Below are 56,146 nucleotides of genomic sequence, written 5' to 3'. Positions count from 1 at the left end.
GGGCACGAGCGGGACGCCGAGGACGGCGAACCGGCGGCGTCCGGTGCGCCGCCGGTAGTTGCGGTCGCCGCCGCACTCCTCGCAGAAGAACTCGCCGTCGCCGATGGTGTTCCAGGAGGTGCGGATCCCGCAGACGGTCAGCTTCCCACCACGTGTTTTCCTGGCAGAACGCACGCGCACCTCCTCAACGGCCCGGCTGCACTGCCGGTGCGTTGGCGTGATGTTAGCCACATCCTTGATGTGACGTCAGCACCTCGTCCGTAGTTCGCACCGGAGATGGCCGAGACATGACGCCCGGGTTTCGGGCCCGGCGGCGCCGATGACACCGGGCCCGACGGCCGAATCCGTCGTCGCGAGATCACCCTCCGGGGTGGTCGCGGAGGGGGCGGAAACGAGTGGGGCCCAGGCGACGGCGCCCCGCCCCCCGGTCGGAGGGGCGGGGCGCCGTACGCACGCGCGCGGGGTCAGCGCGCGGAGCGGTTGACCGCCGAGATGACCGCCTTCAGGGAGGCGCGGGTGGTGTTGGCGTCGATGCCGATGCCCCACAGCACGCGCCCGTCGATGGCGCACTCGATGTACGAGGCGGCCTGCGCGGAGGCGCCCTCGCTCATGGTGTGCTCCTGGTAGTCCAGCAGGCGGGCGTCCACACCGATCGACTGCAGGGCGTCGAAGAAGGCGGAGATCGGGCCGTTGCCGGAGCCGGTCAGGACGGTGTCGACGCCGTCGACGACCGCCTCGACGCGCAGCGTGTCGGTGCCGTCCGTGTCCGACGTGGACTGGCCGGAGCGCAGCTGGATGCGGCCCCAGGCGTTCTCCGGGTTGGGCAGGTACTCGTCCTGGAAGACGGACCAGATCGCCGCCGGGGTGACCTCGCCGCCCTCGGCGTCGGTCTTGGCCTGGATGATCCGGGAGAACTCGATCTGCATCCGGCGGGGCAGGTCCAGCTTGTGGTCGTTCTTCAGGACGTACGCGATGCCGCCCTTGCCGGACTGCGAGTTGACCCGGATGACGGCCTCGTAGGAGCGGCCGACGTCCTTCGGGTCGATGGGCAGGTACGGGACGGCCCACTCGATGTCGTCGACGGTCTTGCCCTGGGCGGCCGCGTCGGCCTCCATGGCGTCGAAGCCCTTCTTGATGGCGTCCTGGTGGGAGCCGGAGAAGGCCGTGTAGACCAGGTCGCCCGCGTAGGGGTGGCGCGGGTGGACCTCCATCTGGTTGCAGTACTCGGAGGTCCGGCGGATCTCGTCGATCTGCGAGAAGTCGATCTGCGGGTCGACGCCCTGGCTGAACAGGTTCATGCCCAGGGTGACCAGGTCGACGTTGCCGGTCCGCTCGCCCTGCCCGAACAGGCAGCCCTCGATGCGGTCGGCGCCGGCCATGATGGCCAGCTCGGCGGCGGCCACGGCCGTACCGCGGTCGTTGTGCGGGTGCACGGACAGGCAGACGTGCTCGCGGCGGGTCAGGTGGCGGGACATCCACTCGAAGCGGTCCGCGTGCGTGGACGGCGTCGAACGCTCCACGGTGGCGGGCAGGTTGAGGATGATCTCGCGGCCGGGGCCGGGCTGCCACACGTCGCAGACGGCCTCGCAGACCTCCAGGGCGAAGTCCAGCTCGGTGTCGGTGAAGATCTCCGGGCTGTACTGGTAGCCGAAGGTGGTCTCCGGGCCCAGCAGCTTCTCGGCGTACTCCATCACCAGACGGGTGCCGTCGACGGCGATCTGCTTGATGTCGTCCTTGGAGCCGCGGAAGACGACCCGGCGGAAGGTCGGCGCGGTGGCGTTGTACAGGTGGACGGTGGCGCGGTGGGCGCCGACCAGGGACTCCACGGTCCGCTCGATCAGGTCCTCGCGGGCCTGGGTCAGGACGGAGATGGTGACGTCGTCCGGGATCGCGCCCTCTTCGATGATGGAGCGGACGAAGGCGAAGTCGGTCTCGCCGGAGGACGGGAAGCCGACCTCGATCTCCTTGTAGCCCAGGCGTACCAGCAGGTCGAACATCTCGCGCTTGCGGGCCGGGGACATCGGGTCGATCAGGGCCTGGTTGCCGTCGCGCAGGTCGGTCGACAGCCAGCGGGGCGCCTTGGTGATCCGCTGCTCGGGCCAGGTGCGGTCGGGGATCTCGACGGCCTCGTACCGGCCGTACTTGTGGATCGGCATCCCGGACGGCTGCTGCAGGTGCGTCGCGTTGGTGATCGGCGTCGGACGGCTGACGAACGGAGACTGGGACATTGCGTAGGGCTCCTCGGGTCCTTCACGGGGGACGGCCGACTGTCGAACGCAACACCGAAACCCGCGGGGAGGGGGTCGGCCTACGACTACAGGCCCTCGCCGCGGCAGCTAAGGAGAAGCAGCCCGAAACGCATGATGTGCGTCACCATAGCCCAGGCCCGGGGAAGGCGGACGTCCTGTTCCAGTATGCGGGACGGCGGTGTCGTCAAGGCCGAAAGGTGACTCATCACTCCATTTCGCCAATCCCTGTCACAACTCGTGACAGTCGCGTCGCGCAGTGCCACATTGCCGGGTATGACCTCCCCCTTCTGCACGATCGTGCCGCCCCACCTCCTGGAGCACCTCGCGGCCTCCGCGAACCCGGCCGTCGCCGCGGCCGCCCGCCGCACCCTGATCGCCGACGCCTCGGCCCGTACCGCCCGGGTCCTGCCCCGCACGGCCGTCGCCCCCTCCGGCGCGCCGGCGGAGCCCGCGGCCCCGCGCCGGACCGTGTACGACGCCCAGCGGCGTACCGGGCTGCCCGGGGTGAAGGTCCGCGACGAGGGCGAGGAGGCGACGGCCGACGCCACCGTCAACCGCGCCTACGCGGGCCTCGGCGCCACCTTCGCGCTCTTCCGGGACGCCTTCGGACGCGACTCCATGGACGGCGCCGGGCTGCCGCTGCTCGCGACCGTCCACTACGACGAGAAGTACGGCAACGCCTTCTGGAACGGCGAGCAGATGGTGTTCGGCGACGGCGACGACGAGATCTTCCTCGACTTCACCCTCCCCGTGGACGTCATCGGCCACGAGCTGGCGCACGGCTTCACCCAGTACACGGCGAACCTGGAGTACTTCAGCCAGTCCGGCGCGCTCAACGAGTCCGTCTCCGACGTCTTCGGCTCGCTGGTGAAGCAGCACTCGCTCGGCCAGACCGCCGAGCAGGCCGACTGGCTGATCGGCGAGGGCCTCTTCCACCCGGACGTGGAGGGGACGGCGCTGCGCTCCATGAAGGCGCCGGGGACCGCGTACGACGACGACGTCCTCGGCAAGGACCCGCAGCCCGCCCACATGGACGACTACGTGCGCACCGGCCGGGACAACGGCGGGGTGCACATCAACTCCGGCATCCCCAACCACGCGTTCTACCTGGTGGCGACCGAGCTCGGCGGCCACGCCTGGGACCGGGCCGGGCGGATCTGGTACGACGTGATGACGGGCGGCACGCTGACGCCCGAAACGCGCTTCTCGGAGTTCGCGGCGGCCACGGTGGCGGCGGCGAAGGCGCGGTACGGCGACGCGGCGGAGATCCAGGCCGTGACGAAGGCGTGGGCGGCCGTGGGCGTACCCACCGACTGAGCCGGGCTGGTAGACAGGGCCCATGCGGATTCGAGTGCGGCGCACCGGTGGTTTCGCGGGCATCGAGCGGTCGGCGGAGGTGGAGGTCTCGGGCCCCGAGTGGGAGTCCCTGGCCTCCGCCGTCCTCACGGCGCCGGAAGCCGCCCGGGGCGTCCCGGACGGCTTCTCGTACGAGATCACGGTCGACGGCCGGACGGTGCGGTGCGCCGACCCCCACCTCACGGACGCCCAGCGGACCCTCGTGACGAGGGTCCTCAAGGAAGGCGCGTGACCTGGCGCCCGAAGAGACGGCTCCGGAAGCCGGACTTCTTCCCCTTGCCGGTCTGCGTCACGGCGTCATGCCGGCACGCCGTCTCAGGGCAGGTCCACGGTCGGGTGCGGCGGGGCCGGGACGCCCAGGTCGGTGAAGGGGGTGACGAGGAGGGCGTACTGCTCCGGGGTGAGCCGTCCGCGTGCGAGGACCGCGCGGGAGGCCATGCAGATCGCGGACTTCGCGTCGGAGTGGAGCCCGTCGAGGTGGCCGTTCAGCTCGTCGGCGCGGGGCAGGAGCGCCGAGCGGACCCGGTGCACCAGCGCCGAGTCCCGCGCCGCCGACGGGCGCGCCGCGAGGGAGGCCTCCCGGCCGCCCCGGGCCCGGTCGTCGACGACGCGGTCCCAGGCGGTGGCCAGGGCGGCGGGCGGCAGGGCGACCGCCGCGTCGACGAAGCGCCCGGTCTCGGCGTCGAGCACGGCTAGAAGCCGAGGCGGCGGAGCTGCTTGGGGTCGCGCTGCCAGTCCTTGGCGACCTTGACGTGCAGGTCGAGGAAGACCGGGGTGCCGAGGAGGGCCTCGATGTGCTTGCGGGACTTCATCCCGACCTCCTTCAGGCGGCTGCCCTTGGGGCCGATGATGATGCCCTTCTGGCTGGGGCGCTCGATGTACACGTTGGCGTGGATGTCGAGCAGCGGTCGGTCGGCGGGGCGGCCCTCGCGGGGGATCATCTCCTCGACGACGACCGCGATGGAGTGCGGCAGCTCGTCGCGTACGCCTTCGAGCGCGGCCTCGCGGATGAGCTCGGCGACCATGACCTGCTCCGGCTCGTCCGTGAGGTCGCCCTCCGGGTAGAGCGGCGGGGACTTCGGCAGGAGCGGGATGAGCAGGTCGGCGACGAGCTTGACCTGCTTGTCGCCGACGGCGGAGACGGGCACGATCTCGGCCCACTCGATGCCGAGCTCGCGGCCGAGCTGGTCGATGGCGATCAGCTGCTCGGCGAGGGTCTTGGAGTCGACCAGGTCGGTCTTGGTGACGATGGCGACCTTGGGGGTCTTCTTGATCTCGGCGAGCTCCTTGGCGATGAAGCGGTCGCCGGGGCCGAGCTTCTGGTCGGCGGGCAGGCAGAAGCCGATGACGTCGACCTCGGCCCAGGTGGTGCGGACGACGTCGTTGAGCCGCTCGCCGAGGAGGGTGCGCGGCTTGTGGAGGCCCGGGGTGTCGACCAGGATCAGCTGGGCGTCCGGGCGGTGCACGATGCCGCGCACGGTGTGCCGGGTGGTCTGGGGGCGGTTGGAGGTGATCGCCACCTTCTGTCCGACCAGAGCGTTGGTGAGGGTGGACTTGCCCGCGTTGGGGCGCCCGACGAAGCAGGCGAAGCCCGCCCGGTGGGGGGCGGTGTTCTCATCGGTGTCTTCACTGCGCACGCTCATGGGGGCCATTGTCCCCGATGCGCGGCCGCGTCACGCACTCAGTGCCCCCGCCGGGCCCGGCGGCGCCGGATCCGCCACCCGACGAGGCCTCCGGCGGCCCCCAGGGCGAGCACCGCGGCGGCGAGCCAGGGCACCGCGAGGAAGGGGACGCCGGCGCTCTCGCGGACGTCCTTCGCGGTGGCGGTGAGGGTCACCTCGCCCCAGTCGAGCTGCGGGGAGCCGGTCCACCGCTCGGTGAGCCGGATCTTCTGCCGGGGCAGCAGTTCGGCCGGCACCCGGTCGAGGTCGCGTTCGAGCAGGGTCCGCCCGAAGAGTCCCTCGGCGCTGAGGACGACCTTGGGGTTGAGGGTGACGTTGCCGCGGTTGTGGAGGGTGTACGTGACGAGGGCGGTGCCGTCCCTGGTGCCGGGGACGAGCGGCCGGTCCTGCTCCAGGGTGACGTCCTCGACGGCGAGGGCGGGCACGGCGGGGCCGCTGACCTTGAGGTAGACGCGGGCGGCGACGGCCCTCTGGACGCCCATGGCGACGCCGCCGCCGCCCGCCGGGGTGATCCGTTCGTCGAGGGCGACGAGCGCGCCGGGGTGGTCGCCGGGATCGGCGTCGGCGGGGACGGTGAGGGTGAAGGGGACGGTGACGGCGGAGCGCGGCGGGACGGTGACCGTGGTCCGCTCGGGCTCGATCCAGGCGCCGGCGCCGGTCTGCTCCTCCTTGAGGGTGCGGACGGCGAAGCCTCCGTCGCGCTCGGTGTTGTAGGCGTCGGCGCCGTAGAGCCGGAAGGTGAGCGGGGCGGCGGTCTTGTTGGCGACGGTGACCTGGTCGCGGAGGGTGGCGCCGGGGTCGGCGGTGAGGACGTAGTAGGGGCGTTCGCCGAGCCGGGCGGCGGCCGGGTAGACGGCCCATTCGCCGTTCTCGGCGGCGTGGGCGGCCGGGGCCCCGAGGAGCGGCAGGGCGGCGCTCAGGAGGAGGACGTACAGCTTGCGTCGCACGGTGCGGACCCCCGGGGGTGCGGTCGGGAGGGGTGGGTGAGGGGCGCCGAGGGGCCGGCCGGGGGTGCGCCCGGCCGGCCCGTCGGCCGCCGTCAGGACAGGGTCAGCGTGAGCACGCCCGCGTAGGCGCCGGGCGCGGTGAACGCCGGGACGTCGAGCGAGAGTCCGGCGTCGAGGGTGAACTCGCCGCCGGTGACCGTGCCGTTCGCCGTGGAGGCGAGGGTGGCGCCGGCGCCGACGGGTCCGGCGGAGCCGGCCGTGCAGGCGCTGGGGCTGCCCTCCTCGGCGACGCAGGCGGGGGTCCAGCTGAGCTGGTCGGCGCCGATGGCGCCGCCCGGTCCGGTGAAGTCGGTGACCTTGCCGGTCACGGACCAGCCGGCGGGGCCGCCGCGGAAGTCCTTGACCGTCACCGTCTGGAGGGCTCCGGTGGCCGCGCCGCCCTGGCCGAAGTCGACCGCGGAGAGCGCGACGGCGTCACCGGCCTGGGTCATGGAGAGTTCGCCCGCCCGGACGGTGGCCGTGATCTTCTGGCTGTTCGGCGGGGTCGGGGTGTCGTCGATCACCTGGTACGGGAGCGGTCCGGCGCCCTTCTCCGCGTTCCAGCTGCCGCCTTCGTACGCGACGATCCCGGTGGTGGCGAGGTCGTTCACCTTGAGCCGGGCGACGAAGCCGCCCTCGCTGTCGGTGGTGACGGTCATCCGGTCGGCGGTCTCGGCGGCTCCGGCCCTGGCGGCCACGGTCACCTCGGTGAGCGGGGTGAACTCGGCACCGGTGACGGTGACCCGGGTGGCCGGGGCGCCGGAGGACGCGCCGAGTTCGAGGGTCCGCTCGTTGGGCACGGTCTGGTCGCCGGCCTGGACCGTCTCGGAGACGGGGGCGGGCGGGTCGAGGACCGTGCAGGGGGTGTCCAGCTCCATGATGTAGCTGGTGTGGATGTTGTAGTCGCCCGGCGAGAGGGTGATCGCGCCGGGGGCGGTGACCGTGAAGGTGCCGGTCATGGAGAAGCCGGGGAAGGCGCCCTTGCCGGGGACCGGCGGGTTCTTCTTGGGTCCGGTGACGTTCACCTGGCCGGTCTGCGCGCCGCCGAGGACGACCGTGCCGGTGGGGGTGAGGATGTCGGCCGGGAGCGCGAGGTCCACCGGGTTCGACGCGGCGGGCTTGGTGATCGAGTAGGTCACGCTCACCGTGTCGCCGACCTTGGGGCTGGCGTTGTCGACCGAGATCACGGCGGTGGTGACGCCCTCGATGGGCGGGATGCCCGCGATGGGCGGCGGGACGCAGCGGGTGGGGAATTCCACCGAGAGTCCGGCGCCGGTCGCCTGCGCGGGGGCGGCGAGCGCGCCGCCGGCCGCGAACGCGAGGACGGTGGCGCCGAGCACGGCGGTCCAGCGCCGTCTTCGGGCCGCCGCCCGGGTTCGGGTGAGTGTCATGGCGTGTGCCCCCTCCTGAGGGTCGAGAGGGCGCCATTGACGGCCGGGGGGCGAGAGAAGTCAATAACGACGGAACCCATTGACTGATGGGCCATCAGATAATGGCGGGATCGGTCGATGTGGTGACTTCTCCGGATTTCGCGCGGGCATGGCGAGGACCGGTGCCACCCGGGTGGCACCGGTCGCGAAGGACGTGCGCGGGGTCAGCTGATGACGAACGGCCCCGGGGACTGCGAGGTGACCGCGTCGCAGTTCACGGTGATGCCGAAGATCACCAGCTTGAGGGCGACGCCGGCGAAGTAGGAGTCGAGCCTGTCGCCGGCGACCACGTTGCCGGCGGTCAGCGGGCCCAGCTTCGCCGTGCCCCCGGCCGGGATCGCCGGGTTCTTCTTCCCGGTGAAGGTCCGGTCGGGCCCGGTGGTGTTGTCCAGGATCAGCGTGGAGCTGATCGAGTCCGCGCCGACCGCGATCGGCGTGGTCACGGGAGCGGTGATCGACACCTGGGCGGTGGAGCCGGAGTGGGTCATGGTGAGGGTGGCGGTGCCGCCGCCCCAGCTGCCGCAGTCGTACGTCGCGGTGACCATGCCCGGCGAGACGGCGGCGGAGGCCGTCGGCGCGAAGGCGAGGGACGCGGCGGCGAGTCCGGCCGCGAGGGCTCCGGCCGCCCCCAGGCTGCTTCTTCTCATGACGGGTTCGTACCCCTTCCGATGACGAACGCAGGGGTGCGGGCGCTGCGTGGAATGGCGCAGATCTGACGGTCCGTCGGACCGTCCGCCGCCTATTGACGCGCAGACGGCATGGGAAGGCAAGAGAAGTCGCGGAGATCCTTCACAAACGCGCAAGGGTCCGGCCGCGGCCGGACCCCGCCCTACGAGGAAGCGTCCTCAGCCCGCCGTGACGGCCGAACGCAGCTGTCCGTCGGGCCCCGCGAGCAGCACCGGCGTCTCCGGCCCACCCAGGTCCCGCACGGCCGCCCGGTCCTCCTCCGACGCGGCCTCGGCGGACGACACCACGGCCGCCGCCTCCAGCGACTGCGCCCCGCTCGCCACCGCCATCGCCACGGCGGTCCGCAGCGCGCTCAGCTTCAGCGACGCCAGCTCCACCGTGCCCGCCACGTACGTACGGCCGGTCTCGTCCCGTACCGCCGCGCCCTCGGGAACGCCGTTGCGGGCGCGGGCGCTGCGCGCCAGCGTGATGATCTTCAGGTCCTCGGGGCCGAGCTCGCCGTGCTCACTGCTGAGTGTCATGGACCGAGCATAGGTCGGGGCGCCCGCTCAGCCCGCCAGCGGGTACATCGCCCCCCGCCGCCCCTCCGGCGACACCAGCCACTCCAGCTTCTCGGCGGTCCGCGCCTCCGGCAGCGGCGTGTGCAGCACGATCACCAGGTCGGGACGGGCCGGCACCCTCAGCTGGGTGGCCTCCACCACGAGCAGCCCGGCCACCGGGTGGTCCATCTCCTTGCGGTTCTGGCCGCCGGGCAGGATGTCCCGCCGCTCCCACAGCTCCGCGAACTCGGCGCTCACCGCCTTCGCCTCCTCGACCACCGCCCGGAAGCCCTCGTCGTCCGGGCACTCCGAGCACGCCGACCGGAACTGCGCCACCACCTTCGGCGCCAGCTCCTCCCAGCCGCGCATCCGCGCCCGGTACATCTCGTCGGTGAAGAAGTCGATCAGGCAGTTGCGGTGCACGTCCGCCCGCAGCCCGAAGACGGCCGCCGCCGCCTCGTTGAACATCACCGTGTTCCAGTACGCGTCCATGATGTGCGCCGGGAACGGCATCCACGCCTCGATCAGCCGCCGCAACCCGTCGCACATGTCCCGGTCCTCCGGGGCGGCTTCGAGGGCCGGCGGGTTCAGCGCCGCAAGGACGTACAGATGGCGGCGCTCGGCCGGGCTCAGCCGCAGCACCCGCGCCACCGAGTCCAGCACCTGCGCCGAGACCGTGATGTCGCGCCCCTGCTCCAGCCACTGGTACCAGCTGACCCCGACGCCCGCGAGGACGGCGACCTCCTCCCGGCGCAGCCCCGGCGTACGACGCCTGCCGCCGTCCGGAAGACCCGCCTCGGCCGGGGACACCCGGGCCCGACGGCTCATCAGGAACTCGCGCAGCTCGGCCAGTCGGTGCGCCTTGCCGTCGGTGTACTCCACCGCTGTGGCCACGTGTGCTTCCTCCCCCGGACGCCTGGTGGTGCGACCAACAGGATAAGTACCCGCTACCCGGCGATGTTCCCGGGCCGCGACAGTCGTGGGCATGGCAACCGTGACCTCTCCCCCGACCGCACCGGCACCGCCCGCCCCCGCCCTCACCGGCCGCTCCCGGCGCCTCCTCTTCGTGCTGTGCGCCGCCCAGTTCATCGTGGCGCTCGACTTCTCCGTCCTCAACGTCGCGCTGCCCGTCCTCGGCGCCGACCTCGGCCTCGACCGCTCCGCCCTCCAGTGGGCCGTCACCGCCTTCGCCCTGCCCTCCGGCGGCTTCCTGCTGCTCTTCGGCCGGATCGGCGACCTCTACGGCCGCAAGCGGCTCTTCCTCGGCGGCCTCGGCCTCTTCGCCGCCGCGTCCGTGCTCGCCACCGTCGCCTGGGACCCGGCGTCCTTCCTCGCCGGCCGCGCCCTCCAGGGCGTCGGCGCCGCCGCGATCGTGCCCACCGGCATGTCCCTGCTGACCACCTCCTTCCCTGAGGGCCCGCTGCGCGACCGGGCGCTCGGCGTCTCCGGCACCCTGATGTCGCTGGGCTTCACCATCGGCATGGTCCTCGGCGGCGTCATGACCGACACCCTCGGCTGGCGCTCCACCATGGGCCTGCTCGCCGTCTTCGCCCTGATCGTGCTGCCGCTCGCCCCCGGCCTGCTCACCGAGTCCAGCCCCCATGGCCTCAAGGGCACGGAAGGTGCCCCCGTCCCCGACCGGCCCCGGCTCGACATACCCGGCGCCGTCACCGTCACCGGCGGTCTGCTCGCCCTCATCTACGCCCTGACCACCGCCGCCGAGCGCGGCTTCGGCGGCACCGACGTGCTCGTCTCCCTGGCCGGCGGGCTGCTCCTGCTGACCGCCTTCGTGATCGTCGAGTCCCGCCACCCGGCGCCGCTGGTCTCGCTGCCGATGCTCCGCCGCCGCACGGTCGCCTTCGGCAACCTCGGCGGGCTCGTCACCTTCTCGACGATGTCGACGATCGTCTTCGTCCTGACCCTCTACCTCCAGTCCACGCTGGGCCTCTCGGCCTTCGCCACCGGCGTCGTCTTCGGGATCCAGGGCGTCTTCTCGGTCCTCGCGGGGACGTTCGCGCCGAAGGTGGTCGGGCGGCTCGGCGCCCGCCGCACCCTCGTCGTCTCGCTCGCCGGGCAGGCGGTCCTCACGGCGGCGCTGCTCGGGATCGGCGAGCGCTCCGGCGCGGTCGTGGCGACCGTCGCGGTCACCCTCGCCTCGATGTTCCACCTCGGCGCGATCATCTCGTACGGCCTGACGGTCACCTCGGGCGTCCGGGACGAGGAGCAGGGCCTGGCCACCGGCCTGGTCACCACCACCCAGCAGGTCGGCCTCACCGTCGGCATCCCGATGCTGGGCGTCCTCGCCACCACCGGCGGCGGCCTGTACGAGGGGGTGCGCACCGTCGTCGCCCTGGACGCGGCGATCGTGCTCGGCGCGGCGGTCCTGGTCGCCCTGGGCCTGCGCCGCTCCCGGTGAGCTACGGCCGGTCGAGCCGGAGCCGTACCGCCTTCGGCAGGCCCGCGACGACCAGGTCGTACGAGTCCTCGATGAGCTCCCGGACCATCCGGTCCGGGAGCCCGGCCACCTCGACCGTGTTCCAGTGGCGCTTGTTCATGTGGTAGCCGGGGGTGATCGCCGGATGCTCCTCGCGGAGCCGTACGGCGTCCTCCGGATCGCACTTCAGATTGACCCGCAGCGGCTCGCCGTCCAGCCAGGACAGCGCGAACAGCTTCCCCGCCACCTTGAACACCGAGGTGTCGGGGCCGAAGGGGAACTCCTCGCTCGCGTCGTTGAACTCCAGGCAGAAGGCGCGCAGCTGCTCGGGGGTCATGCCGGGTCCTCTCCCTCCGCGCCGGCCGGGGCGACCGGCTCGACGAGCACGGTGACGATCTTGTTCCGGCGGCCGGCCGGGGCCTCGGCGGTGAGCCGCAGCTCCCGCCCGTCCGGCAGGGCGACGACGGCGGAGGCGCCGGCGATCGGGACCCGGCCGAGGGCCTTGGCGAGCAGACCGCCCACGGTCTCCACGTCCTCGTCGTCGAACTCGTCCGGGCCGAAGCCGTACAGCTCGCCCAGGTCGCCGATGTCGAGGCGGGCGGTGACCCGGTGGCACTCGTCGCCGAGCTCCTGGACGGGCGGCAGCTCCCGGTCGTACTCGTCGGTGATCTCGCCGACGATCTCCTCCAGGATGTCCTCGATGGTGACGATCCCGGCGGTGCCGCCGTACTCGTCGATGACGACGGCGACGTGGTTGCGCTCCTGCTGCATCTCGCGCAGCAGGTCGCCGGCGTTCTTGGTGTCGGGGACGAAGGCGGCGGCGCGCATCGCGGTGGAGACCAGGTCGGCCTCGGCGTCGCGGTTGATGTGCGTCTTCCTGACCAGGTCCTTCAGGTAGACGATGCCGACGATGTCGTCCTCGTTCTCCCCCGTCACCGGGATCCGGGAGAAGCCGGAGCGCAGCGCCAGGGTGAGGGCCTGCCGGACGGTCTTGTACCGCTCGATGCAGATCAGGTCGGTGCGGGGCACCATGACCTCCCGGACGAGGGTGTCGCCGAGCTCGAAGACCGAGTGCACCATCCGGCGCTCCTCGTCCTCGATCAGCGACTCCTGCTCGGCGAGGTCGACCATGGCCCGCAGCTCCGCCTCGGAGGCGAACGGGCCCTTGCGGAAGCCCTTGCCCGGGGTGAGCGCGTTGCCGATGAGGATCAGCAGCTGCGGGATCGGGCCCATGATCCGGGCCAGCGGGACGAGGACGTACGCCGCCGCCGTCGCCGTGTTCAGCGGGTGCTGGCGGCCGATGGTGCGCGGCGAGACGCCGACCGCCACATAGCTGACCAGGACCATCACGGCGATGGCGACGAGGAGCGCCTCCCAGGTCTCGGGGAAGTACTCCAGGCAGGCGTAGGTGACGAGGACGCCGGCCGCCATCTCGCAGGCGACGCGGACGAGCAGCGCCACGTTGAGGTAGCGGGTGGGGTCGGAGGCGACCTGGGAGAGCTTCGCCGCGCCGCGCCGCCCGGAGCGGACGGCCTCGGCGGCGCGGAAGCCGGAGACGCGGGCGAGCCCGGCCTCGGCGCAGGCGGCGAGCCAGGCGACGACGACCAGGGCGACCGCGCCGAGGATCAGCTGGATGCTCATCGGGCGCGCGGCGTCAGTTGACGGTCGGGGCCGGGGACGGACCGGTGAGGCCCTTCTCCGCGCGCCAGCCGTCGACGATCGCCGCCTGGAGGCCGAACATCTCGGCCTTCTCCTCCGGCTCCTCGTGGTCGTAGCCGAGCAGGTGGAGGACGCCGTGGACGGTGAGGAGCTGGAGCTCCTCGTCCATGGAGTGGTTCGTCGGGGCGTCCTCGCCCTGCTTCTTGGCGACCTCGGGGCAGAGCACGATGTCGCCGAGGAGGCCCTGCGGGGGCTCCTCGTCGTCCTTGGCCGGCGGGCGCAGCTCGTCCATCGGGAAGGACATGACGTCCGTCGGTCCGGGGAGGTCCATCCACTGGATGTGGAGCTGCTCCATCGCCTCCGCGTCCACCACGATCACCGAGAGCTCGGAGAGCGGGTGGATGCGCATGCGCCCGAGGGCGTAGCGGGCGACGTCGAGGATCGCCTGCTCGTCGACCTCGGTGCCGGACTCGTTGTTGACGTCGATCGACATGTGCGGTGCTTCTACTTCCCGTTGCGGCCGGTGCGCTGCTCGTTGGCGCTGTCGTACTTCTCGTACGCGTCGACGATACGGCCGACGAGCTTGTGCCGGACGACATCGTGGGACGTGAGCCGCGAGAAGTGCACGTCGTCGACCCCGTCCAGGATGTCCTGGACCTGCCGCAGACCGCTCTTCGTACCGTTCGGCAGGTCGATCTGGGTCACGTCACCGGTGATGACGATCTTCGAGTCGAAGCCGAGGCGGGTGAGGAACATCTTCATCTGCTCGGGATTCGTGTTCTGCGCCTCGTCGAGGATGATGAACGCGTCGTTGAGCGTCCGTCCGCGCATGTACGCCAGCGGCGCGACCTCGATCGTCCCGCTCGCCATCAGCTTGGGGATGGAGTCGGGGTCGAGCATGTCGTGCAGGGCGTCGTAGAGCGGACGCAGGTACGGGTCGATCTTCTCGTAGAGGGTGCCGGGCAGGAAGCCGAGCCGCTCGCCGGCCTCGACCGCCGGGCGGGTCAGGATGATCCGGGTGACCTGCTTGGACTGGAGGGCCTGGACGGCCTTGGCCATGGCCAGGTAGGTCTTGCCGGTGCCCGCGGGGCCGATGCCGAAGACGATGGTGTGCTTGTCGATGGCGTCGACGTACCGCTTCTGGTTGAGCGTCTTGGGGCGGATGGTGCGGCCGCGGCTGGAGAGGATGTTCTGGGTGAGCACCTCGGCCGGGGTCTCGTCGGCGCCTTCGCCGTTCTCGCTCGCCTTGAGCATGGCGATGGAGCGTTCCACTGCGTCCTCCGTCATCGGCTGACCGGTGCGGAGCACCAGCATCATCTCGTCGAACAGGCGCTGGATGAGGGCGACTTCCACGGCGTCGCCGACCGCGCTGACCTGATTGCCCCGGACGTGGATGTCCGCCCGGGGGAACGCCTGCTCGATCACGCGGAGCAGGGAGTCTCCGGAGCCGAGGACGGTCACCATGGGGTGCTTGGCGGGCACCGCGAAGTGGGCCCGGGCCTCGCCCGGCGTTCCGTTGGGAGCTGTGGGTGTCTGCGTCATGGGCCGGCCCTCTGGCCTGCGCCTACCTCCTGCTGCGGGGTTCTCGCTGCTCGACAACCTCTCGCACCCCAGCCTACGACCTGGTACCGGTGTGCCCGAAGCGGTTTACGAGACAGGTGCCCGGAAGCCGATGGTGGGCACCGCGCGGCGGGGCGGCCAGGGGCGCGCGGGGACCGGCAGCAGGGCTTCGAGGAAGGCGTAGCGGGCCCGCAGGGCCTCCGGGTCCTGGCGGCCGTCGCGCTGGACGTGCTGCCACCAGGCGGCGATCTCCGGCCAGGTGGGGGCGGAGAGCGAGCCGCCGAACTCCTGCACGGAGAGGGCGGCGGTGAGGCCGGCGAAGGCGAGCCGGTCGGCGAGCGGCCAGTCGGCGAGGGTGCCGGTGACGAAACCGGCGACGAAGACGTCGCCGGCGCCGGTGGGATCGAGGGCCTCGACGCGGATGGCGGGGACCTCGGCGGTCTCCCCGGTGCCGCCGTCGACGGCGTAGGCGCCCTCGGCACCGAGGGTGACCACGGCGTAGCGGACCTTGTCGGCGAGCGCGCGGGCGGCGGCCCGGGGGCAGTCGGTGCGGGTGTAGCGCATCGCCTCGGCCGCGTTGGGCAGGAAGGCCTCGCAGTGCTCCAGGTCGGTCAGGCCCGCCAGGTCCCAGCGGCCGGTCTCGTCCCAGCCGACGTCGGCGAAGACCCTGGCGCCGTCGCGGGCGGCGCGGGCCACCCACTCCTCGGTGCGGCCGGGCGCGAGGGAGGCGACGGCGGCGCGGGCGCGCGGCGGGCGGACCGGGGCGCCGTCGGGCCGGGGCGCCTCGTGGCCGTGCGAGACCATCGTCCGCTCGCCCTCGTAGGCCATGGAGACGGTGACCGGGGAGTGCCAGCCCTCGACGGTGCGGGAGAGCGAGAGGTCGATGCCCTCGCCCTGTTCGAGGGCGTCCCAGCAGTACTCGCCGTAGTGGTCGTCCCCGAAAGCCGCGGCGAGGGAGGTGCGCAGGCCGAGGCGGGCGAGGGCGGTGGCCATGTTGGCGACCCCGCCGGGGCTGGAGCCCATGCCACGGGCCCAGGACTCGGTGCCGCGGACGGGCGCGCTGTCGAGGCCGGTGAAGATGATGTCGAGGAAGACGGTCCCGGTCAGAAAGACGTCGCAGTCCGGATCGGCGTCCTCACGGAGGGTCTCCAGCGGATCGACACCGACGGACTCCCCGACCCGGTCCTCGCCCCGGTCCTCGCGCTGCTCTCCGCTGGCTGTACTCACGGACAACTCCCCGGTCATGGTGCGACGGGACCAGTGTGCCCGAAGGGGCACGGGCAAAGGGCCACGACGCAACCCCCACCCACCCCATTGTGACCCCCCTCCCTCCACCACCCCCGCGGACCCGCGCCCGCCGTCCCTGCGGGCATACGTCCCGCAAGGGCGGGGCCCACCCGCAGGACCCGCGCCCGCCGTCCCTGTGGGCATACGTCCCGCAAGGGCGGGACGGGTGGGCACAGGGACGGCGCCCCCTGCCGCGCCTCGGCTTTCCGGGCCTGAACCCGCACCCCGTATGCGGCGCACATCCGGTACGGGTCCAGGCGCAGGAGCGGAAGCACCCGCTAACGGTGCCGTTCCGTTGTGCCCACCCGTTCCGCCCCTTGCGGAACGCCTGCCCACAACGAAACGGCGGCGCGGCGCGGCGCGGTCAGAAGGTGTACGCGGCCACCTCGGCGAGGTACCGCGCACGGCGCGACTCGTCGTCGTCCAGGAACGACGCCTCGAAGGAGTGCCGCGCCAGCACCCGCAACTGCTCCTGGCTCAACCCCAGCGCCCCCCGCACCGCCGCGTAGTTGTCCCCCACGTACCCGCCGAAGTACGCCGGATCGTCCGAGTTCACCGTCACCAGCAGCCCCGCGTCCAGCATCGCCCGCAGCGGATGGTCCGCCAGCTCGTCGATCACCCGCAGCCGTACGTTCGACAGCGGGCAGAGCGTCAGCGGCACCCGCTCGCGGGCGAGCCGCTCGACCAGCTCGGGGTCCTCCATGCACCGCAGCCCGTGGTCGATCCGCTCCACGCCGAGGACGTCGAGCGCCTCGCGGACGTACGACGCCGGTCCCTCCTCGCCCGCGTGGGCGACCCGCCGCAGCCCGAGCCGGGCGGCCTCCTCGTACACCTCGCGGAACTTCGCCGGCGGATGCCCGACCTCGGCCGAGTCGAGCCCGACGCCCGTGATCCGGTCGAGGTACGGCTTCGCGGCCTCCAGCGTCGCGAGCGCCGACTCGGCGGACTCGTCGCGCAGGAAGCACATGATGAGCCGGGTGGAGATCCCGTACCGCTCCTCGGCCCGGTCGAGGGACGCGGCGAGCCCCTCGACGACCGTGCCCATCGGCACGCCCCGCGCCGCGTGCGCCTGCGGGTCGAAGAAGATCTCGGCGTGCCGGACCCCCTGCGCGGCGGCCCGCTCCAGATAGGCGTCGGCGAGCGCGGTGAAGTCCTCGGGCGTCCGCAGGACCGCCATCAGGGCGTAGTACAGGTCCAGGAAGGACTGGAGGTCGCTGAAGCGGTACGCCTCGCGCAGTTCCTCGGTGGTCGCGTACGGCAGGGTGACGCCGTTGCGCTCGGCGAGCGCGAAGGCCAGCTCGGGTTCGAGGGTGCCCTCGATGTGGAGGTGCAGTTCGGCCTTGGGGAGGGGCATGTTCACGTTCGTTTCGGTACGGGGACCCTCATGAGGTCCTGGGCAACGCTGAGCTCGCCCTCGAATCCTGCGGCCCTGGCCTGCCGTTCGAACTCCGACGGGTCGGAGTAGCGCTGCGAGAAGTGGGTGAGGACGAGGTGCCGGACGCCCGCGTCCCGTGCGACGGCGGCGGCCTGCCCGGCGGTGAGGTGGCCGTGGTCCTGGGCGAGCCGGATGTCCGCGTCGAGGAAGGTCGACTCGATGACGAGCATGTCGGCGCCGTCCGCAAGGGCGTGCACGCCGTCGCAGAGCCGGGTGTCCATGACGAAGGCGAAGCGCTGCCCGCGCCGGACCTCGCTCACCTCCTCCAGCGTGACGCCGTCGAGGGCGCCGTCGCGCTGGATGCGTCCGACGTCGGGGCCCTTGATGCCGTGCGCGGCGAGCCGCTCGGGCAGCAGCCGGCGCCCGTCGGGCTCGACGAGCCGGTAGCCGAAGGACTCGACGGGGTGGGAGAGCCGGCGGGCCTCCAGGGTGAAGGCCTCGGTGACGGCGACGCGGCCGTCCTCGGCGACCGGCGCCTCGGTCAGTTCGACGGACTCGCGGTAGGCGGTGGCGTACCGGAGCCGTTCGAAGAAGTGCTGCCCGCTGGCCGGGTAGTGGGCGGTGACCTGGTGCGGGACCTGGTCGAGGTTGATCCGCTGGATCACCCCGGCCAGGCCCAGCGAGTGGTCGCCGTGGAAGTGCGTGACGCAGATCCGGTTCAGATCGTGCGCGGCGACCCCGGCCCGCAGCATCTGGCGCTGGGTGCCCTCGCCGGGGTCGAAGAGGAGGCCGTGGCCGTCCCAACGCAGCAGGTAGCCGTTGTGGTTGCGGTGGCGGGTCGGGACCTGGCTGGCGGTGCCGAGGACGACGAGTTCGCGGACGGACACGGGCCGGGTCCTATCCGGGGGGCCAGTTGAGGCCGCGGCCGCCCAGCACGTGCGCGTGCGCGTGGAAGACGGTCTGGCCGGCGCCGGCGCCGGTGTTGAGGACGATGCGGTAGCCGCTGTCGTCGACCTTCTCCTGCTCGGCGACCTCGCCGGCCTCGCGGAGCACGTCGGCGGCGACGCTCGGCGCGGCGGCGGCGAGCGAGGCGGCGTCCGGGTAGTGGAGGCGCGGGATGACGAGCACGTGGGTGGGCGCCTGCGGGTTGATGTCGCGGAAGGCCAGCGTGGTCTCGGTCTCGCGGACGAGCGTCGCCGGCACCTCCCCGGCCACGATCTTGCAGAACAGGCAGTCGTTCTGCGGCTCTCCGGCCATGCTCCGGGCCTCCTCGCCTCCGACGGTCATTGTCTCCGCATGCTATCCGGCGGCCCGGGTCAGTCCTTCGGCATCCGCCGGTTGAGGGCCGAGCGGCTCACCCAGTAGGTGATGATCACGGCCCAGAAGAGCGGGGTGCCGAGCCCCGCGACGACGCCGGAGTCGAAGCTCCACAGCGCCATGGTGACGGCCGAGTACAGCCCGAGCAGTCCGACGGCGCCGGCCATCGCGAGGACCGGCCGGCAGTTGCGGGCGACGAGCAGCAGCGGGCGGCGCAGTCTGGGCGGCACCCGGCGGCCCATCCACACGGCCCAGCCGGCCCAGGCGCCGACGAGCACGGTCGCGCCGATGACGAAGGGCACGATGGCGTCGGCGCCGGTCGCGCCGGTGCGGACGGGGGCGGAGCCGACGGCGGAGGCGATGAAGCCGAGCAGGGCGACCCAGCGGGCCCCGGCGGCCGTGCCCCAGGCCATGGCCTCCAGGTTGTAGCGGGCCTTGGTGTCGCCGAGGTCGAGCGCGGCGGAGGCGACGAAGCCTTCGGCGGCCTGGGTCCAGGCCCCGCGCCGCAGCCAGCGGCGGCGCAGCTTGAGGAGCGAGAGGTTGTTGTGGGCCTCGCTGCTCTGCGGGTTGAGCCGCAGGGTCGTCTCGTACGCCCGCCGGGCGGTGGCGTGGTCGCCGCACCGCTGGGCGGTGAGGCCGACGAGGAAGTGGGCGGCGTCCTCCTCGGGGCCGAGGGCGACGGCGGTCCGCGCGGCCTCGTAGGCGGCGGCGGTCCTGGCCCGGTCGCGGACGCGGCCGGCCTCGGCGGTCTCGGCGAGCGCGGTGCCGAGCGCGTAGTGGCTGCCCCAGAACTGCGGGGCGAGCTCGACGGTGCGGTGGGCGGAGGCCTCGGCGTCCCCGTACCGCTTGAGGGCGAGCAGGATCTGGGTGCGCATCAGATGGGCACCGACCAGCTCGGGTTCGGCGCGCAGCGCCTGCTCGACGGCGACGAGCGCGGCGGGGTGCTTCCCGGCCCGGTGTTGGCAGCGGGCGAGCAGGGTGAGCGCGTCGGCGTCCTCGGGGTCCTCGGCGAGGTGCCGGGCGGCGAACTCCCCGGCCTGCTCGTACCGGCCGGCCTCGTACAGCGCTTCGGCGCGGGCGAGCGCGGAGGGCGCGGCGGGCGTGGCGGGGCCGGCGGGCGTGGCCGGGGTGCCGGAGGTGGTCACAGCTTGCGCTTCCGCTTCAGGTAGGCGAGGAGGTCGTCGTAGAGACCGCCCTCGTTGGCGAACATGGCGACGTTCCGTGCGGCGGCGAACCAGGGCTCGGTGGAGGGCCGTATCTGCTTGGCGGCGCCGAGCAGGTCCTTGGTGGTGATGAGGCGGACGGAGCCGGTGCGGGCGGAGTCGAGGAGGGCGGTCTCCGCGGCGGTCTCGCACAGGTGGGCGAGGTCGGCGCCGGAGAAGTCCTCGGTGGCCTTGACGAGCTTGCCGAGGTCGACGGCCTCGATGGGCCGCTCGCGCAGGTGGTAGCGGAGGATCGCCTCGCGGGCGGGGGCGTCGGGCGGCAGCACGAGGAGGGTGCGGTCGAGGCGGCCGGGGCGGCGCAGGGCGATGTCGACGTCCCAGGGCACGTTGGTGGCGGCGAGGACGAAGACGCCCTCGTTGCCGGCGCCGGAGGCGATGCCGTCGAGCTCGGTGAGGAGCTGGTTGACGACGTTGCGCAGACCGTTGTTGTGGGTGCGGGAGCGCTTGCCGCCGAGGGCGTCGAGCTCGTCGAGGAAGACGACGCAGGGGGCCTGGCGGCGGGCGGTCTCGAAGATGTCGTGGACGTTCTTCTCGGAGGCGCCGATCCACATGTCGAGGACGTCGGAGAGCGAGACGGTGAGGAAGTTGGCGCCGAGCTCGCCGGCGACGGCCCGGGCGATGAAGGTCTTGCCGCAGCCGGGAGGGCCGTACAGGAGGAGTCCGCCGCGCAGCGACTTGCCGTAGAGGCGGCGCAGTTCGGGGTTGCGCATGGGGGCGAGGAAGGCGGCTTCGAGCCTTTCCTTGACGTCGGTCATGCCGCCGACGTCGGCGAGGCGTACGGCTCCGGGCGCGTCCACGTCCCAGGCGGCGGCGTCCCCGGCGAGCCCGTCCCCGCCCTCGGCCTGCGGCTCCTCCAGGAACCGCGGCCCGACGACATCGGACACCTGCTCCTCGGCGGCGGCCCAGTCGAAGGAGGCCTTCGGCTCCGGCCGTACGGGAGCGTCCGGCGTCTCCGGTACGAGGGGGGTCTCGGTCTCGTCCCGTACGACGGGGGTCTCGGTCTCCTCCCGAACGACGGGGACCTCGGGCGCGGCCGGCGGCAGCCCCATCGCGCGGACCATCAGCGCGCGGGCGGCGGCGTCCCCCGGCGCGTGCTGGAGGGCGACGGCGGCCTCCGTGACGGCCTCGTCGCCCCGCCCCTCCGCGAGGAGGAGTTCGGCGAAGTGGAGGCGCAGGGGCACGTCGCCGGGCGCGGCGGCGACCGCGGCGCGCAGACTGCGGATCAGGGGGGACTCGTCGGACATGCGGCTCAGCCTAGAAAAGACCCGGGCCGCTTGGACAGCGGGTCCCCCACTCTGTGGATAACCACCCCGGCCCGTCACCCTGTGGACAACGGGCCTCGCGACGGGCTCTTCCCCGCCCCTAACCCCAGCGGCCGGTGCGGCCGAGGACGAGGGCGGTGGCCGCCGTGCCCGCCGTGGAGGTCCGCAGCACGCTCCGGCCGAGCCGGTACGGCCGCGCGCCGGCCGCCTCGAAGGCGGCCAGCTCCTCGGGGGAGACGCCGCCCTCGGGGCCGACGACGAGCACGATGGAGCCCTTCGCGGGGAGCTCGGCGGTGGCGAGGGCACCGCTCGGGTGGTCGCGGTCCTCGTGCAGCACGGCCGCGAAGTCGGCCCCGGCGAGCAGCTGGGCGGCCTGCTTGGTGGTCATGAGGTCGGCGACCTCGGGGAAGCGGGTGCGGCGGGACTGCTTGCCGGCCTCGCGGGCGGTGGCGCGCCACTTGGCGAGCGCCTTGAGGCCGCGGTCGCCGCGCCACTGGGTGATGCAGCGGGAGGCGGCCCACGGCACGATCGCGTCGACGCCGGTCTCGGTCATGGTCTCGACGGCGAGTTCGCCCCGGTCGCCCTTGGGGAGGGCCTGGACGACGGTGATCCGGGGCTCCTCGGCGGGCTCCTCGTGCGCGCCCGTCACCTCGACGGTGAGCCGGTCCTTGCCCTCGGTGTCCCGCACCACGCAGTCGGCCCAGCGGCCTCGGCCGTCGGTGAGGACGAGCTCCTCGCCGGCCTGGAGCCGCTTCACGGAGACGGCGTGCCGTCCCTCGGGTCCCTCCAGGACGAAGGTGCCGGCGCCGGGCACGGCGTCGACGACGAAGACGGGGGCGGTCATGAGGCACTCCTGAAGGCCGGGTCGGCGAGGTCGGTGAGGGCGGTGTCGAGTTCGGCGGCGAGCACCCGGACCAGTTCCCCGGCGGGCAGCTCGCGGGCGAGGCGGTGGCCCTGCCCTGCCCACAGGGCCATGCCCTGGGCGTCCCCGGCGGTGGCGGCGGCCTTCCGCAGCGGGGCGGTGAGGTGGTGGACCTCCGGGTAGGCGGCGGGGGCGTACGGCCCGTGCTCGCGCATGAAGCGGTTGACGAGCCCGCGGGCCGGCCGGCCGGAGAAGGCGCGGGTGAGGGCGGTCCGCTGGAAGAGCGGGTCGGTCAGGGCCCGCTTGTGCAGCGGGTGGGCGCCGGACTCGGGGCAGACGAGGAAGGCGGTGCCGAGCTGGGCGGCGCCCGCCCCGGCGGCGAGGACGGCGGCGATCTGCGCGCCGCGCATCAGCCCGCCGGCGGCGACCAGCGGCAGCGTGGTGGCCTCCCGGACCTGGGCGAGCAGGGCGAGGAGGCCGGTGCCGGGCTGTTCGTCGGCGGGGTCGTCGCGGTACGTGCCCTGGTGGCCGCCCGCCTCGACGCCCTGCACGCAGAGCGCGTCGGCACCGGCCGCCTGGGCCGTCCTGGCCTCCTCGGCGGAGGTGACGGTGACGATCGTGTACGTGCCGGCGCGGGCGAAGGCCTCGAAGGTCTCGGGCTTCGGGCAGCCGAAGGTAAAGGAGACGACGGGGACCGGGTCCTCCAGGAGGATCGCCAGTTTGGACTCGTACCCGTCGTCGCGGCCGTCGTCCGTCTCGCCGAGCGCGGTGCGGTACCAGCCGGCCTCCCCGGCGAGCTGGTGGCGGTAGACCTCGACGGCCGCGGGATCGGCGCCGGGGCCGGTCTGGGGCATGAAGACGTTGACGCCGAAGGGCTGTCCGGTGAGCCCGCGGACCTGCTTGATCTCCTGGTAGAGGCTGCCGGCCGTCTTGTACCCGGCGGCGAGGAAGCCGAGCGCGCCGGCTTCGGCGACGGCGCCGACGAGCGCCGGACAGGAAGCGCCACCCGCCATGGGGGCCTGCACGATCGGGTACCGGAAGAGATCGTTCAGTGCGGTGGTGGACATATGGGCATCGTGTCATGTCCCTTCCGGGGCACGGGAAAGGGGCGGCACTCAGAGTGCCGCCCCTCTCACGCAGAGATCACACCGCTCCGGGCTCGGCGCCCGTCAGGGGTGCTCAGCGCCCGTTGAACGCGTCCTTCAGCCGCGAGAACAGGCCCTGCTGTCCCGGCTGGAACTGACCCGTGGGCCGCTCCTCGCCGCGCAGCTTGGCCAGTTCGCGCAGGAGGCGCTCCTGCTCGGGGTCGAGCTTGGTCGGGGTCTGGACCTCGACGTGGACGATGAGGTCGCCGCGGCCGTTGCCCCGCAGGTGGGTGACGCCCCGGCCGTGCAGCGGGACCGACTGACCGGACTGGGTGCCCGGGCGGATGTCGATCTCCTCCGGGCCGTCGAGCGTCTGCAGCTGCACCTTGGTGCCGAGCGCCGCCGCCGTCATCGGGAGGGTGACCGTGCAGTGCAGGTCGTCGCCGCGCCGCTGGAAGACCTCGTGCGGGGTCTCCTGGATCTCGACGTACAGGTCGCCGGCGGGGCCGCCGCCGGGGCCGACCTCGCCCTCGCCCGCGAGCTGGATCCGGGTGCCGTTGTCGACACCGGCGGGGATCTTCACGGTCAGGGTGCGGCGGGACCGGACCCGGCCGTCGCCCGCGCACTCGGGGCACGGGGTCGGGACGACGGTGCCGAAGCCCTGGCACTGGGGGCAGGGTCGGGAGGTCATGACCTGGCCGAGGAACGACCGGGTGACCTGGGAGACCTCGCCGCGGCCGTGACACATGTCGCAGGTCTGCGCGGCGGTGCCGGGGGCGGCACCCTCACCCGAACAGGTGCCGCAGACGACGGCCGTGTCGACCTGGAGGTCCTTGGTCGTGCCGAAGGCCGCCTCGTTGAGGTCGATCTCCAGACGGATCATGGCGTCCTGGCCGCGGCGGGTGCGCGAGCGCGGCCCGCGCTGCCCGGCCGTGCCGAAGAAGGCGTCCATGATGTCGGAGAAGTTGCCGAAGCCGCCCGCTCCGAAGCCGCCCCCGCCGCCCATGCCGCCGGAGGAGGAGAGCGGGTCGCCGCCGAGGTCGTAGACCTGCTTCTTCTGCGGGTCCGAGAGGACCTCGTAGGCGGCGTTGATCTCCTTGAACCGCTCCTGCGTCTTCGGGTCCGGATTGACGTCCGGGTGAAGCTCGCGGGCGAGGCGGCGGAAGGCCTTCTTGATCTCGTCCTGGGAAGCGTCGCGGCGCACGCCGAGTGTGGCGTAGTAGTCCGTGGCCACTTACGACTCCGCCAGGATCTGTCCGACGTAACGTGCCACTGCGCGTACCGCTCCCATCGTTCCGGGGTAGTCCATGCGGGTCGGTCCGACCACGCCGAGTTTGGCGACTGCCTCGCCGCCCGAACCGTAGCCGACCGAGACGACCGACGTGGAGTTCAACCCCTCGTAGGCGTTCTCGTGCCCGATGCGTACGGTCATGCCTGATTCCTTGACCTCGCCGAGCAGCTTGAGGAGCACGACCTGCTCCTCAAGGGCCTCCAGGACGGGCCGGATCGTCAGCGGGAAGTCGTGTCCGAAGCGGGTGAGATTGGCGGTGCCGCCGATCATCAGCCGCTCCTCGTGCTCCTCCACGAGCGTCTCCAGGAGCGTCGCGAGCACGGTCGAGACCGTGGCGCGCTCCTCGGCCTCCTCGAAGGACTCGGGGAGGTCCTGCACCAGCTGCGGCACGTCGGCGAAGCGACGGCCGCCGACCCGGCTGTTGAGCCGGGCCCGCAGATCGGCGAGGGAGGTCTCGCCGAAGGGCGCGGGGCAGTCGATCACCCGCTGCTCGACCCGTCCGGTGTCCGTGATCAGGACGAGCATCAGCCTGGCCGGGGCCAGCGCCAGCAGCTCGACGTGACGGATCGAGGAGCGGGTCAGCGACGGGTACTGCACGACGGCGACCTGCCGGGTCAGCTGCGCGAGCAGCCGCACCGTGCGGCCCACGACGTCGTCGAGGTCCACGGCGCCGTCGAGGAAGTTGTGGATGGCGCGCCGCTCGGGGGTCGACAGCGGCTTGACGCCCGCCAGCCGGTCCACGAAGAGGCGGTAGCCCTTGTCGGTGGGGATCCGTCCGGCGCTGGTGTGGGGCTGGGCGATGTACCCCTCCTCTTCCAGCACCGCCATGTCGTTGCGCACGGTGGCGGGCGACACGCCCAGTCTGTGGCGCTCGGTCAGCGCCTTGGAGCCGACCGGCTCCTCCGTCCCGACGTAGTCCTGGACGATGGCGCGCAGCACCTCGAGTCTGCGTTCGCTGAGCACGCGCACACCTCCGTTCCGGCCGTTCCGGTTGCTCCGCTTTTGGCACTCGCCCTGCCCGAGTGCCAGGAATCCCCCGGCCAGTGTACGGCCGGGGCCGTCGCTCCTGGCAAGGAGGCGGACCCGCTAGCGTCTGCGCCATGGACATCGACGAAGCGGTCTGGGCGGCTCAGGGGTGGGAACGGCTCGCGGCCGGAGTGGGCCGGCGGCGGCTCCCCGGCTGGGACGCGACCACCGGACTGGTCGTGGGGGACAAGGCCGTACTGCTCTACGACACCGGCTCGACGCTCGCCGAGGGCGCCGAGATCCGGGCCCAGGCGGAGGCGATCACCGGCGGCCGGCACGTGACACACATCGCACTCGGCCACCCCCACTTCGACCACGTCCTGGGCACCGCCGCGTTCGCCGGCGCGGAGGTGTTCGGCGCGGTCGGCACGGACGAGCTCCTCGGCTCCGCCCGCACCCGCGAGGAGCTGTACGAGGACGCGGTACGCCAGGGGGTCGACGAGCGGGCCGCGGCGGAGGCGGCGGAGGCCCTGGTGGCCCCGCGCCACACGGTCACCGGCGAGTGGACCCTCGACCTCGGCGGACGCCAGGTCCTCCTGGCCAATCTGGGACCGGCCCATTCCGGCCACGACCTCGCCGTCTTCGTCCCCGGCGAACACGAGACCGTCTTCTGCGGCGACCTCGTCGAGGAGTCCGGCGAGCCCCAGGCGGGCCCCGACGCGGTCGGCGCCCGCTGGCCCGACGCCCTCGACCGCCTCCTCGCCCTCGGCGGCGAGGACGCCCGGTACGTGCCCGGCCACGGTGCCGTCGTGGACGCGGCCTTCGTCCGACGCCAGCGCGATGAACTGGCACGCCGCTTCGGGGTGTCGTAGCGTCTCCGGAACGCGCGGCCGCGCCCGGCACCTGACGCCCCCTCGGCCGCGCGGGAGACCCCGCCCGCGCACCCGGAGGACCGAACCCCTTGCGCAGCTACGACCCGGACCTGACGCCCCCGTGGAAGAAGCAGGCCCCCGCCCCCGAGGTCCCGGCCGACCCGGACCTGGTGGTCGAGGAGGTCTCCACGGGCTTCTGCGGGGCGGTGATCCGCTGCGAGGCGGGCACGGTCACTCTGGAGGACCGCTTCGGCAAACACCGCGTCTTCCCCCTCGCCCCCCGCGGCTTCCTCCTGGACGGCCACACGGTGACCCTCGTCCGCCCCGCCTCCCCCGCCCCGTCCCGCCCGGCCCGTACGGCCTCCGGTTCGATCGCCGTCCCGGGGGCACGCGCGCGTGTGGCACGGGCGAGCCGCATCTACGTCGAGGGCCGCCACGACGCCGAGCTGGTCGAACGCGTCTGGGGCGACGACCTCCGGGTCGAGGGCGTGGTCGTGGAGTACCTGGAGGGCGTCGACCACCTCCCGGCCATCGTCGCCGACTTCGCCCCGGCCCCCGACGCCCGCCTGGGCGTCCTGGTCGACCACCTGGTCCCCGGCTCCAAGGAGTCCCGCATCGCCGCCGAGGTCACCTCGGACCACGTCCTGGTGGTGGGCCACCCCTACATCGACATCTGGCAGGCGGTGAAACCGTCCGTCCTCGGCATCCGGTCCTGGCCGGAAATCCCCCGAGGCCAGGACTGGAAGACAGGCACCTGCCAAGCCCTGGGCTGGCCGTCGGACAACACGGGCGCGATCTGGCAGGCCATCCTGAAGCGCGTCGAGTCCTACAAGGACCTGGAACCGACCCTCCTGGGCCGCGTCGAGGAACTGATCGACTTCGTGACGGCGGGCTAGGCCGCGCCCAGGCTGAAGCTGCCTGAACCGCACCACGAGGACGGCGTCGCTTTAGTCCACCAGATCCCGCACCACCGCATCCGCGAGCAGCCGCCCCCGCAAGGTCAGCACGGCCCGCCCCGCGGCGTACGGCTCCGCATCGAGCAGCCCGTCGGCCAGCGCCCGCTCCGCCGCCCCGCGCCCCGCAGGCTTGAGGAGCGACAGCTCGACCCCCTCCCGGAGCCGCAGCTCCAGCAGGATCCGCTCGACCCGCCGGTCCTCCTCCGCCAGCACCTCCCGCCCGGCACCGGGCGACGTCCCGGCCCCGAGCGCCGCCGCGTACGCGCCGGGGTGCTTGACGTTCCACCACCGCACCCCGCCCACGTGCGAGTGGGCGCCGGGCCCGGCCCCCCACCAGTCCGCGCCGCGCCAGTACAGCTCGTTGTGCAGGCAGCGCCCGGCCTCGGAGGTGGCCCAGTTGGACACCTCGTACCAGGAGTAGCCGGCCGCCTCGAAGGCCGCGTCGGCGATCAGGTACCGGTCCGCGTGCACGTCGTCGTCGGTCATGGGCACCTCGCCGCGCCGGATCCGCCGCGCCAGCTGCGTACCCTCCTCGACGATCAGGGCGTACGCGCTGACGTGGTCGGGCCCGGCCCCGAGGGCCGCGTCGAGCGAGGCGCGCCAGTCGTCGTCGGACTCGCCCGGCGTCCCGTAGATCAGGTCGAGGTTGACGTGCTCGAACCCGGCCGCCCGCGCCTCCGCGACGCACTCCTCGGGCCGCCCGGGCGTATGGGTCCGGTCGAGGACCTTCAGCACGTGCGGCCGCGCGCTCTGCATGCCGAAGGAGATCCGGTTGAACCCCCCGGCCCGCAGCTCGGCGAGGTACTGCGGGTTCACGGACTCCGGGTTCGCCTCGGTCGTCACCTCGGCGTCGTCCGCGAGCCCGAACTCGTCCCGGATCGCCGCCAGCATCCGTACGAGGTCCCCGGCGGCGAGCAGCGTGGGCGTACCGCCGCCGACGAAGACCGTCCGCACCGGCCTCGGGTCGTCCCCGAGCACCTTGCGCGCGAGCCGGATCTCCTCGACGACCTGCCCCGCGTAGTTGTCCCGCGAGGCGAGCACGCCGCCGGCACCGCGCAGCTCGCTCGCGGTGTACGTGTTGAAGTCGCAGTAGCCGCACCGCGTGGCGCAGTACGGCACGTGCAGATAGAACCCGAGCGGCCGCTCCCCCGCCCCTTCCAGGGCGTGCGGGGGCAGCGCCCCGTCCTCGGGCATGGGCTCACCATCGGGCAGTACGGAAGGCATGGAACCCATTGTCCCGTACTGCCCGACCGTACGGCCCGGATGGCGGCGGCGCCCCCGGGTCCCCCCGGATCAGGCCTCGCGCGAGCCCGCGTACATGTCGTCGATGAGGTCCTTGTACTCGCGCTCGACGACCGGGCGCTTGAGCTTCAGGGACGGGGTGAGTTCCCCGTGCTCGATGTCGAGGTCGCGGGGCAGGAGGCGGAACTTCTTGATCGTCTGCCAGCGCTGGAGGCCCTCGTTGAGGCGGTCGACGTAGCCCTGGACGAGCTTGACGGTCTCCGGGGCGGCGACGACCTCGGCGTACGACTTGCCGCCCAGGCCGTGCTCGGCGGCCCAGCCGAGGAGGGCGGGCTCGTCGAGGGCGATGAGGGCGGTGCAGTAGTTCCGGTCGGCGCCGTGGACGAGGATGTTGGAGACGAAGGGGCAGACGGCCTTGAACTGGCCCTCGACCTCGGCCGGGGCGATGTACTTGCCGCCGGAGGTCTTGATGAGGTCCTTCTTGCGGTCGGTGATCCGCAGGTAGCCGTCGGCGGAGAGCTCGCCGATGTCGCCGGTGTGGAACCAGCCGTCGGCCTCCAGGACCTCGGCGGTCTTCTCGGGGAGGCCGTGGTAGCCCTCCATGATGCCGGGGCCGCGGAGCAGGATCTCGCCGTCGTCGGCGATGCGGACCTCGGTGCCGGGGAGCGGCTTGCCGACGGTGCCGGTGCGGTAGGCCTCGCCGGGGTTGACGAAGGAGGCGGCGGAGGACTCCGTCAGGCCGTATCCCTCCAGGATGTGGACGCCGGCGCCGGCGAAGAAGTAGCCGATCTCGGGGGCGAGGGCGGCGGAGCCGGAGATGCAGGCGCGCAGCCGGCCGCCGAAGGCCTCGCGGATCTTGGCGAAGACGAGGGCGTCGGCCACCTTGTGCTTGGCGGTGAGGCCGAAGGGCGCGGAGGCGGTGCCGGTGCGGCGGAAGTTGTCCTGGGTGACCTTGGCGTACTCGCGGCCGACGCCGACGGCCCACTGGAAGATCTTGTACTTGGCTCCGCCGCCGGCCCGGGCCTTGGCGGCGACGCCGTTGTAGACCTTCTCGAAGATGCGGGGGACGGCCGCCATGTAGGTCGGCTGGACCACCGGCAGGTTCTCGATGATCTTGTCGACGCGGCCGTCGACGGCGGTGACGTGGCCGACCTCGATCTGGCCGGAGGTGAGGACCTTGCCGAAGACGTGGGCGAGCGGCAGCCACAGGTACTGGACGTCGTCCCGGGTGACGAGGCCGGTGGCGGCGATCGCCTTGGCCATGTACGACCAGTTGTCGTGCGGGAGGCGGACGCCCTTGGGGCGGCCGGTGGTGCCGGAGGTGTAGATGAGGGTGGCGAGCTGCTCGCGGGTGATCGCGCCGACCCGCTCCTTGACCGCCTCGGGGTGCTTCTCCAGGTACGCGGCTCCGCGCGCCTCCAGGTCGGCGAGGGTGAGGACCCACTCCTCGGAGGTGTCGGCGCCCTCGGCGTCGACGACCACCACGTGGTGGAGGCCGGGCAGCTCGGCGCGGCGCTCGACGGCCTTGGCGAGCTGGGCGGCGTTCTCGGCGATGAGCACCTTCGACTCGGAGTCCGAGAGGATGAAGGCGGACTCCTCGGCGTTGGTCTGCGGGTAGACCGTGGTGGTGGCGGCGCCGGCGCACATCACGCCGAGGTCGGCGAGGATCCACTCGACGCGGGTGGCGGAGGCGAGGGCGACGCGCTCCTCGGGCTGGACGCCGAGGTCGATCAGGCCGGCGGCGATGGCGAAGACGCGCTGTGCGGCCTGGCCCCAGCTGAGCGACTTCCAGTCGTCGGGTCCGGTGCCGGAGGCGGCGGGCACCGGGTAGCGGTAGGCCTCCGCGTCGGGTGTGCGCTCGACCCGTTCGAGGAAGAGAGCCGCGACGGAGGGCAGCCGGTCGTCGATCTGGATCTGGTTGTCGCTCACGTCGTCCTCCGGGCGGCGGCGATGCCTGTTGGCGGTGCGGTGGTCATACAACTACGGATGTGCGGCTACGGACGCGTAACTAACTCGCGAGTAACCTGCGGGGGGCTTCAGATTAGAGCGCCGACGTCCGGCGCGTAAGGGCCTGTGGATAACGGTGGATAACGAACGGGTCCGCGCGCCGGAGGCACGCGGACCCGTTTCGTCCACGACGAGGTGGCCGATTCCTGCTACTTCTTCGACTTACCGCCGGATTCGTCGCTCGACAGGACGGCGATGAAGGCCTCCTGCGGCACCTCCACCGAGCCGACCATCTTCATGCGCTTCTTGCCTTCCTTCTGCTTCTCCAGCAGCTTCCGCTTACGGGAGATGTCACCGCCGTAGCACTTGGCGAGGACGTCCTTGCGGATGGCGCGGATGGTCTCGCGGGCGATGACCCGGGAGCCGATGGCGGCCTGGATCGGCACCTCGAAGGCCTGCCGCGGGATGAGCTCGCGCAGCTTGGCGACGAGCCGCACGCCGTACGCGTACGCGGCGTCCTTGTGGGTGACGGCGGAGAAGGCGTCGACCTTGTCGCCGTGCAGCAGGATGTCGACCTTGACCAGGCTGGAGGCCTGCTCGCCGGTGGGCTCGTAGTCGAGCGAGGCGTACCCGCGGGTCTTGGACTTCAGCTGGTCGAAGAAGTCGAAGACGATCTCGGCGAGGGGCAGGGTGTAGCGGATCTCCACCCGGTCCTCGGAGAGGTAGTCCATGCCGATCAGCGTGCCGCGACGGGTCTGGCAGAGCTCCATGATCGCGCCGATGAACTCGCTGGGCGCGAGGATCGTGGCGCGCACGACGGGCTCGTACACCTCGTCGATCTTGCCCTCGGGGAACTCGCTCGGGTTGGTGACCGTGTGCTCGCTGCCGTCCTCCATGACCACGCGGTAGACCACGTTGGGCGCGGTGGCGATGAGGTCGAGCCCGAACTCGCGCTCGAGCCGCTCACGGATCACGTCGAGGTGCAGGAGGCCGAGGAAGCCCACGCGGAAGCCGAAGCCGAGCGCGGCGGAGGTCTCCGGCTCGTAGACGAGCGCGGCGTCGTTGAGCTGCAGCTTGTCGAGGGCCTCGCGGAGGTCCGGGTACTCCGAGCCGTCCAGCGGGTAGAGACCCGAGAAGACCATCGGCTTCGGGTCCTTGTAGCCGCCGAGGGCCTCCGTGGCGCCGTTGTGCAGGGAGGTGATCGTGTCACCGACCTTGGACTGGCGGACGTCCTTCACACCGGTGATGAGGTAGCCCACCTCGCCGACGCCCAGACCGTCGGAGGGCGTCATCTCCGGAGAGGAGACGCCGATCTCCAGGAGCTCGTGGGTGGCGCCGGTCGACATCATCTTGATGCGCTCGCGCTTGTTGAGCTGCCCGTCGACGACACGGACGTACGTCACGACGCCCCGGTACGAGTCGTACACGGAGTCGAAGATCATCGCGCGGGCGGGCGCGTCGGCCACGCCGACCGGCGCCGGGATGTCCCGGACGACCCGGTCGAGCAGCGCCTCGACGCCCATGCCGGTCTTCGCGGAGACCTTGAGGACGTCCTCCGGCTGGCAGCCGATGAGGTTCGCGAGCTCGTCGGCGAACTTCTCCGGCTGGGCGGCCGGCAGGTCGATCTTGTTGAGCACGGGAACGATGGTGAGGTCGTTCTCCATCGCGAGATAGAGGTTCGCGAGGGTCTGCGCCTCGATGCCCTGGGCCGCGTCGACCAGCAGGATCGTGCCCTCACAGGCGGCCAGCGATCGCGACACCTCGTAGGTGAAGTCGACGTGCCCGGGGGTGTCGATCATGTTGAGGATGTGCGTACGCCCCTGCTCCGGCCCCTCGGTCGGGGCCCAGGGCAGCCGGACCGCCTGGGACTTGATCGTGATGCCGCGCTCACGCTCGATGTCCATCCGGTCGAGGTACTGGGCGCGCATCTGCCGCTGGTCGACCACACCGGTCAGCTGGAGCATCCGGTCGGCGAGCGTGGACTTGCCGTGGTCGATGTGCGCGATGATGCAGAAGTTGCGGATCAGAGCCGGGTCGGTACGGCTCGGCTCGGGCACGTTGGTAGGAGTCGCGGGCACGCAGGGTTCTCGTCTCGGGGCGGTGTTCGGAACGGATACGTAGCCCCCATCGTCCCATGCCCACGGCCGGGCGTCCGGTTCGGGCGCTCCACACCCCCTCGCGGCCCTCGTTTGGGCGGCCGGGAGAGCGCCTGATACCGTGGACAGCTGTGTCTCGTGTGCCCTCTCAGCTGCGTGGCACATCCTGAAGAAACATCGAACCTGTAAAGGCTCTTTCAGTGGCGAACATCAAGTCCCAGATCAAGCGGAACAAGACCAACGAGAAGGCGCGCCTGCGCAACAAGGCCGTCAAGTCGTCGCTCAAGACCGCGATCCGCAAGGCCCGTGAGGCTGTCGCCGCCGGCGACCTCGAGAAGGCCACCGTGGCCGCCCGTGCCGCCTCGCGTCAGCTCGACAAGGCTGTCTCGAAGGGTGTCATCCACAAGAACGCCGCCGCCAACAAGAAGTCGGCGCTGGCTGTCAAGGTCGGCTCCCTCCAGGGCTGAGACCGGATCTCCTGATCCAGGCTCCACCGGCCGCCGGGACCCAGCGGACCCTCTCTACCGCTCCCGCCCGGCCACCCGCCCCGTACGCGAGACGCGTTCGCCACGCGTGTACGGGACACTCCAGCATCACCCGAAAGGCCCCGCTCCCTCCTTCCCCAGGAGGGAGCGGGGCCTTTCGGCGCGTGCGCCCACGCACCCGGGTGCTGCGCCCTGGCGGCGCCGCAGCCCGGGAACGGGCGCGGCCCGGGTTCGTCGGTTGTGCCCCCGGCGGGGTTTCGGCAAGGGGTGGGGTGGGGGCTCCGGGCGGCGCGCCACGACCGGGGCGCGGCAGGCCGGCAGGCCCAGCCCATCGGTGCCCGGTGGGCGGGCGCGCGCAGCAGGCCCGCGTCGGGCGCGACGCCAGGACCCTGCGCCGCGGTACGCGTCAGGCGCCGCGGCGGGCTCTCGCGGCTCGGGCCACCGCGACGACCGCCTTCTCCAGGGCGTACTCGGGGTCGTCGCCGCCGCCCTTCACCCCCGCGTCCGCCTCCGCGACGGCCCGCAGGGCCATCGCGACGCCGTCCGGGGTCCAGCCCCGCATCTGCTGCCGCACCCGGTCGATCTTCCACGGCGGCATGCCCAGCTCGCGCGCGAGGTCGGCGGGCCGCCCGCCCCGCGCGGAGGAGAGCTTGCCGATGGCCCGCACCCCCTGCGCGAGCGCGCTCGTGATGAGCACGGGCGCGACCCCGGTCGACAGCGACCAGCGCAGCGCCTCCAGCGCCTCCGCCGCCCTCCCCTCCACGGCCCGGTCGGCGACGTTGAAGGACGAGGCCTCCGCGCGCCCGGTGTAGTACCGGCCGACGACCGCCTCGTCGATCGTCCCGTCGACATCCGCCGTCAGCTGCGCGACCGCCGAGGCCAGCTCCCGCAGGTCGCTGCCGATGGAGTCGACGAGCGCCTGGCACGCCTCGGGCGTGGCGGATCGCCCGAGCGCCCGGAACTCCTGCCGTACGAAGGTCAGCCGCTCCGCCGGCTTCGTGGTCTTGGGGCAGGCCACCTCCCGCGCCCCCGCCTTGCGCGCCGCGTCGAGGAGCCCCTTGCCCTTGGCTCCGCCCGCGTGCAGCAGGACGAGCGTGATGTCCTCGACGGGCGCGTCGAGGTACCCCTTCACGTCCTTGACGCTCTCCGCCGAGAGGTCCTGCGCGTTCCGCACGACCAGTACCTTCCGCTCGGCGAAGAGCGAGGGGCTGGTGAGCTCGGCGAGGGCCCCCGGCTGGAGCTGGTCGGGGGTGAGGTCCCGTACGTCGGTGTCGGTGTCGGCGGCCCGCGCGGCCGCCACCACCTCCCGTACGGCTCGGTCGAGGAGCAGGTCCTCCTGGCCCACGGCGAGCGTGACGGGGCCGAGGAGGTCGTCGCTGGAAGTCTTTCTGGTGGCCATCGCGTTCCAGCATCCCACGCCCCACCGACAACGGGCCGCGCGCGAGAATGACGGGGTGAGTGAACGACATGTACTGGTGCTCCCCGACCGCGACGCCGCCGAGGAGCTGTCCGCGGAGCTGTCCGACCGCTTCGGCGTGGCCGAGGAGCCGCAGCTGGTCCGCGACGCGCTGGCCGGCGAGGACGACGCCGAGGACGCGCAGTGGCTGGTGGTCGTCGAGGACCCGGACGGCCGTCTCGACCCGGCCGCGCTGGACGACTTCGCCGCCGAGTACGAGGGCTGGCTGGAGGCCCCGTAACCCGCCCTCGGCCCCCCGCCCCACCCCACAGCCCCGCCCCGCCCGTCAGCCCCGGCCGACCGCCTTCGGCACGATCTGCACGTCGAGGTCGATCGCGATGCTGGAGCCGACCGCCGCGATCCCGCGCGCGAGCAGCGTCTGCCAGGTGAGGGTGAAGTCCTCGCGGTGCAGTTCGGCGGTGGCCCGGCAGGCACCCCGGGTCTCGCCCTCCAGGCCGCTGCCGAGCCCGAGGTACTGGGTGTCCAGCGTGACGGTGCGGTTCACGCCGTGGAGGCTGAGCGCGCCCGTGACGCTCCAGCGGGTGCCGCCGCGGTGGGTGAAGCGTTCGCTGAAGAACTCGATGGTCGGGTGGACGCCGATGTCCAGGAAGTCGCCGGAGCGCAGGTGGTCGTCGCGCATCTGCACCCCGGTGTCGATCGAGGCCGCGTCGATGACGACGTGCATCGCCGACTGCTCCATGCGCTCGGCGATCCGTATCGCGCCGGCGAAGCTGTTGAACCGCCCGTGGATCCGCGCGAGCCCGATGTGCCGGGCGGTGAAACCGATCTGGGAGTGCGTGGGGTCGATCTCCCAGTCGCCGGGTTCGGGCAGCGGCGGCTGCGGGGCGACCTGGAGCAGGACGTCCCCGAGGTCCGCGTGGACGCCCTGGCCGATCACGGCGGTGGCGTGGTGCGGCGTGTACCCGTCGGAGGTGACGGCGAGCCGGTATTCCCCGGCCGGCACGGTGGCGAGGAGGGTGCCGTACGGGTCGGTCTCCCCGCCGAGCACCTTGCGGCCGGCCGCGTCCGTCAGCGCGAACCCGGCCTGCCGCAGCGGCTCGTGCACGGGGTCGAGGACCCGGCAGCTGAGGACTCCCGCCGAGGCCGGTACGGCGTACCCGGCGAGCGCGCCGCCGCCCCGGCCGCTACCACCGTTCCCCCGCTTCCCGAAGAGGCCACCGAACATTCTTCACGCACCCCCGTGCGACTCGTTCACTATGCAACGAGTTCACATTCGATCACCCATGCGGCGTTCGAGGCAAACGCGGCCTTGCTACCGACCAGTCCGAATTACGACTTCCGCTCGCCTTCCTCCCCCGCCGCCGGCGGCGCGGCGGGCAGCGTGTCGAGCGCGATCCCGAACAGCTCCCGGTACGCCTCCCGCAGCTCCTCGTCCGTCCCGAGCTCCCGCTCCGTGCGCTCCCCGGCCACGGTCCGGTACAGCTTCCGGCCGCCGATGCTGGCCCGGCCGTCCTCGGTGAGCAGCGAGCAGATCACCCCGCGGGTGAAGTGCGACTCGGGCGAGGTCCGGTGGTACCAGGCACCGGCCTCGAAGTCCGCGAGCACCCGCGGCCGCGACTCCAGCCGGTACCGCGGCGTGCCGTCCCGCACCACGTCGAGGTCCCCATCCGTCCCCGGTACGTCCCGGATCACGAAGACACCGGCGGCGTCGGCCTGCTCCCCGCGCTCGTCGAAGGCGAGCGGAAGGTGACTGTGGTCCCCGAAGCCCACGTCGGCCAGCCAGCGCCCTCCGTCCGCGTCCTCCACGAGCAGCGCCATGTGGTCGTACGGGATGCCCACCCGCCCGTCCGGGCCGAGGACCCGCGCCTGGAGCAGCTCGGCCCGGTAGCCGAGCGCCCGGAGCAGCGCGGCGAACGCGGTGTTCAGCTCGTAACAGAACCCGCCCCGCCGGGCCACGACCACCTTGTCGACGAGCGCCTTCTCGTCGAGGACGATGTCCTCCCCGAGGTGGATCGAGAGGTTCTCGAAGGGCACGGCCAGCAGATGCCTCAGGTGCAGCTCCCGCAGCGCCCCGGCGTCCGCCCGCCCGGGCCATGCGGCCCCGATGCGCTCCAGGTAGTGCTCCACGGCCGCGTCCGGCAGTCCCCCGGGCTTTCCATGATCAGTCATGGGGGCAGTCTGCCGGTTCACCGCCGTCACGAGGTGGCGGCGGCCGATTCCCGCTCCTGGGTCGGCAGTTCGCGCATGCGCGCCAGGGGCGAGGGCAGCAGCCACAGGACCGCGAAGACGCCGCCCACCGTGGCGATCCAGAGGGTGGGCCGGAGGCCGAGCGCGGTGCCCAGCACGCCTCCGGCGAGCGCTCCGAGGGGACGGAATCCGTGGTTGAGGGTGCGGAAGGCTCCCATGACCCTGGCGCGCATGGTCTCGGGGATGAGCGCCATCTGGAAGGAGCCGGCGGCCACGTCGACGATCATCACGCCGACGCAGGACAGGAATTCGGCGGCGAACAGCACGCCCACGACGAGCGGCGGCGGTCCGTCCGCCGCGGGTATGAGGACCAGCGGCAGGGTGAAGCCGAGGAAGCCGGCGACGATGGAGCCGCCGATGCCGAGCCGGCGGACGACCGCCCCGCTCCACATCGCCCCGAGCAGACCGCCGACGGCTCCGGCGCCGAGCACCAGGCCGAGCAGGCCCGCGCCGAGACCGAGGTCCTGGGTCGCGTAGAGCACGAAGAGGGTGTGGAACATGTAGTTGAAGAACTGGACGGTGCCGGAGGCGGAGAAGAGCGCCCGCATCGACGGCTCGCGCAGCACCCACCGCATCCCCTCCGTGAAGTGCCCCTTGGCCACGGCGGCCGGGGCGGCCTCGGCCGGCCGGATCCTCGCCAGGTATCCCGCCGACGTCAGGTAGGTGAGGGCGTCCGCGAGCAGCGCCACGGGAGCGGTCAGCACCTGGACGAGGACGCCGCCGATGCTGGGCCCGGCCAGCCAGGCCATCGAACGGCTGCCGTTCACCAGCGAGTTGGCTTCCACATAGCGGTCGGCCGGGACGAGGGACGCGAACAGTGTGGAGTTGCAGACCTCGAAGAGCACCGACAGCGCGCCCACCCCGAAGGCGACGAGGTAGAGCTGGCCGAGCGTCAGCAGGTCGAGGGCGTAGGCGACGGGCAGGGTGAGCAGCAGCGCGGCCCGCCCCAGGTCCGTGGCGATCATGATCCGGCGGCGGTCGGCCCGCCGGTCGGCCCAGGCCCCGAAGGGCAGGTTGAGCAGCAGGGCCGGGAGGAGTTCGAGGGTCTTGAGCCAGCCCATCTGGGCGGCGTCGGCCCCGAGCACGAGCACGGCGGTGAGCGGCAGAGCCATCAGGGAGATCTGGTCCCCGACGAGCGAGACGGTCTGCCCCGTCCAGTAGCGGCGGAAGGTCCGCTCGCGCAGCAGCGCCGGAACCCGTGCGGTGAGGCCCATCCTCGTCACTCCTCGTCTTCGTCGGTGTCGGGGTCCAGGTAGGCGATCTTCAGGAAGCTGACGGCCCGCGCGCCCGCGGGCCGGACGGCCGGGTCGTCCTCACGGTCGAGGTAGACCCTGAGCAGGTCGTCGATCCGCTCGCCGAGGGTGCGCAGCTCGTCGGGGGTGACGTACACGAGGGCGTCCCCGAACAGTTCGGCCTCCCGCCACTCCTTCGTGACGCCCGTCCGGCTCTCCAGGACCTGGGCGAACCGTCCGAAGTAGCGCTCGGCGACGGCCACGTTGAGCTCGTCGGTCGCCTGCGCGACCGAGGGGTCCTCGCTGTAGCCGGGCCACTCGGTGTACCGGGCGGTGGCCCGCCAGGGCTTCTCCCTGCCGCGCCCGCCCGGCGCCTCCTCCACGAGCCCGTACTTGGCGAGTATCCGCAGGTGGTACGAGCAGCTGGCCACCGATTCGCCGGTCAGTTCGGCGGCCCGGGTGGCGGTGAACGGCCCGTGTCGGCGCAGCAGCCCGACCAGGGTCATCCGCAGGGGGTGGGCGTAGGCCCGCAGCGCCCGGGGGTCGGTCAGCCTGACGCTGTGGCGCTTCTCGCCCTCGGGGTGCGAGGCACTGTTCTCCGTCATGATGTAAAGCTATCTATAGAAAGACTCCTTTACAAGGATTGCTTTACAAGCGTTTCTTTACAAGCGGGGCGTTCCCCGGGGGTCACCAGCCGCGCGCCACCGCCACCAGCCCCCTCCCCGCACCCGTCACCGCGATCGCCCCGTCCCGGTCCGTCCGCAGCACCCGCGCCCCGCCCGCCCGCAACGCCGCCAGCGTCCGGGGCGACGGATGCCCGTACGGGTTGTCCCTGCCGGCGGACACCAGAGCCAGCCGTGGCCGCACCGCACCGGTCAGCCCCGGGTCCTGGTGCGCGGACCCGTGATGGGCGACCTTCAGCACGTCCACCGCCCCGAGCTCCGGATGCGCCCGCCACAGGGCCCGCTGCGCCGGCGGCTCCAGATCACCGAGCAGCAGCACACTCACCCCGCCCTGCCCCCGGACCAGCAGCGTGACGCTGGCGTCGTTCGGCCCGCCGTCCGGCGGCGCCGGCCCGGCCGGCGGCCACAGCACCCGCCACTCCAGCGCCCCGACCCGCCGCTGCTCCCCCGGCTCCGCCCGCACCACCGGCACCCCGGCGGCACTCGCCTCCCTCCGTACGAACTCCGCCTGCCCGGGCGGCTCTTCCAGCCCCGTGGTCTGGATCGCCCCGACCCTCCGCCCCTTCAACACCCCCGGAAGCCCGGCCACATGGTCGGCGTGGAAGTGCGTAAGGACCAGCAACGGCACCTGCCTCACCTCCAGTTCACGCAGGCAGCGGTCCACGGCCACCGGATCGGGCCCCGCGTCCACCACCACCCCCGCGCCCTCGCCGGCCGCGAGCACCGTGGCGTCCCCCTGACCGACCTGGCACATCGCGAACACCCAGCCCGGCGGCGGCCAGCCGCTGACCCAGCGCACCAGCGGCACCGGACGGGCCACCACGAGCACCAGCAGCACGACCACCCCGACCACCGGCCACGTCCGGTGCCGCAGCCGCCGCACCCCGGCCACCACCGCGACCGTCACCAGCGCGAGCGCCGCCCCTCCCCACCAGCCGCCGGGCCACGCCACCTCGGCACCCGGCAGCGCCGCGCCCGTCCTCGCCACCCGGGCGATCCACCCGGCCGGCCACCCCGCCACCCATGCCAGGCCCTCCGCCCCCGCCGCCCACACCGGCGCCACCGCGAGCGCCCCGAAACCGAACACCGTCGCGAGCGCCACCGCCGGCTCCGCGAGGAGGTTCGCCGGAATCGCCACCAGACTCATCCGAGCCGCGAAGACCACCACGACCGGCGCACTCACCGCCTGCGCCGCCAGCGCGGCGGCCAGCGCCTCCGCGAGCCGCCCCGGCACCCCGCGCCGCCGCAGCGCCTCGCTCCACCCCGGCGCCACCACGAGCAGCGCCCCGGTCGCGAGCACGGACAGCAGGAACCCGTAACTCCGCGCCAGCCAGGGGTCGTACAGCACCAGGACCAGCACCACCGCCGCCAGCGCCGGGATCAGCGACCTCCTCCGCCCGGTGGCGATCGCGAGCAGCGCGACCAGACCGCAGGCCGCCGCCCGCAGCACGCTCGGATCAGGCCGGCACACGACCACGAACGCCACCGTCAGCCCCGCCCCCGCCAGCGCGGTGCCACGCAGCGAGAGCCCGATCCGCGGAGCCAGCCCGCCCCGCTCCACCTGCCGCGCCCGCCCCGGACGTCCGACGAGCAGGAGCAGCACGATCGACAGGTTGCTCCCCGAGACCGCCAGCAAATGCGTGAGATCCGTGGCCTCGAAGGCGTCCCGCAGCTCCGTGCCGATCCGCGAGGTGTCCCCGACGACCAGGCCCGGAAGCAGCGCCCGCGCGTCCGGCGCCAACCCGTCGGTCGCCATGCGCAGCCCGGCCCGCAGCTCGCCGGCCGTCCGCTGCGGCGCGCTCGGCGGCGCCACGACCCGCGGCGGCCCGGCCCCGGCCTTCAGCACGGCCGCGTACGGATCCCCAGGGTCCCTGGGCGGCGCGAAGCGGGCACCGACCCGCAGCCGCGTGGACGGCAGCAACCGCAGCCAGGCGTCCCGCCCCTCCCCCGGAGGCACGATCAGCAGCACCGGCGCCCGGGTCCGCACGACCGTCCCGTCCGTCCGCTCCACCCGGACCACCTCGGCATCCATCACCACCGACACCGGCACCATCGCCCGCCCGCTCACCCGAGGCCGGGTGAGCCGAGGATCCGAGGTGACCGTCACCTCCGCCCAGGCCCGCCCGTACTCCCCCGCCAGGACCGGAACCGGCCCCCTCCTCAGGTCCGCCGCGTGCAGCCCCGCCGAAGCGGCTCCCGCCGCGGCGCACAGCAACACCCCCGCCCACGCCGTCGCCCGCAGCCGCCACCCCGGCGACCCACCGCCCCGGCCTCCTCCTCCCGGGCCGACCCCCACGGCGGGATCCCGCCCCCTGGTCAACCACCGCGCCACCGCCGGGATCAGCGACGCCGCCGCTCCGGCCAGGCAGAACCCCACACCGGCCACCACCCACCAGCCCGCCACCCCCAGCGCCGCCGCGGCCGCCGCCCACGCGGCCAGCGCCGGCGGAACGAGCCGCAGATCGGCCGGCTCCTCCTTCCACCCCTCCTCGTCCCGCGTCACGGCCGCACCAACGGCTGAAGGTCCGCGAAGCGCCGCTCGCCGATCCCGTCGACCTCGCGCAACTCCTCGACCGAGCGGAAACCGCCCCGCTCCGTCCGGTGGTCGACGATCCGCCGCGCCAGCACGGGCCCCACGCCCGGCAGCCCGTCGAACTGCTCGGCCGTCGCCGTGTTGAGACTCAACGGCACCCCGCTCCCGCCCGCCCCCACACCCGATACCGCGCCCGGTGCCGCACCTCCCCCGGCCGGCACTCCGGGCACCCCGACGAGCACCTGCTCGCCGTCGAAGAGGACCCTGGCCCGGTTCAGCCCCGTCAGATCCGCCCCCGCCCGCACACCCCCCGCGGCCCGCAGCGCGTCCGCCACCCGCGACCCGGCCGGCAACGTCAGCACCCCCGGCCTGCGCACCTTCCCTCCCACGTCGACGACGACCTCCCCAGCGGCCGCACCACCCCCCGAACCAGGCACCGTTGAAGCCAACGCCCGCGCCGACGCCGACGCCGACGCCGGCGCGGGCGAAGCCGCCACCGGCGCGACCCTCACGAGCTCCGGCGCCCGCACCTGCTCCGGCCGCCCCGCCCAGAAGAATCCGCCCGCCGCGCAGGCCGCCACCACGAGGACCACGGCGAGCGCCGCCAACGACCTCGGCTCAAGCCCGCACCGTGTCTGCACCCACAGCGGCAGCCGCTCCCGCACTGCCGCCCGCCACCGCCGCTTCCCCACGGCCTCGACCACAGGCTCCTCGACCACCATCGGCTCCACGACCGGCGCTGGTGACGGGGGTGAATGCGGAGGTGGAGGTGGAGGTGGAGGTGGAGACGGGGGCGAAGGCGGAGGCGGAGACAGAGGCGGCGGAAAGAGTGCGTCCCCCCGCACACGGGCCCGCCGCCGCGCCCGCCCGGGCGGAGCACCCCGCCGAGGCCCCACGGGCGCGGGCCCGACCCGGGAGGAACGCGAAGAGCGAGAAGAGGTCGAAGACGAATCGGAGAACGAAGAAACAGCCGTACGAAGATCCATGCCTGCGACGGTAGGGTCCGCCGCAGCGCCGTGCCGTCGCCCGCCGACTTCCGTGGACAGCGACGACCCTGTGGACAACTCCCTCACCCACAAGGGTGAAAGAGCCCCGCTCAGCGGGGTGAGACGACCACCGCGAGCAGCCCCGGCCCGGTGTGCGCGCCGATCACCGCGCCGACCTCGCTGACGTGCAGCTCCCCGATCCCGGGGACGCGGGCCCGCAGGCGTTCGGCCAGCGCGTCGGCCCGCTCGGGCGCTGAGAGGTGGTGCACGGCGATGTCGACGGGCCCGGAGCCGGCCTGCTCGACGGCCAGCTCCTCCAGCCTCGCGATCGCCTTGGACGCGGTCCGCACCTTCTCCCGCAGCTCGATGCGGCCGCCGTCGAGTTCGAGGAGCGGCTTCACCGCGAGGGCGGAGCCGAGCAGCGCCTGCGCGGTCCCGATCCGCCCGCCCCGGCGCAGATAGTCCAGCGTGTCGACGTAGAAGTAGGCGGAGGTGTCCCCGGCGCGCTTCTCGGCCGCCGCGACCGCCTCCTCCAGCGAGCCCCCACCCTCCACGACCTCCGCCGCCGCGAGCGCGCAGAAGCCGAGGGCCATGCCGATCATGCGCGTGTCCACGACCCGTACGGGGACGGGCGCGTCCTTCGCCGCGAGCACGGCCGCGTCGTAGGTGCCGGAGACCTCGGCGGAGAGGTGGAGCGAGACGATCCCGCGCGCACCCGCCTCCGCGGCCTCGCGGTAGGCGGCGGCGAAGACCTCGGGGCTGGGCCGGGAGGTGGTGACGGGCCGCCGCTTCTGCAGTGCCTCGGCGAGCGATCTGGCCGAGATCTCGGTGCCCTCCAGGAGGGCGCGGTCGCCGATGACGACGGTCAGCGGGACCGCGGTGATGGCGTGCCGCTCCATCGTCTGGGGTGGCAGGTAGGCCGTTGAATCGGTGACGATCGCGACATGCCGGGACATGAGCGGGAGGTTACCCGCCGCGACCGCCGCTCGGCAGCCCGGCCCCGGTCACAGCCGCTCCCGCGATCGCGTGGACCGTCCGGTCCCCTCTGCCGGCGGTCAGCCCGCGGACTCCGGCCGCGCCGTCTTCTCCCACGGGTAGGCGGTCGTCCGCGGGTCGGGCGCCGTGATCGCCTGCGGCGTCTCCCCGACCTGCGGCTGCGGCTGCGGCTGCGGCTGCGGCTGCGGCGACGTCTGCCCAGACGTCCCGGGGGCCGACTCGTACCAGGCCGTCTGCGCGGCCTCCGGTCCGGCGGTCTCCCGGTCGACGGCGGTCCAGTGGCGCAGCGCGCCCGTCTCCACGTCGATCTGGGCGCTCAGCGTCTCCAGGTCGTCCTCGGCGAACCGGCGGGCCCGGTCGTGGGCGGCCTGTCGCAGCGCGTCGGCCGAGCCGGTGATCCGCTCGGTCCGCTCGGTCAGGGCGGGCAGCTGCCCGGCCACGTACGCCTTGTCGGGCTCCCGCTCCAGCCGCTTGAGGTCCTCGTCCAGCTCGCGACCGTGCGCGCTGAGCCGGGCGAAGAGGTCGAGCGACTCCCGCAGCGAGGCGTCCTCGACGGCCCCGGCCTGGAGCGCGTCCTGGGTGGCGCGCATCGAGGTGCGCAGCGCGAGCCGCAGCTTCGCCAGCTCGGCGGCGACGCCGATCTGTCCGAAGCTCTTGGCCCGCAGCGTGGTGTCCTCGACGGTGCGTCTGGCCTGGTCGAGGGTCCGGTCGACGCCGCGCTTGGCGGCCTTGGCCACCTTCACCGTGGCGTAGACCCCGAGCGCCACGAACGAGAGGAAGAGCAGCGCCAGGATCGTGACAATCGTGGCTTCCATGTGCGTGGCTCCTCAGGCTCCGACGGCGTCCCACAACTGTGGTTCTTCCACGGTAAACGGAACGGGCAGGCGGAGGGTTCCATCGGAACCCCCAACCTGCCCGTAGGGGAAACCCCTAGTCCCGTCGCGGCACTCAGGCCACGATGTTCACCAGCTTCGGCGCGCGCACGATCACCTTGCGGATCTCGGCGCCGCCGAGGGCCGAGACGACGTGCGGGTCGGCCAGCGCCAGCGCCTCCAGCTCGGCGTCGGCGATGGACGGCGGGACCTCCAGGCGGGCCTTGACCTTGCCCTTGATCTGCACGACGCAGGTCACGGTCTCGTCGACCAGGTACGCCGGGTCGGCGACCGGGAAGTCCTGGTGGACGACCGAGTCGGTGTGACCGAGGCGGCGCCACAGCTCCTCGGCGATGTGCGGGGCGAGCGGGGCGACCAGCAGCACCAGCTGCTCGGCGACCGGGCGGGAGACCGCGCCGCCGGCCTTGGTCAGGTGGTTGTTCAGCTCGGTGATCTTGGCGATGGCCGTGTTGAAGCGCATCGCGGCCATGTCCTGCGCGACGCCGTCGACGGCCTTGTGCAGGGCGCGCAGCGTGTCCTCGTCGGGCGCGGTGTCGACGACGGTGACCTCGCCGGTCGCCTCGTCGACGATGTTGCGCCACAGCCGCTGCAGCAGCCGGTACTGGCCGACGACGGCGCGGGTGTCCCACGGGCGGGAGACGTCCAGCGGGCCCATCGCCATCTCGTACAGGCGCAGGGTGTCGGCGCCGTACTCGACGCAGATCTCGTCCGGCGTGACGGCGTTCTTCAGGGACTTGCCCATCTTGCCGAGGACGCGGCTGACCTTCTCGCCCTCGTACCAGTAGGCGCCGTCGCGCTCCTCGACCTCGGCGGCCGGCACGGCGATGCCGCGGGCGTCGCGGTAGACGAAGGCCTGGATCATGCCCTGGTTGTAGAGCTTGTGGAAGGGCTCGGCCGAGGAGATGTGACCCAGGTCGAAGAGGATCTTCGACCAGAAGCGGGCGTACAGCAGGTGGAGCACGGCGTGCTCGGCGCCGCCGACGTACAGGTCGACGCCGCCGGTGGGCATGGACTCGCGCGGACCCATCCAGTACTGCTCGATGGCCGGGTCGACCAGCTTCTGGTCGTTGTGCGGGTCGAGGTAGCGCAGCTCGTACCAGCAGGAACCGGCCCAGTTGGGCATGGTGTTGGTCTCGCGGCGGTACTTCTTCGGCCCGTCGCCCAGGTCGAGGGTGACGTCGACCCACTCCTCGTTGCGGGAGAGCGGGGTCTCGGGCCGGGTGTCGGCGTCCTCCGGGTCGAAGGTCCGCGGCGAGTAGTCCTCGACCTCGGGCAGCTCCAGCGGGAGCATCGACTCGGGCAGCGCGTGGGCGACGCCGTCCTCGTCGTAGACGATCGGGAAGGGCTCGCCCCAGTACCGCTGGCGGCTGAACAGCCAGTCGCGGAGGCGGAAGTTGACGGTGCCCTCGCCGATGCCGCGGTCGGCCAGCCAGGCGGTGATCTTCGCCTTGGCGTCGACGACGCCCAGGCCGTCCAGGGAGATCTCGTCGTTGGCGGAGTTGACCAGCTTCGCTTCGTACGAGCCGAAGGCGTCGTCCCAGGTGGACGGGTCGGTGCCGCGGTCGTCGTTGGGCTCGACGACGCAGCGCATCGGCAGCTCGAAGGCGCGCGCGAAGGCGAAGTCGCGGGCGTCGTGGGCGGGGACGGCCATGATGGCGCCGGTGCCGTAGCCCATGAGGACGTAGTCGGCGATGAAGACGGGGACCTGCTGGCCGCTGACCGGGTTGGTCGCGTACGCGCCGGTGAAGACGCCGGTCTTCTCCTTGGCGTCGGCCTGCCGCTCGACGTCGGACTTGGAGGCGGCCTGCTTGCGGTAGGCGTCGACGGCCTCGGCCGGGGTGGCGTGGCCGCCGGTCCACACGTCGTGGGTGCCCTCGGGCCACTCGGCCGGGACGATCTTCTCGACCAGGTCGTGCTCGGGGGCCAGGACCATGTAGGTGGCGCCGAAGAGGGTGTCCTGGCGGGTGGTGAAGACGGTGATGGCGCCGGTGTCGCCGACCTGGAAGTCGACGCGGGCGCCTTCGGAGCGGCCGATCCAGTTGCGCTGCTGCAGCTTGATGGCCTCGGGCCAGTCCAGGCCGTCGAGGTCGTCCAGCAGACGGTCCGCGTAGGCGGTGATGCGCATGTTCCACTGGCGCAGCTTGGACTTGAAGACGGGGAAGTTGCCGCGCTCGGAGCGGCCGTCGGCGGTGACCTCCTCGTTGGCGAGGACGGTGCCCAGGCCGGGGCACCAGTTGACCGGTGCCTCGGAGGCGTACGCCAGGCGGTACTCGCCCAGGACGTCGGCACGCTCGGCGGCGGACAGCTCGGCCCACGCGCGCGTGGAGCCGGGGACCTCACGGGTGCCGTTCTCGAACTGCTCGATCAGCTCGGCGATCGGGCGTGCCTTGGCGGCCTCGGTGTCGTACCAGGAGTTGTAGATCTGCAGGAAGATCCACTGGGTCCACTTGTAGTACTCGGGGTCGATCGTGGCGAACGACCGGCGCTTGTCGTGGCCCAGGCCCAGCCGGCGCAGCTGGAGCTTCATGTTCTCCATGTTGGCCTCGGTGGACACGCGCGGGTGCGTGCCGGTCTGCACGGCGTACTGCTCGGCGGGCAGGCCGAAGGCGTCGAAGCCGAGGGTGTGGAGCACGTTGTGGCCGGTCATGCGCGCGTGGCGGGCGAAGACGTCCGTGGCGATGTAGCCGAGCGGGTGGCCGACGTGGAGGCCCGCACCGGAGGGGTACGGGAACATGTCCATGATGAACTTCTTGGGGCGGGCGGCGACCTCGGGGTCGCCCGCCAGGTCACCGGAGGGGTTCGGCGCCTCGTAGGTGCCCTCGGCGTCCCAGACGTCCTGCCAGCGTGCCTCGATGTCGGCGGCCATGGCCGCCGTATAGCGATGCGGGGCCGCCGTCTCGGCGGCCGTGTTGATCTCGGTCATGGTCCTAGAAGCTCCATCGATCGTCTCTGCCCACTGCCACGAACTGCAACGAAATGAAAAATCCCCTCGCACAGGAGGGGACGCCGCGCCGACTCCGACGGGGTGTCTTCCGCCCGTCGGGACTGGTCAGCGCGGCTCGATAAGCAGGAGGCGTACGGCACGCATGGCGCCAGGGTACCGCAGCGCTCACACGGGCCGCATCGATATCCACAGGCCGGTCGGGAACGACGAAGCGGGCCATCCGATCCGGATGACCCGCTTCTTCCTTGTGGAGCTAAGGAGAATTGAACTCCTGACCTCCTGCATGCCATGCAGGCGCTCTACCAACTGAGCTATAGCCCCTCATATGCGGCGTTCAGCTTACCGCAGAAGTGCGGAGAGCCATCCGGAATGGATGGCCCATCTGCCTTCTGTGGAGCTAAGGAGAATTGAACTCCTGACCTCCTGCATGCCATGCAGGCGCTCTACCAACTGAGCTATAGCCCCTCGTGATCGTCCGCCCGGCTCCCTCTCGGGTCTTCCTCGCGGCGACGGACAGAACAGTAACCGGCCGCCGGGCAGAACTCCAAATCCGTTTCCCGGGCACTGTCGGAGGCTCCGGGTAGGGTCGCCCCCTGTGTCCCCCTCCGTGTCCCCCTCCACTCCTTCCCCGTCCCGCGCCCGGCCGTGGCCCCTGGTCGCCGCCGCGGCGGCGTGCCTGATCTCGTTCGCGGCCTTCTGGGTGGCGCAGCGCGTCGCCCACGTGAACATGCTCGACGTCATGGTCTACCGGGCCGAGGCCGAGACCCTGCGGGCCGGCGGTGACCTGTACGCGATGCGCGCCACCTCGGCGAACCTGGCGATGACCTATCCGCCGTTCGCCGCCGTGCTGTTCCTGCCGCTGACCCTGGTGGGCGTCCCGCTGATGCGGACGCTGTCCACGGCGGGGAACCTGCTTCTCGTGGTGGCGCTGGTGCGGCTCTCGCTCCAGCTGGTCCGCCCGGTGCTCGCCTCGCCCGCGCGGCGGGCCGATCTGTGGCGTACGACCCTGTGGGTCGCGGCGGTCGTGGTCTGGTGCGAACCGGTGTGGACGACCCTCCGGTACGGGCAGATCAACCTGCTGGTCGCGGTGGCCGTGCTGTGGGACTTCACCCGCCGCGAGGGCAGCCGCTGGGCGGGCCTGGGGATCGGCCTGGCGACCGCGGTGAAACTCACACCGGGCCTCTTCGTGGTGCTGCTCCTCGTCGCCGGGCTGCTGCTGTGGCGGCGGGACCGGGGGATGAACCAGTGGCTGCGCACCGCGCTGACCGCGACCGGGGTCTTCCTGGTCACGACCCTGGCCATGGCGGTGGCGCTGCCGGCGGACTCGAAGACGTTCTGGACGCGCACGCTGTTCGAGACGGGCCGGGTCGGGCACGCCGAGGAGACCGCGAACCAGTCCCTCAGCGGGGTCCTCGCCCGGCTGATGCACACGGACGCGCCCGGGCTGTGGTGGCTGGCGGCGGCGGTCCTGCTGGGCGGCGCGGCGATGGCGCTCGCGGTGCGGGCGGCGGTGCGCGGCGACAGGGCGGTGGCCGTGGTCGTCACCGCCTTCACGGCGCTGATGGTCTCGCCGATCTCCTGGTCCCACCACTGGGTCTGGTGCGTGCCGCTGCTGATCCTGCTGTACGACCGCACGCGCGCGTGGGGTGCGACGGGCGCGGTGGCCCTGGCCTTCGCCTCGTTCGCCCTGTGGTGGGTGCCGCACGACCCGGGCCGCCCCGAACTCGACCAGAACGCGGGTCAGATGCTGCTGTCGGCGGTCTACCCGCTGACGGCCCTGGCGGTCTTCGCCGGGTACGCGCTGACGGTGCGCGGGTCCCGGCCGACGGCGGACCCGGAGGTTCCCCGGCAGCGGGTGGCGCTCCGGGAGCGTCAGGCCGTGGCGAAGGAGTAGAACCGCTTGAGGGTGCAGTGCTCGTCGAGGAGCCGGCCGTAGATCGGCTCCCCTTCGAGCTCGCGGTAGGTCTCGATGGGGTCGCCCTTTATGATCAGCGCCCGCGCGCACTCCTCGCACCAGTACTGGTACTCGGGGTTGACGGGGTCCATGTCCCGCACGATGGGCGTACCGCTGCCGCACCAGTCGCACTTCCGCCTGTGCGCACCCAAAGGCCACCCTCCCGTCCGGACCTGATCCCCCTCCGGCCGTCCGATTCTGCCATGGCCGGGCGGCCCTCAGAAGTGACAAAACGACAGATCCCGCCCCCCTGCTGGGGAACGGGATCCGGTGACTGTGGAGCTAAGGAGAATTGAACTCCTGACCTCCTGCATGCCATGCAGGCGCTCTACCAACTGAGCTATAGCCCCTCGCGCTCTCGGCGCTCAGCGCCGCGAACAAGAAGAACTTTAGCCTGTGACCTGCCGGAAAGTGAAATCCGGGCTGCCACGGGGCCCTGAGGCCCGGTCCGGGACGTCAGGTGTCGTCGCCGAGGACCGGCTCGGGCAGCGAGCCGGCGTTGTGCTCCAGGAGGCGCCAGCCGCGCGCGCCCTGGCCGAGGACGGACCAGGAGCAGTTCGAGAGGCCGCCCAGGCCCTCCCAGTGGTGCGGCTCCAGGCCGAGGAGCCGGCCGATGGCGGTGCGGATGGTGCCGCCGTGGCTGACCACGACCAGGGTGCCGTCCGCCGGGAGCTTGTCGGCGTGCTCCAGGATCACCGGGGCGGCCCGGTCGGCCACCTCGGTCTCCAGCTCGCCGCCGCCGCGGCGCACCGGCTCGCCGCGCTTCCACGCGGCGTACTGCTCGCCGAACCGCCCGACGATCTCCTCGTGCGTGAGGCCCTGCCACTCCCCCGCGTACGTCTCGCGCAGCGCGGCGTCGTGGGCGACCGGGAGTCCGGTGAGCGAGGCCAGCTCGGCGGCGGTGGCCGCCGTCCGCTTCAGGTCGGAGGCGACGATCGCGTCGGGGCGGAGGGCGGCGAGCAGCCGGGCGGCGCGGCGGGCCTGGTGGACGCCGGCCTCGGTGAGCTCGATGTCGGTCGAGCCCTGGAAGCGGCGCTCCAGGTTCCAGGAGGTCTGGCCGTGGCGCCACAGGACGATGCGGCGGCCGGTGCCGCCCTTGGCGGTGCTCAGCTCAGCTCACCGTCCGCCCTGTCGAGGTCGGCGCCGGTGAGGGCGGCGTGCTCGGCGGCCTTGCCGCGGGTCTTGACGGCGTCCTCGGGCAGGGGCAGCTCGGGGCAGTCCTTCCACAGCCGCTCGAGGGCGTAGAAGACCCGCTCCTCGCTGTGCTGCACGTGGACGACGATGTCGACGTAGTCGAGGAGGATCCAGCGGGCGTCGCGGTCGCCCTCGCGGCGGACCGGCTTGGCGCCGAGTTCCTTCTGGAGCCGCTCCTCGATCTCCTCGGCGATCGACTTGACCTGGCGGTCGTTGGGCGCGGAGGCGAGCAGGAAGGCGTCGGTGATCGACAGCACGTCGCTGACGTCGTACGCGATGATGTCGTGAGCGAGCCGGTCGGCCGCCGCCTGGGCGGCGGCGTTGACGAGCTCGATGGAGCGATCCGTGGCGGTCACAAGCAGGCTTTCGTCGGCGGTCGAGTACCCCTCCAGGGTCTCACGGACCGCCGACGACCCCGCAAACGATTACGAGGCGCCCGGAATCTCGTAGTCCCGGCCGAGGACGACGGTGATGGCGGCGTTGCCCGCGGGCTTGCCCTTGACGACCGATCCGGCCGGCAGTCCGAGGGTCTTGGCGACCTCGGCCGCGGTGGCCTTCTGGGCGTCGTCGCCGTAGACGACCTGGGACTTCGCCCGGCCGTCGGTCTTGCTGCCGCCGACGAACGCGTAGCCGCCGTTGATCAGCGCGACCTTGGCCGCCTCGACGGCGTCCTCGCCGGTGGCGTCCTTGACCGAGACCCGCGGCACCCCGCCGGCCTCGACGGCGGTGACCTTGCCGCCGAGGATGTCCTTGACGACGCTGTCGCCGGTGCCCTCGGCGAGCGTCCCGTCCTCGCCCACGGGGAGGAGCGCCGTCTTGTAGGCGCCGGTCTTGGCGTGGTCGGCGAGCTTGGCGAGGGAGGCGCCGAGGTCCTTCTCGGGGAGGGAGGGGTCGGCGATCTGCTGGAGGAACTCGATGGCCGAGGTGGCGTTGGCGGGGTCGCTGGGCATCTTGCGCAGCATGCCGTTCACCACCTGGCCGAAGCGCTGGAGCTGCTTGGCCTCGGCCTCGCCGGCGGCGCGGTAGGTGGCGTAGGCGACGGCGCCGCGGCCGGTGAGGGTCTGCTTCTCGCCCCGGGCGACGAGCGGGTCGGCGCCCTTCTTGCCCTTGGGGTCCGGGACGGCGGTGTCGGTGTCGACCTCGATGCCGCCGAGGTACTCGACGAGGTTCTCCAGGTACGGGGTGTCGAGGCGCCAGGTTCCGGCGATCTTGGCGCCGAGGAGGGTGTCGAGGGCCTCGCGGGTGCCGCTGGAGCCGTCCTCCTCGACGGACTTGCCGAGGGTGGTGGCGGAGCCTTCGGAGTCGGCGACGGCGAGGGCGTTGGGCAGCAGGACGGTGGTGCCCTGCTTGGTGGTGGAGTTGTCCACGAGGAGGGCGGTGGTGGTGCCGCCGCCCTGGAGGTCGTGGAGGTGGAGGACGATCGTGTCGCGCCGCTGCGGGCCCGTGGCGGCGGCCTGGTCCTTCCGCCCGGAGTCCCCGGTGCCGGGGAGCAGGCCGGCGGACCAGAGGTAGCCGACGCCTCCGATGACGGCGAGGGCCAGGACGACGACGAGGGCGATCACCCGGTTGCGGCCGCGACGGCGGGCCTCCTCGCGGCGCTCCGAGCGGCTCTCGGTGAACTTGAGCCAGTCGATGACGTCCTCGGAGTCCTCGTCGGGCTCCTCGATGAAGGAGAACTGCTCGGTGCGGTACTCCCGGTCCTCGCCGGCGTCCGCGCGCCGGGACGCCGCGGGCGCGGCAGGCGCGACGGGCGGGGCGGGCGGCGCGGCGGGGGGTTCGGGGGCGGGCCGCTGGCCGGGGACGCCGGTCGGGGCGGCGGCGACGGGCGCCGGGGGCTCGGCCGACTGCCACTGCTGCCCGCCCTGCTGTCCGCCCTGGTGCCCGCCGCCTCCGTAGGTCTCGTACGGGTCGTAGGCGGGTTGCTGGGGGGCGTAGCCCTGGCTCTGCTGCTGCCCGGCGTAGGCGTCGTACGAGGGCGGCTGAGGGCTCTGGGGCTGCTGGGGCGCCTGGGGCTGGGCATAGGGGTCGTAGCCGTACGACTGCTGCTGACCGGCGTACGGGTCGTACGCGGCCTGCTGGGGGGCCTGGGCCGGCTGCTGGTACACCGGCTGCCCGTACGCGTCGTAGCCGATGATCTGCGGCTGCGGGTAGTACGGGTCGTACGGGTTCTGCTGGTCGTTCACCGGTGCCCCTTCCCCGGGACTCACTCGCCTCGGTACAGCTGGCGCTTGTCGATGTAGCGCACCACGCCGTCCGGGACGAGATACCAGACGGGGTCGCCCGATGCCACCCGTGCGCGGCAGTCGGTGGACGAGATGGCGAGGGCGGGGATCTCGACGAGGGAGACTCCGCCCTTGGGCAGTCCGTCGTCGGTGAGGTCGTGACCCGGCCGGGTGACGCCGATGAAGTGGGCGAGGGAGAAGAACTCGTCCGCGTCGCGCCAGGTGAGGATCTGCGAGAGCGCGTCGGCGCCGGTGATGAAGAAGAGGTCGGAGTCGGCGTTGAGCGACTGGAGCTCGCGCAGGGTGTCGATGGTGTAGGTGGCGCCGCCGCGGTCGATGTCGATGCGGCTGACCGAGAACTGCGGGTTGGACGCGGTGGCGATGACCGTCATGAGGTACCGGTCCTCGGCGGGCGACACGACCTTGTGACTCTTCTGCCACGGCTCACCGGTCGGTACGAACACCACCTCGTCCAGGTGGAACAGGGCGGCGACCTCGCTGGCCGCCACCAGGTGTCCGTGGTGGATCGGGTCGAACGTCCCGCCCATCACGCCGAGGCGGCGCTTGCCGCTGCCGCCAGTAGGCACTTCCTGCTCTCCCATGCGTGCAGAGCCTACTGGCACGGCGGTGGACGCCAGCTCAGCGGCCTCCGGGTCGGCTTCCGGCTCAGCGGTCGCGGTTGAAGCGGGTGGTGATCCAGAGCAGCAGCATCAGCGCGAGGAAGGCGCCACCGCCCGTGAGGTACGGGTTGAGGCTGTCGTGGTTGCCACCGTGCTCGGCGCCCTCGGAGGCAAGCGTGACGAGGTTGGCGGCGGTGCTGTGGAGGCTCATCTTCGGCGGGACCTATCCGATCGGGGGTGGGAGCGGAGACTTCGCGCACATCGTATGCGGGCGGTCGCGGCCCGCTCACGCCGACTCAGGCGTTGGCGTCCTCGGCGCCCTCGGACGCCCCTCGGGCGGAGGTGTCCTCGGGCTGCCCGGCGGGGTGTTCGCCGGTGTCGCCGCGGCCGTATCCGCGCAGCAGGAACCAGGCGAGGAGGGCGCCGCCGACCATGGAGACCAGCAGGACGATACGGAGCGTGTCGCCCGGGCCCTGCTGCGCCGCGGCGGCGATCCCGGTGAGGGCGGCGGCGGCCTCGGCGATGTCGGGCATGCGGGTCGTGCTCCCTCGTTGTCCACAGGGCCCGAGTTGTCCACAGGCTCTCCGCCCACGGTAGCGCCCTCGCCTAGGGTGGGTCGTGTCAGGGGGACGAGTACCGACTCGTACGGATGGACAGGGGGCGTTCATGACCGAGAACCACGACCGGAACCACGACCAGAGCCACGGCGAGCAGCCGCGGGGCGGCGTGCCGAGCAGGCAGCGCAAGCGGTTCCCCGACATCTCCTCGCGGGCCTACGAGCATCCGGCGGACCGTTCGGCGCTGGTGGCGCTGAGGAAGCTGAGCGGCTTCGACACGGTGTTCAAGACGCTGAGCGGGCTGCTGCCCGAGCGCAGCCTCAGGCTGCTCTACCTCTCGGACTCCGTCCGGGTGAGCGACGCGCAGTTCTCGCACCTCAACGACATGCTGCGGGACGCCTGCTACATCCTGGACCTGGACAAGGTCCCGCCGATGTACGTGACGCAGGACCCGGTGCCGAACGCGATGTGCGTGGGCCTGGACGAGCCGGTGATCGTGCTGACGACGGGGCTCGTCGAGCTGCTCGACGAGGAGGAGATGCGGGCGGTGGTCGGCCACGAGGTCGGGCACGCCCTGTCGGGCCACGCGGTCTACCGGACCGTGCTGCTCTTCCTGACGAACGTGGCGCTGAAGGTCGCCTGGATCCCGCTGGGGAACGTGGCGGTGATGGCGATCGTGACCGCTCTGCGCGAGTGGTTCCGCAAGTCGGAGCTGTCGGCCGACCGGGCGGGACTCCTCGTGGGGCAGGACCTCCGGGCCTCGATGCGGGGCCTGATGAAGATCGCGGGCGGCAACCATCTCCACGAGATGAACGTGGACGCCTTCCTCGCCCAGGCGGACGAGTACGAGAAGGCCGGTGACCTGCGGGATTCGGTCCTGAAGATCCTGAACGTGCTGCCGCGCTCGCACCCCTTCACCACGGTGCGGGCGGCCGAGCTGAAGAAGTGGTCGGAGAGCCGGGACTACCAGCGGCTGATGGACGGCCGCTACCCGAAGCGCTCGGAGGACAAGGACACCTCGGTGACGGACTCCTTCCGGGAGTCGGCGGGGCACTACGCGCAGACCGTCAAGGACAGCAAGGATCCGCTGATCAAGCTCGTCGGCGACATAGCCGGCGGGGCCGGCGACCTGGCGGGCGATCTGGGCGGACGGCTGCGGACCGTGTTCGGGGGCGGCGCCTCGAAGGAGTCCGGCAAGGACACGGGCAAGGACGCCGGCAAGGACACGGGCGAGGGGGCCGGGAAGTAGCGAGCCGCACCCGGGGACCTCAGGGCCGGGGCTGGGCTGCCGGGGCGAGGGCTCCGCAGAGGGCCGGCGCGGCCGGTCGGTCGGCGGCGTACGGGTCGGTGAGCGCCGGGCCGGACGTCGCCGGGGCCTCGGCGCCGGCCAGGAGCGGCCTCAGGCCGCCGCCGGTGTCCTCCCCGCAGGCCTGCGGTCCGGCCTCGACTGTACTGGTCAGCAGCTCCGCCCGGTGCATGCGCAGATCCTCGCGGTCGAAGCGGAGGTGCAGGGTGCGGTGGACCGTGAAGAGGGAGGCCGCGGCGGGCTCGCCCGGGCCCTGGACGGCGGGGCGCAGCGCGTAGGTGAAGGTGTGGTCGGCGGTGACGTCCAGGGTGTCGGCGGTGCTCTCGGCGAAGCGGAGGGTGCCCTGGACGCGGGGCGCGGGCTCGACGACGGAGACCTGACGGGGGTCGAAGCGGACCACCCAGGCGGCGAGGGCGTGCCGGCCGTCGTCGGCGGGTGATTCGACGCTGCGGTCGAACTGGGCGAGCTGGTCGGGGTCGAGCAGCAGGCGGGCCGGGCGGACGGTCTGCCCGGCGAGGACGTCGGGTTCCAGGGAGGAGGCGACGAGGTAGTCCTTGGCGATGCTGAGGGCGGTGACGACCTGGCCCTCGGAGAAGTGGGTGGTGCGCGCGGAGACGGGGAGGTTGATGCCGGCGGCGCCGGTGCGGTACTCGGCGGCGGGGCTGCGGGCGAGGAGCCGGGCCGGGTCGCCGCCGGGGACGGGGCCCTGGGGGGCGAGGGGGACGACGGTGGTGCGCAGCGGCTCGGCGCGCTGGTCGAGCGGCGGCTGGTAGGGGTTGCGCAGGCCGAGATAGACGGCCGTGCCGAAGGCGAGGAGGATCAGCAGGACGAGGAGGAGGGCCTGGCCGGAGCCGGAGCGGCGGCCGGTGGGGCCGGGGCGGCTGCGGACGGCGAGCGCGTGCTCACCCATCCGTTCCTGGGCGGAGTACTCCTGGAGGTGGGCAGCGCGGACGAACGCCTCGTCGAAGACGACGGCTCGGTACTCGTCCTCACCGCCGGGGAGCCCCTCGGGATTCCCCTCAGGCGGGTCGCCACGCCCTGCCATACCTTCAGGGTAGGTCGGCGGAGGCTTCGATAAACGCCCAGGTACACGACAAGTTCGGAAGTTTTCCGCCGTCGGGGTGAAGCCTCCGGTGGACGGGGCGGCCGTCCGGGTGGTGTCAGGAGGTGCCGGGTGCGACGGAGGCCGGCGGGGACGTCCGCTCGGCGGTCGCCCGGCTGCCGGGGGCCTGCGGGGCGGCGGCCGTGGCCGGGGTGCCGGTGAGGACGGGGACCGGGGGCGCGGCGGCCGGTGAGGCGGCGGGCGGGGCCGGGTTGGGCGCGTCGACGCCGGTGGAGGCCGGGGGGACCTGGTCCTGCCGGTTGGCGGCGGCGGCGCGGTAGACGGCGGTGAAGGCGAGGGCCACCATGCCGATGCCCATGAGGAGGGCGAGGAGCCAGGCGACGGGCCGGTGCCAGCGGGCGCTGCCCCGGTAGGGGCGCAGGGCGCCGCCGTGGCGGCCGTAGGGGCTGGC

54 protein-coding genes and 3 tRNA genes (2 of these 57 only partly in view) are annotated in these 56,146 nt (G+C 72.6%); 9 read left to right on the top strand and 48 right to left on the bottom strand.

The features are described from left to right. Positions 1 to 174: the 5' portion of a TerB family tellurite resistance protein gene (locus HHL19_RS02250; protein ID WP_169084969.1), read on the bottom strand. 519 nt of this gene lie to the left of the window's left edge; 174 of the gene's 693 nt are visible here — the first part of the coding sequence; the start codon lies at positions 172 to 174; its stop codon lies beyond the left edge, outside the window. Between the two features lie 290 nt (positions 175 to 464). Further along, positions 465 to 2,228, bottom strand: a complete 1,764-nt coding sequence (leuA, locus tag HHL19_RS02245) for a 2-isopropylmalate synthase (protein WP_169084967.1) — start codon at positions 2,226 to 2,228, stop codon at positions 465 to 467. A 294-nt stretch (positions 2,229 to 2,522) separates the two neighbouring features. On the opposite strand from leuA, the gene HHL19_RS02240 reads away from it, so the two are divergent. Both HHL19_RS02240 and HHL19_RS02235 read left to right on the top strand, forming a co-directional pair. After that, a complete protein-coding gene (locus HHL19_RS02240) occupies positions 2,523 to 3,566 on the top strand; it encodes a M4 family metallopeptidase (protein ID WP_169084965.1) in 1,044 nt (347 codons plus the stop codon). A 22-nt stretch (positions 3,567 to 3,588) separates the two neighbouring features. After that, a complete protein-coding gene (locus tag HHL19_RS02235) occupies positions 3,589 to 3,837 on the top strand; it encodes a protealysin inhibitor emfourin (protein ID WP_169084963.1) in 249 nt (82 codons plus the stop codon). Between the two features lie 83 nt (positions 3,838 to 3,920). Here the strand turns inward: HHL19_RS02235 and HHL19_RS02230 are convergent, their stop codons facing one another. The 7 genes from HHL19_RS02230 to HHL19_RS02200 form a co-directional block, all read right to left on the bottom strand. Then, complete coding sequence (locus tag HHL19_RS02230; protein WP_169084961.1) at positions 3,921 to 4,295, bottom strand: hypothetical protein; 375 nt, start codon at positions 4,293 to 4,295, stop codon at positions 3,921 to 3,923. 2 nt (positions 4,296 to 4,297) lie between these two features. Further along, complete coding sequence (era, locus tag HHL19_RS02225) at positions 4,298 to 5,248, bottom strand: GTPase Era (protein WP_169084959.1); 951 nt, start codon at positions 5,246 to 5,248, stop codon at positions 4,298 to 4,300. A 38-nt stretch (positions 5,249 to 5,286) separates the two neighbouring features. Continuing rightward, positions 5,287 to 6,234: a DUF916 domain-containing protein gene (locus HHL19_RS02220; protein ID WP_169084957.1), complete on the bottom strand. Its 948-nt coding sequence runs from the start codon at positions 6,232 to 6,234 to the stop codon at positions 5,287 to 5,289. Positions 6,235 to 6,326: 92 nt separating this feature from the next. Beyond that, on the bottom strand, positions 6,327 to 7,664 hold the full coding sequence (locus tag HHL19_RS02215; RefSeq protein ID WP_169084955.1) for a beta-xylosidase: 1,338 nt from the start codon (positions 7,662 to 7,664) through the stop codon (positions 6,327 to 6,329). Positions 7,665 to 7,867: 203 nt separating this feature from the next. After that, the gene (locus tag HHL19_RS02210; protein ID WP_169084953.1) at positions 7,868 to 8,350 is read right to left on the bottom strand and encodes a hypothetical protein; all 483 of its coding nucleotides are present in this window, start codon (positions 8,348 to 8,350) and stop codon (positions 7,868 to 7,870) included. Between the two features lie 198 nt (positions 8,351 to 8,548). Then, positions 8,549 to 8,911, bottom strand: a complete 363-nt coding sequence (locus tag HHL19_RS02205) for a cytidine deaminase (RefSeq protein WP_169084951.1) — start codon at positions 8,909 to 8,911, stop codon at positions 8,549 to 8,551. Between the two features lie 27 nt (positions 8,912 to 8,938). Beyond that, positions 8,939 to 9,823, bottom strand: a complete 885-nt coding sequence (locus HHL19_RS02200) for a helix-turn-helix transcriptional regulator (RefSeq protein ID WP_346768233.1) — start codon at positions 9,821 to 9,823, stop codon at positions 8,939 to 8,941. A gap of 91 nt (positions 9,824 to 9,914) precedes the next feature. Here HHL19_RS02200 and HHL19_RS02195 point away from each other — a divergent pair, with 91 nt between their 5' ends. Further along, the gene (locus tag HHL19_RS02195) at positions 9,915 to 11,345 is read left to right on the top strand and encodes an MFS transporter (protein ID WP_206324476.1); all 1,431 of its coding nucleotides are present in this window, start codon (positions 9,915 to 9,917) and stop codon (positions 11,343 to 11,345) included. 1 nt (position 11,346) lies between these two features. Here HHL19_RS02195 and HHL19_RS02190 read toward each other — a convergent pair whose 3' ends face one another. The 14 genes from HHL19_RS02190 to hrcA form a co-directional block, all read right to left on the bottom strand. After that, a complete protein-coding gene (locus HHL19_RS02190) occupies positions 11,347 to 11,700 on the bottom strand; it encodes an MmcQ/YjbR family DNA-binding protein (protein WP_169084945.1) in 354 nt (117 codons plus the stop codon). Then, positions 11,697 to 13,004 carry a hemolysin family protein gene (locus HHL19_RS02185; RefSeq protein ID WP_169084943.1) on the bottom strand — a complete coding sequence of 436 codons (1,308 nt, stop codon included), beginning with the start codon at positions 13,002 to 13,004 and terminating at the stop codon, positions 11,697 to 11,699. The genes HHL19_RS02190 and HHL19_RS02185 overlap by 4 nt, the downstream gene beginning before the upstream one ends. A gap of 13 nt (positions 13,005 to 13,017) precedes the next feature. Then, positions 13,018 to 13,515 carry an rRNA maturation RNase YbeY gene (ybeY, locus tag HHL19_RS02180; protein ID WP_169084941.1) on the bottom strand — a complete coding sequence of 166 codons (498 nt, stop codon included), beginning with the start codon at positions 13,513 to 13,515 and terminating at the stop codon, positions 13,018 to 13,020. 11 nt (positions 13,516 to 13,526) lie between these two features. Next, complete coding sequence (locus HHL19_RS02175) at positions 13,527 to 14,564, bottom strand: PhoH family protein (protein ID WP_169084939.1); 1,038 nt, start codon at positions 14,562 to 14,564, stop codon at positions 13,527 to 13,529. A 105-nt stretch (positions 14,565 to 14,669) separates the two neighbouring features. Further along, positions 14,670 to 15,734, bottom strand: a complete 1,065-nt coding sequence (locus HHL19_RS02170; RefSeq protein ID WP_169086218.1) for a PfkB family carbohydrate kinase — start codon at positions 15,732 to 15,734, stop codon at positions 14,670 to 14,672. A gap of 499 nt (positions 15,735 to 16,233) precedes the next feature. Beyond that, complete coding sequence (locus HHL19_RS02165) at positions 16,234 to 17,223, bottom strand: adenosine deaminase (protein ID WP_169086216.1); 990 nt, start codon at positions 17,221 to 17,223, stop codon at positions 16,234 to 16,236. A 2-nt stretch (positions 17,224 to 17,225) separates the two neighbouring features. Further along, positions 17,226 to 18,131 carry a ribonuclease Z gene (locus HHL19_RS02160; protein ID WP_169084937.1) on the bottom strand — a complete coding sequence of 302 codons (906 nt, stop codon included), beginning with the start codon at positions 18,129 to 18,131 and terminating at the stop codon, positions 17,226 to 17,228. A gap of 10 nt (positions 18,132 to 18,141) precedes the next feature. After that, a complete protein-coding gene (locus HHL19_RS02155; RefSeq protein ID WP_169084935.1) occupies positions 18,142 to 18,501 on the bottom strand; it encodes a histidine triad nucleotide-binding protein in 360 nt (119 codons plus the stop codon). Positions 18,502 to 18,560: 59 nt separating this feature from the next. Beyond that, positions 18,561 to 19,706: a tetratricopeptide repeat protein gene (locus tag HHL19_RS02150; protein WP_169084933.1), complete on the bottom strand. Its 1,146-nt coding sequence runs from the start codon at positions 19,704 to 19,706 to the stop codon at positions 18,561 to 18,563. Beyond that, a complete protein-coding gene (locus tag HHL19_RS02145) occupies positions 19,703 to 21,028 on the bottom strand; it encodes an AAA family ATPase (protein WP_169084931.1) in 1,326 nt (441 codons plus the stop codon). Before HHL19_RS02145 ends, HHL19_RS02150 begins: the two co-directional genes overlap by 4 nt. Positions 21,029 to 21,146: 118 nt before the next feature. Then, positions 21,147 to 21,890 (bottom strand): 16S rRNA (uracil(1498)-N(3))-methyltransferase, encoded by a 744-nt coding sequence (locus HHL19_RS02140; RefSeq protein ID WP_169084930.1) that lies wholly within the window; start codon positions 21,888 to 21,890, stop codon positions 21,147 to 21,149. Next, on the bottom strand, positions 21,887 to 22,975 hold the full coding sequence (locus tag HHL19_RS02135) for a nitronate monooxygenase (protein WP_169084928.1): 1,089 nt from the start codon (positions 22,973 to 22,975) through the stop codon (positions 21,887 to 21,889). Before HHL19_RS02135 ends, HHL19_RS02140 begins: the two co-directional genes overlap by 4 nt. Positions 22,976 to 23,087: 112 nt before the next feature. Next, entirely contained in the window at positions 23,088 to 24,227 is a 1,140-nt protein-coding gene (gene dnaJ / locus HHL19_RS02130; RefSeq protein WP_169084926.1) for a molecular chaperone DnaJ, read from the bottom strand. Next, a complete protein-coding gene (hrcA, locus tag HHL19_RS02125) occupies positions 24,228 to 25,247 on the bottom strand; it encodes a heat-inducible transcriptional repressor HrcA (protein ID WP_169084924.1) in 1,020 nt (339 codons plus the stop codon). A gap of 137 nt (positions 25,248 to 25,384) precedes the next feature. On the opposite strand from hrcA, the gene HHL19_RS02120 reads away from it, so the two are divergent. Together HHL19_RS02120 and HHL19_RS02115 are read left to right on the top strand one after the other, a co-directional pair. Beyond that, positions 25,385 to 26,122: an MBL fold metallo-hydrolase gene (locus HHL19_RS02120; RefSeq protein ID WP_169084922.1), complete on the top strand. Its 738-nt coding sequence runs from the start codon at positions 25,385 to 25,387 to the stop codon at positions 26,120 to 26,122. A gap of 89 nt (positions 26,123 to 26,211) precedes the next feature. Beyond that, positions 26,212 to 27,018, top strand: a complete 807-nt coding sequence (locus tag HHL19_RS02115; RefSeq protein ID WP_169084920.1) for a DUF3097 domain-containing protein — start codon at positions 26,212 to 26,214, stop codon at positions 27,016 to 27,018. Between the two features lie 51 nt (positions 27,019 to 27,069). On the opposite strand, the gene hemW is transcribed toward HHL19_RS02115, so the two are convergent. The 3 genes from hemW to lepA all read right to left on the bottom strand — a co-directional run bounded on the left by hemW (position 27,070) and on the right by lepA (position 32,345). Beyond that, positions 27,070 to 28,311: a radical SAM family heme chaperone HemW gene (gene hemW, locus HHL19_RS02110; protein WP_169084918.1), complete on the bottom strand. Its 1,242-nt coding sequence runs from the start codon at positions 28,309 to 28,311 to the stop codon at positions 27,070 to 27,072. 60 nt (positions 28,312 to 28,371) lie between these two features. Next, positions 28,372 to 30,249, bottom strand: a complete 1,878-nt coding sequence (locus HHL19_RS02105; protein ID WP_169084916.1) for a long-chain fatty acid--CoA ligase — start codon at positions 30,247 to 30,249, stop codon at positions 28,372 to 28,374. A gap of 227 nt (positions 30,250 to 30,476) precedes the next feature. Further along, complete coding sequence (lepA, locus tag HHL19_RS02100; RefSeq protein ID WP_169084914.1) at positions 30,477 to 32,345, bottom strand: translation elongation factor 4; 1,869 nt, start codon at positions 32,343 to 32,345, stop codon at positions 30,477 to 30,479. A 218-nt stretch (positions 32,346 to 32,563) separates the two neighbouring features. Between lepA and rpsT the strand changes: the two genes are divergently transcribed. Next, on the top strand, positions 32,564 to 32,830 hold the full coding sequence (gene rpsT, locus HHL19_RS02095; RefSeq protein ID WP_169084912.1) for a 30S ribosomal protein S20: 267 nt from the start codon (positions 32,564 to 32,566) through the stop codon (positions 32,828 to 32,830). Between the two features lie 424 nt (positions 32,831 to 33,254). Here rpsT and holA read toward each other — a convergent pair whose 3' ends face one another. After that, entirely contained in the window at positions 33,255 to 34,247 is a 993-nt protein-coding gene (holA, locus tag HHL19_RS02090; protein WP_169084910.1) for a DNA polymerase III subunit delta, read from the bottom strand. A 55-nt stretch (positions 34,248 to 34,302) separates the two neighbouring features. Here holA and HHL19_RS02085 point away from each other — a divergent pair, with 55 nt between their 5' ends. Continuing rightward, on the top strand, positions 34,303 to 34,545 hold the full coding sequence (locus tag HHL19_RS02085; RefSeq protein WP_169084908.1) for a hypothetical protein: 243 nt from the start codon (positions 34,303 to 34,305) through the stop codon (positions 34,543 to 34,545). A 45-nt stretch (positions 34,546 to 34,590) separates the two neighbouring features. On the opposite strand, the gene HHL19_RS02080 is transcribed toward HHL19_RS02085, so the two are convergent. From HHL19_RS02080 to HHL19_RS02030, 11 genes are all read right to left on the bottom strand, one after another. Continuing rightward, the gene (locus tag HHL19_RS02080; protein ID WP_169084906.1) at positions 34,591 to 35,490 is read right to left on the bottom strand and encodes a YceI family protein; all 900 of its coding nucleotides are present in this window, start codon (positions 35,488 to 35,490) and stop codon (positions 34,591 to 34,593) included. Positions 35,491 to 35,594: 104 nt separating this feature from the next. Beyond that, positions 35,595 to 36,434: an arylamine N-acetyltransferase gene (locus HHL19_RS02075; protein ID WP_169084904.1), complete on the bottom strand. Its 840-nt coding sequence runs from the start codon at positions 36,432 to 36,434 to the stop codon at positions 35,595 to 35,597. A gap of 26 nt (positions 36,435 to 36,460) precedes the next feature. After that, positions 36,461 to 37,726, bottom strand: a complete 1,266-nt coding sequence (locus HHL19_RS02070; protein WP_169084902.1) for an MFS transporter — start codon at positions 37,724 to 37,726, stop codon at positions 36,461 to 36,463. 5 nt (positions 37,727 to 37,731) lie between these two features. Beyond that, complete coding sequence (locus HHL19_RS02065; protein ID WP_169084900.1) at positions 37,732 to 38,349, bottom strand: helix-turn-helix domain-containing protein; 618 nt, start codon at positions 38,347 to 38,349, stop codon at positions 37,732 to 37,734. 82 nt (positions 38,350 to 38,431) lie between these two features. Then, entirely contained in the window at positions 38,432 to 40,930 is a 2,499-nt protein-coding gene (locus HHL19_RS02060; protein WP_169084898.1) for a ComEC/Rec2 family competence protein, read from the bottom strand. Beyond that, positions 40,927 to 41,682 carry a ComEA family DNA-binding protein gene (locus tag HHL19_RS02055; RefSeq protein WP_346768232.1) on the bottom strand — a complete coding sequence of 252 codons (756 nt, stop codon included), beginning with the start codon at positions 41,680 to 41,682 and terminating at the stop codon, positions 40,927 to 40,929. Before HHL19_RS02055 ends, HHL19_RS02060 begins: the two co-directional genes overlap by 4 nt. Positions 41,683 to 42,056: 374 nt before the next feature. After that, positions 42,057 to 42,902: a DegV family protein gene (locus tag HHL19_RS02050; RefSeq protein ID WP_169084896.1), complete on the bottom strand. Its 846-nt coding sequence runs from the start codon at positions 42,900 to 42,902 to the stop codon at positions 42,057 to 42,059. 99 nt (positions 42,903 to 43,001) lie between these two features. After that, complete coding sequence (locus HHL19_RS02045) at positions 43,002 to 43,757, bottom strand: hypothetical protein (RefSeq protein ID WP_169084894.1); 756 nt, start codon at positions 43,755 to 43,757, stop codon at positions 43,002 to 43,004. 133 nt (positions 43,758 to 43,890) lie between these two features. Beyond that, a complete protein-coding gene (gene leuS / locus HHL19_RS02040; RefSeq protein ID WP_169084892.1) occupies positions 43,891 to 46,758 on the bottom strand; it encodes a leucine--tRNA ligase in 2,868 nt (955 codons plus the stop codon). Positions 46,759 to 47,027: 269 nt separating this feature from the next. Next, positions 47,028 to 47,100 (bottom strand) — tRNA-Ala (locus HHL19_RS02035). A 71-nt stretch (positions 47,101 to 47,171) separates the two neighbouring features. Beyond that, positions 47,172 to 47,244, bottom strand: a tRNA-Ala gene (locus tag HHL19_RS02030). Positions 47,245 to 47,386: 142 nt separating this feature from the next. Between HHL19_RS02030 and HHL19_RS02025 the strand changes: the two genes are divergently transcribed. Next, positions 47,387 to 48,673 carry a glycosyltransferase 87 family protein gene (locus tag HHL19_RS02025; protein ID WP_169086212.1) on the top strand — a complete coding sequence of 429 codons (1,287 nt, stop codon included), beginning with the start codon at positions 47,387 to 47,389 and terminating at the stop codon, positions 48,671 to 48,673. On the opposite strand, the gene HHL19_RS02020 is transcribed toward HHL19_RS02025, so the two are convergent. From HHL19_RS02020 to HHL19_RS01985, 8 genes are all read right to left on the bottom strand, one after another. After that, positions 48,652 to 48,885 carry a hypothetical protein gene (locus HHL19_RS02020; RefSeq protein WP_026277450.1) on the bottom strand — a complete coding sequence of 78 codons (234 nt, stop codon included), beginning with the start codon at positions 48,883 to 48,885 and terminating at the stop codon, positions 48,652 to 48,654. The genes HHL19_RS02025 and HHL19_RS02020 overlap by 22 nt on opposite strands. Before the next feature lie 125 nt (positions 48,886 to 49,010). Continuing rightward, a tRNA-Ala gene (locus HHL19_RS02015) sits at positions 49,011 to 49,083 on the bottom strand. 106 nt (positions 49,084 to 49,189) lie between these two features. Further along, positions 49,190 to 49,843 (bottom strand): histidine phosphatase family protein, encoded by a 654-nt coding sequence (locus HHL19_RS02010; RefSeq protein WP_169086210.1) that lies wholly within the window; start codon positions 49,841 to 49,843, stop codon positions 49,190 to 49,192. Further along, complete coding sequence (gene rsfS / locus HHL19_RS02005) at positions 49,840 to 50,283, bottom strand: ribosome silencing factor (protein ID WP_169084890.1); 444 nt, start codon at positions 50,281 to 50,283, stop codon at positions 49,840 to 49,842. Before rsfS ends, HHL19_RS02010 begins: the two co-directional genes overlap by 4 nt. A gap of 69 nt (positions 50,284 to 50,352) precedes the next feature. Beyond that, positions 50,353 to 52,110, bottom strand: coding sequence for an LCP family protein (locus HHL19_RS02000; protein ID WP_169084888.1), 1,758 nt, complete (start codon positions 52,108 to 52,110; stop codon positions 50,353 to 50,355). 20 nt (positions 52,111 to 52,130) lie between these two features. After that, positions 52,131 to 52,751 (bottom strand): nicotinate-nucleotide adenylyltransferase, encoded by a 621-nt coding sequence (gene nadD / locus HHL19_RS01995; protein WP_169084886.1) that lies wholly within the window; start codon positions 52,749 to 52,751, stop codon positions 52,131 to 52,133. Between the two features lie 64 nt (positions 52,752 to 52,815). Next, the gene (locus HHL19_RS01990) at positions 52,816 to 52,980 is read right to left on the bottom strand and encodes a hypothetical protein (protein ID WP_043221514.1); all 165 of its coding nucleotides are present in this window, start codon (positions 52,978 to 52,980) and stop codon (positions 52,816 to 52,818) included. 85 nt (positions 52,981 to 53,065) lie between these two features. After that, positions 53,066 to 53,302 carry a hypothetical protein gene (locus HHL19_RS01985; RefSeq protein ID WP_169084235.1) on the bottom strand — a complete coding sequence of 79 codons (237 nt, stop codon included), beginning with the start codon at positions 53,300 to 53,302 and terminating at the stop codon, positions 53,066 to 53,068. 133 nt (positions 53,303 to 53,435) lie between these two features. Here HHL19_RS01985 and HHL19_RS01980 point away from each other — a divergent pair, with 133 nt between their 5' ends. Further along, the gene (locus HHL19_RS01980) at positions 53,436 to 54,575 is read left to right on the top strand and encodes a M48 family metallopeptidase (RefSeq protein WP_169084883.1); all 1,140 of its coding nucleotides are present in this window, start codon (positions 53,436 to 53,438) and stop codon (positions 54,573 to 54,575) included. Positions 54,576 to 54,594: 19 nt separating this feature from the next. Here the strand turns inward: HHL19_RS01980 and HHL19_RS01975 are convergent, their stop codons facing one another. Continuing rightward, on the bottom strand, positions 54,595 to 55,677 hold the full coding sequence (locus HHL19_RS01975; protein WP_169084881.1) for a hypothetical protein: 1,083 nt from the start codon (positions 55,675 to 55,677) through the stop codon (positions 54,595 to 54,597). Between the two features lie 115 nt (positions 55,678 to 55,792). Next, positions 55,793 to 56,146 carry the 3' portion of a hypothetical protein gene (locus HHL19_RS01970; protein WP_169084879.1) on the bottom strand. The gene runs 291 nt beyond the window's last position, so only the last 354 of its 645 coding nucleotides appear in the window; the start codon falls outside the window, past its right edge — the gene reads right to left on this strand; its stop codon occupies positions 55,793 to 55,795.

This window comes from Streptomyces sp. R302 (genome assembly GCF_012927245.1).
GTDB lineage: Bacteria > Actinomycetota > Actinomycetes > Streptomycetales > Streptomycetaceae > Streptomyces.
This window is presented reverse-complemented; position numbering and strand designations above follow the sequence as displayed.

Bases quoted from the DNA above. Each gene is read 5' to 3' on its own strand.
- leuA (WP_169084967.1), bottom strand. From the start codon at position 2,228: ATGTCCCAGTCTCCGTTCGTCAGCCGTCCGACGCCGATCACCAACGCG.
- HHL19_RS02240 (WP_169084965.1), top strand. From the start codon at position 2,523: ATGACCTCCCCCTTCTGCACGATCGTGCCGCCCCACCTCCTGGAGCAC.
- HHL19_RS02235 (WP_169084963.1), top strand. From the start codon at position 3,589: ATGCGGATTCGAGTGCGGCGCACCGGTGGTTTCGCGGGCATCGAGCGG.
- era (WP_169084959.1), bottom strand. From the start codon at position 5,248: ATGAGCGTGCGCAGTGAAGACACCGATGAGAACACCGCCCCCCACCGG.
- HHL19_RS02215 (WP_169084955.1), bottom strand. From the start codon at position 7,664: ATGACACTCACCCGAACCCGGGCGGCGGCCCGAAGACGGCGCTGGACC.
- HHL19_RS02210 (WP_169084953.1), bottom strand. From the start codon at position 8,350: ATGAGAAGAAGCAGCCTGGGGGCGGCCGGAGCCCTCGCGGCCGGACTC.
- HHL19_RS02205 (WP_169084951.1), bottom strand. From the start codon at position 8,911: ATGACACTCAGCAGTGAGCACGGCGAGCTCGGCCCCGAGGACCTGAAG.
- HHL19_RS02195 (WP_206324476.1), top strand. From the start codon at position 9,915: ATGGCAACCGTGACCTCTCCCCCGACCGCACCGGCACCGCCCGCCCCC.
- HHL19_RS02190 (WP_169084945.1), bottom strand. From the start codon at position 11,700: ATGACCCCCGAGCAGCTGCGCGCCTTCTGCCTGGAGTTCAACGACGCG.
- HHL19_RS02185 (WP_169084943.1), bottom strand. From the start codon at position 13,004: ATGAGCATCCAGCTGATCCTCGGCGCGGTCGCCCTGGTCGTCGTCGCC.
- ybeY (WP_169084941.1), bottom strand. From the start codon at position 13,515: ATGTCGATCGACGTCAACAACGAGTCCGGCACCGAGGTCGACGAGCAG.
- HHL19_RS02175 (WP_169084939.1), bottom strand. From the start codon at position 14,564: ATGACGCAGACACCCACAGCTCCCAACGGAACGCCGGGCGAGGCCCGG.
- HHL19_RS02165 (WP_169086216.1), bottom strand. From the start codon at position 17,223: ATGCCCCTCCCCAAGGCCGAACTGCACCTCCACATCGAGGGCACCCTC.
- HHL19_RS02155 (WP_169084935.1), bottom strand. From the start codon at position 18,501: ATGGCCGGAGAGCCGCAGAACGACTGCCTGTTCTGCAAGATCGTGGCC.
- HHL19_RS02145 (WP_169084931.1), bottom strand. From the start codon at position 21,028: ATGTCCGACGAGTCCCCCCTGATCCGCAGTCTGCGCGCCGCGGTCGCC.
- HHL19_RS02140 (WP_169084930.1), bottom strand. From the start codon at position 21,890: ATGACCGCCCCCGTCTTCGTCGTCGACGCCGTGCCCGGCGCCGGCACC.
- HHL19_RS02135 (WP_169084928.1), bottom strand. From the start codon at position 22,975: ATGTCCACCACCGCACTGAACGATCTCTTCCGGTACCCGATCGTGCAG.
- HHL19_RS02120 (WP_169084922.1), top strand. From the start codon at position 25,385: ATGGACATCGACGAAGCGGTCTGGGCGGCTCAGGGGTGGGAACGGCTC.
- hemW (WP_169084918.1), bottom strand. From the start codon at position 28,311: ATGGGTTCCATGCCTTCCGTACTGCCCGATGGTGAGCCCATGCCCGAG.
- holA (WP_169084910.1), bottom strand. From the start codon at position 34,247: ATGGCCACCAGAAAGACTTCCAGCGACGACCTCCTCGGCCCCGTCACG.
- HHL19_RS02080 (WP_169084906.1), bottom strand. From the start codon at position 35,490: ATGTTCGGTGGCCTCTTCGGGAAGCGGGGGAACGGTGGTAGCGGCCGG.
- HHL19_RS02075 (WP_169084904.1), bottom strand. From the start codon at position 36,434: ATGACTGATCATGGAAAGCCCGGGGGACTGCCGGACGCGGCCGTGGAG.
- HHL19_RS02070 (WP_169084902.1), bottom strand. From the start codon at position 37,726: ATGGGCCTCACCGCACGGGTTCCGGCGCTGCTGCGCGAGCGGACCTTC.
- HHL19_RS02065 (WP_169084900.1), bottom strand. From the start codon at position 38,349: ATGACGGAGAACAGTGCCTCGCACCCCGAGGGCGAGAAGCGCCACAGC.
- HHL19_RS02055 (WP_346768232.1), bottom strand. From the start codon at position 41,682: ATGGTGGTCGAGGAGCCTGTGGTCGAGGCCGTGGGGAAGCGGCGGTGG.
- HHL19_RS02050 (WP_169084896.1), bottom strand. From the start codon at position 42,902: ATGTCCCGGCATGTCGCGATCGTCACCGATTCAACGGCCTACCTGCCA.
- HHL19_RS02045 (WP_169084894.1), bottom strand. From the start codon at position 43,757: ATGGAAGCCACGATTGTCACGATCCTGGCGCTGCTCTTCCTCTCGTTC.
- leuS (WP_169084892.1), bottom strand. From the start codon at position 46,758: ATGACCGAGATCAACACGGCCGCCGAGACGGCGGCCCCGCATCGCTAT.
- nadD (WP_169084886.1), bottom strand. From the start codon at position 52,751: ATGGGAGAGCAGGAAGTGCCTACTGGCGGCAGCGGCAAGCGCCGCCTC.
- HHL19_RS01990 (WP_043221514.1), bottom strand. From the start codon at position 52,980: ATGAGCCTCCACAGCACCGCCGCCAACCTCGTCACGCTTGCCTCCGAG.
- HHL19_RS01985 (WP_169084235.1), bottom strand. From the start codon at position 53,302: ATGCCCGACATCGCCGAGGCCGCCGCCGCCCTCACCGGGATCGCCGCC.
- HHL19_RS01980 (WP_169084883.1), top strand. From the start codon at position 53,436: ATGACCGAGAACCACGACCGGAACCACGACCAGAGCCACGGCGAGCAG.
- HHL19_RS01975 (WP_169084881.1), bottom strand. From the start codon at position 55,677: ATGGCAGGGCGTGGCGACCCGCCTGAGGGGAATCCCGAGGGGCTCCCC.